Genomic DNA, 57,671 nt, shown 5'->3' with positions numbered 1-57,671 from the left:
TGCGGGTGATGCATGCTGCTCGCCCAGAAGGCCAGCCAGGTTTTCATCGCCGCGCTGTTGGTCTGACTGTCGTCAAAATTGGCTTCTGCAATGGCATGCAGCCGCGCCGTCGGTGCGGTATCCGTCATTTGTGATAACCGCAGCTGCACCCCTTCTCCCAAATGACTGAGCAAATAACGCATGGTCGCTTCCAGCAGCCCATTCTTGTCACGAAAGTAGTGACTGATGATGCCGTTGGAAACGCCGGCACGGCGTGCGATTTGTGAAATCGAGGCATCGTGCATCCCGACTTCGTTCACCGCGGCCAGTGTTGCCTCAATCAATTGCTGCCGTCTGATGGGCTGCATTCCTACTTTGGGCATGGGTCCGACTCCTGAAAATGAGCGGGCTGAAACGTGCTAAAAAAACCATTTTTTTACGCTTTCGTTCAACCTTGTTAACGCTCTGACGTCACCTATTTAACTTTTTTTTGATTGAACGTTCAATTAAAAATGCATATATTTTATTACCAATACGTTAGTAATTTGTATGAATTTTGAGATGAGTTAGAACCCATTTTATTGAAAATTAGAGAGTAATTAACAAATCAGGGGAAAAGATGGCGACTGCCGATACGACAGAAAAACATTCTGAGAAACCTCGCGATCAGCTGAACAAGGTGGTTTTCTTCACCTCAGCCGGTCTGATTTTAGCCTTCACATTGATGACCATTTTCTTCACCGATTTATCGGGAAAATGGATAAGTCTCACCCTCAACTGGGTGTCCGCTACTTTCGGCTGGTATTACATGCTGGCGGCGACGCTGTACATCGTGTTTGTAGTGTTCATTGCCTGCTCGCGCTTCGGCTCGATCAAACTGGGTCCTGAACAATCCAAACCCGAATTCAGCATGATGAGCTGGGCGGCAATGTTATTTGCTGCCGGGATCGGCATCGACCTGATGTTCTTCTCGGTCGCTGAACCGGTAACGCAGTATATGTTGCCCCCGGAAGGCAACGGTCAGACGCTGGAAGCGGCACGACAGGCGATGACCTGGACGCTGTTCCATTACGGCCTGACCGGCTGGGCGATGTACGCGCTGATGGGGATTGCGCTGGGCTATTTCAGCTACCGTTATAACCTGCCACTGACTATCCGCTCGGCGCTGTACCCGATTTTCGGCAAACGTATTAATGGCCCGATCGGTCACAGTGTGGATATTGCAGCCGTTGTCGGTACGATTTTTGGGATTGCGACCACGCTGGGGATCGGTGTAGTCCAGCTGAATTACGGGCTGAAAGTGCTGTTCCACATTCCAGAGAATCTGACGGTGCAGGCGGCGCTGATCCTGCTGTCGGTAGTGATGGCGACAGTTTCTGTCACCTCGGGCGTGAATAAAGGTATTCGTATTTTATCGGAGCTTAACGTACTGCTGGCGCTGGGACTGATCCTGTTCCTGCTGTTCTTCGGCAATACCGAGTTCCTGCTCAATGCGCTGGTGCTGAACATCGGCGATTACATCAACCGGTTTATGGGGATGACGCTCAACACCTTTGCGTTTGACCGCCCGACCGAGTGGATGAACAGCTGGACACTGTTCTTCTGGGCGTGGTGGGTCGCCTGGTCGCCGTTTGTCGGTCTGTTCCTGGCACGTATTTCCCGTGGCCGGACCATCCGTCAGTTCGTGTTGGGTACGCTTATCATCCCGTTCGTCTTCACCCTGTTGTGGTTGTCGATTTTCGGTAACAGCGCGCTGTATCAGATCCTGCACGGCAATCTGGATTTCGCTAACGAAGTGATTTCACATCCTGAGCGCGGCGTATACAGCCTGCTGGCGCAGTATCCGGGCTTTACGCTGAGTGCTTCAGTGGCCACTATCACCGGCCTGCTGTTTTACGTCACCTCGGCAGATTCCGGTTCGCTGGTGCTGGGTAATTTCACCTCGAAGCTGGCGGACATCAATAACGATGCGCCAAACTGGCTGCGGATCTTCTGGTCAGTCACCATCGGTGTTCTGACGCTGGGGATGCTGATGACCGATGGGGTATCGGCGCTGCAAAACACCACGGTGATTATGGGGCTACCGTTCAGTTTTGTGATTTTCTTCATCATGGCCGGATTGTATAAATCGCTGCGGCTGGAAGATTATCGCCGCGCCAGCACCCAGCAGTCGCTGGCACCGCTGCCGGCCACCAGTGATGCGGCGCTAAACTGGAAGCAGCGCCTGTCGCGGGTGATGAATTATCCGGGCACCACGCATACGCAGAAAATGATGGATACCGTGTGCCGCCCTGCGATGCAGGAAGTGGCGCAGGAACTGGAGCTGCGTGGCGCGAAAGTGACGTTTACCGAGCACGAACCGGAAGAAGACGAGAAGATAAGTCATCTGGAGTTGCAGGTAGCGCTCGGCGAAGAGCAGAACTTTATCTATCAGATTTGGCCGGTGCGTTACGCCGTCCCTGCGTTTACCTATCGCGCACGGGCGGGTAAATCCAACTATTACCGTCTGGAGACGTTCCTGCTGGAAGGGACGCAGGGTAACGACCTGATGGATTTCACTAAACATCAGGTGATCAACGACATTCTGGATCAGTACGAACGTCATCTGAACTTCCTGCACATCAACCGTGAGGCACCGGGGAATACGCTGACATTCCCGGAGTAATATTGATAAGTCAGGTAAAATACAAAACCCGCGAAATGCGGGTTTTGTATTTTCATAGAGACTACCTCAAAAACGCCAGCACCTTCTCCAGCAAGCGTTCGGGTTGCTCTTCGGCAATATAATGGCCGCAGGGTAATGCCTCGCCCTGCACGTTTTTTGCCACTTTTCGCCACTCCTCCAGCGGCTTAAAACACTGGCCGACAGTGCCCTTTTCGCCCCACAGCACCAGCAGCGGACAACTGATTTTGCGGCCCGCATTCAGGTCTTCTTCGTCGTGTTGCAGGTCGATACTTGCCGAAGCGCGGTAGTCCTCGCAAATCCCACGCGCCGTTCCATCAAGTTGCAGACAACGCAGATAATCTGCGTAAGCTTCTTCGGTGAAAGGCTGCATTCCGGCACTGCGGCTGCCCATCACGCTGCGCAAGTATTGGGCCGGATCGGCGGTGATCAACGTTTCAGGGAAAGGGGCCGGGCGAATGAGAAAGAACCAGTGCCAGTAGGCGCGGGCGAACGCTTCGTTGGTTTGCCGGTACATGGAAAGCGTCGGGGCGATATCCATCAGCACCAGTTGTTTCACCGCCTGCGGATGATCCAGCGCCAGACGGTGCGCCACGCGGGCACCGCGGTCATGAGCGATAACGCTGAACTGGCTGAAACCCAGCGCGGCCATGAGTTCCAGCTGATCCTGCGCCATTTCACGTTTGCTGTAGCGAAGATGGTCTTCGTCTGGCTCAGGCTTACCGCTGTCGCCATAACCGCGCAAATCGGCGAGCACCACGGTGAATTGTGACGTGAGGTAAGGCGCGACCTTATGCCAGATAGCCTGAGTTTGCGGATGCCCGTGAAGTAATAAAAGAGGCTCGCCCTGCCCGGCGATACGGTAGGCAATTTCAGTGCCGCTGACCGTCATGCGGCCCTGGGTAAAATGTTCAAACATGGGTTTTCTCCTTTTTCATCCATCTTAGTGGATGACGGTCCGGCAACAAGGCCGCAAATGAAGATCGCCGGTTCACGATCCGTGTTTTGAGTCATCACACTCAGGCCATTGCCTGACAGCCACTAAGTTTGCGACGCTGGCATTATCCATTCGGTTCATCAGGGCAATGAAATGAAGCCAAAAACGCTGTATGAAAAACACATCGACAGCCACACCGTCCGCACGCTGGATGACAAAGGCCACGTGCTGCTCTACATCGACCGGCAGGTGATTAACGAATACACCAGCCCGCAGGCATTCAGCGGACTGCGCGATGCAGGTCGTCGCGTGTGGCGGCCGGAAACGTCGCTGGCGGTAGTCGATCACGTTAATCCTACCGCGCCGCTGCGTACACGCCAGATGCCGGATGCCGGTGGCGCTCGTCAGGTTTCCTATCTGGCCGAAAACTGCGCAGAGTTTGGCATTGAACTGTTCGATATTTTGGATAAGCGCCAGGGTATAGAACACGTTGTCGCGCCTGAACAGGGTTTTATTCTGCCCGGCATGGTGATCGCCGCGGGAGACAGCCACACCACGACTTACGGGGCCTTAGGCGCGTTCGGATTTGGTATCGGCACATCGGAAATCGAACACCTGCTGGCGACCCAGACGCTGGTGTATAAACGTCTGAAAACAATGCGGGTGACGGTGAATGGCGTACTTAATCAGGGCATTACCGCCAAAGACGTGGTGATGGCGATGGTGGCGAAAATCGGTGCGGCGGGCGCGACCGGTTACGCCATCGAATTCTGCGGTCCGGGCATTGATATGCTTAGCGTTGAAGGCCGCATGACTATCTGCAACATGGCGGTTGAAGCCGGGGCGCGCGGTGCCTTTATGTCGCCTGATGACAAAGTGTTTGCTTACCTGAAAGACAAACCGCGCGCGCCAAAAGGTCAGCAGTGGCAGGATGCGTTAGACGCATGGCGTCATTTACGCAGCGATGCAGATGCGGTATTTGACAGTGAGGTCAGCCTGCAAGCACAGGATATCGCGCCGATGGTCAGTTGGGGCACCAGCCCGGATCAGGCGCTGGCGATAAGCGGTCAGGTTCCCGACCCGCAAACTGAGCCCGATGTCTCACGCCGCAAAGATTTGCAACGCGCGCTCAATTATATGGGTCTGCACGCAGGTCAGGCGCTTAACAGCATCAACATCAGCCATGCATTTATCGGCTCCTGTACAAACGCGCGCATCGAAGATTTACGCGCCGCCGCTGCTGTGGTGCGCGGTAAAAAAGTCGCCTCTACCGTGCGGGCGATGATCGTGCCAGGCTCAAGTCAGGTGCGCGCGCAGGCGGAAGCGGAAGGTCTGGCAGATGTCTTCATTCAGGCCGGTTTTGAATGGCGGCAATCCGGCTGCTCGATGTGTCTGGCGATGAATGATGACGTGCTCTCGCCCGGCGATCGCTGCGCATCCAGCACCAACCGTAATTTTGAAGGGCGTCAGGGCGCGGGCGCACGCACCCATCTGATGAGCCCGGCGATGGTGGCTGCCGCTGCCATTTGTGGTCACCTGACCGATGTGCGTGACGTAAAAGGAGAAGACTATGCAGGCATTTAACGTACTTAGCGGTGTGGCTGCGCCCTTCCCTGCGGCCAACGTTGATACTGATGTGATCATGCCGAAACAGTTTCTGAAAGGCATTGACCGCAACGGGCTGGATCGTGGTGTATTTTTTGATCTGCGTTTTCTGGCCGATGGCTCGCCGGATCCGTCGTTTATCCTCAATCAGCCTGAGTGGCAGCAGGCAAAATTCTTGCTGGTCGGGCCAAACTTTGGCTGCGGTTCCAGCCGTGAACATGCGGTCTGGGGGCTGAAACAGCTGGGTATTCGGGCGCTGATCGGCACCACCTTCGCCGGAATATTCTTCGACAACTGCCAGCGCAACGGCGTACTGACGGTGCAACTGAGTCCGGAGCAATGGGCGCAGATAGCAAAGGAAGTGGCTCAGGCGGATAAAAATGACATCACCGTAGATTTACCGGCGCAGACCATTAGTCTGCATGATGGTAATGAAATCGCGTTTAACATTGATGAGCTGAGCAAAACGTCATTGCTTAACGGCCTGGATGCGGTGGGGAACACGCTGCGTTACAGCGAGGAAATTCGTGAGTTTCAGCGGTCACACCTGCAACGTAACCCGTGGCTGGCGTGAGGAAAATCTGTTTCAGCCGAGTAAATGACTGAAACGCTGATGCAGGAATTCAACGCAAACCCGCAGTTTTGCCGATTCCGCCAGCCGAGTGGGATAGACCGCCCAGACGCTGGCGGGCTGGGAAAACTGTGGCAATATCTGCACCAGCTCACCCTTTTCGATGTAAGGCCTGACATCCCACTCCGAGCGCAAAATGATGCCCTGATGCTCGAGCGCCCACTGCAACACCACTTCCCCGCTGTTGGAGGAAAGCGCCCCTTTCACTCTGACACGCTGTTGTTCGTTGCCTTCGATCAGCAGCCAGATGCCAAAAGGATTATCGCGCTCTTTGAGCACCAGACATTGATGCTGCATCAGCGCGTTCAGCGATTCAGGCTCTCCGTGCGCGGTCAGATAGGACGGCGACGCGCATAATATACGTTGGTGTTGTGCCAGTTTTTTTCCGATGTGCTGTTCGGGAATGTCATCACCCACCAGAATTTCCAGATCAATGCCTTCAGCAACCAGATCCACCACCCGGTCAAACAAATCCAGACGCAGATTAAGTTGCGGATAGCGCCTCGCCAGCTCCGCAATAGCCGGTGCTACATGGCAGCGGCCAAATCCAAAAGAGCTGCAAATGTGCACGTTGCCGCGCGGTTCGCTTCGGGAGTCGGACAGATCGCCGATAAACTGCTCGAACGTATCGAGAATTTGCAGCGCCCAGCGGCGGGCGCGCTCGCCCTCTTCAGTCAGGCGCACGCCGCGGGTGGAACGGTGCAGCAGACGGGCGTTCAGCGTTTCTTCAAGTATCTGAATCCGCTTGCTGACATAGGCCGGAGACTGTCCAAGTTCAGTCGCCGCCGAGGCAAAACTTTGCTTATTCACCACCGCCAGAAAGACTCTTAAGTCCTCCGCCAGTGGTAAACGCTCCCGGTCACTGGTCATCGTCAGAATCCAAAAGCACTTTCGTTAAATCTTTCCGCCCGGTGAACATCGGTACTTTTCACGCCCGCAATATCCATTTTTTCCTGCGCCTCTTCGATGTCTTCTTCATCAATTTCCAGCGATTCCTGATCGTAGCCTTCCTGAGGCGTCAGCGCCAGTTCGACCATAATCGGGAAGTGATCCGAGCCCATAAATTCAAGACGGTGCAGGTCAATGAGAGTGAAATGTTTACTGTGGAAAACGTGATCCAGCGGCCAGCGCAGGAACGGATAGCTGGCATGGAACGTGTTGTACATGCCACGGCCACGACGCGGATCGAGCAGGCCGCTCACTTTCATAAACAGGCGCGTGGTGCGTGACCACGCGACGTCGTTCAGATCGCCCGTCACAATGGTCGGGTATGTCGCTTTCGCGGCGGTATGCCCGACGGCAATCAGTTCGCCGTCGCGGTCGGTAGATTCATCCGCTTCCGTCGGGCTCGGTGGCATCGGGTGCAGACAGTGCATCACCACCTGTTCACCGGACGCCAGTTCGGCGCGAAAATGCATCGACGGAATATCGTCCGCTACCAAAAATTGGATCTGCGCATCATGCAATGGCAGGCGCGAGTAGACGTGCATCCCGTAGAGATTATCCAGCGGACAGCGCAGGCTGTGCGGGTAATCCGGCTCCAGCGGTGCCATCTGATCTTCCCACCACTGATCGGTCTCCAGCAACACCACAATATCGGGCTTATTTTTCTGGATCAGACTGAGTAATTTATCTGCCTTGCGATTAGTGGTCAGCACGTTGCTGTTGATGATTTTGATACGGGAATGTCCGTTCGGCGGTGTCTTTTTGACCTGAAACGGATACAAGCGTGTGTACGGCAAAATCCACCAGCTTTGATAGAGCATGCAGGCAACCGTCAGCACGATGGTGATAGTCGCGATCGTTCCGCCAAACGGCAGAATAAAGAGTTCAGTTAGCAGGAAAAGTAAACATAAAGACGCCATTTGCAGACGAGGAAAATCCCACACCCGCACCCACCAGCGTTGATTTTTGGAAAGAGGCAGCAGCGTCAAAAAGGTCATAATGACCGTCAGTACGCAGACTGTAATGCGAAGTGCTTCCATGGGTAATCGGCCCTGATAAAAGAATCATCAATTTTAGTTGTTGGCAGATTGTGACTTAAAAGATAGGGAACGACCAGAAGGATATCGCCACCTTTTCCTGAGATTAGAAAGAGGTGGCGAGGAGACGCGGTCTTTATTTCGCCGGTGCAGCCTGATCGGATATATGGCACCAGTTATGCTGCTGAACAATCCCGCCGTCCGGCGATGTATAGCCTATGCAGCCGAGGATGGTGTCATACAGTTTTTCATGGAAAGCGGGTTTCTTCTCAGCGGCCATTTTTTGCAACTGTTCGAAACTCGCCTTGTTCTGATCATTGGCGAGGAATTTATCCGACGCCCAGACCATGATAGGCACAGTGCGCTGCTCAATCGGTGCGTGATCGCGCGGTGTACCGTGGAAATGCATGCTTTTCGAAATGGATTCGCCGTGATCGGACGCGTAAAACACGATGGCGTTCTTGTTGCGCAGCTGATCAAAGACCTGCGACAGGAAATAGTCGGTATACAGCAACGAGTTATCGTAAGCGTTGATCATTTCCGCGGTAGAACACGAATCATCAATGCCCATACATTCCGGCTGATATTTGGCGAATGAACGCGGATAGCGGTCGGAGTAAAGATAATGTGAGCCTTTGGTGTGCAGGATTATCAGATGTTTGCCATTTGGATGGTTAGCCATCGAATCTTTCATCTCGTCCACCAGCAACATGTCATCCACCGGTTTACCGGCGTTACGCTTCTCGGACGCAATGTTTTCACGCAGGGAATAATCATCAGCGCGGGTTTTGTTATAGAACCAGGCTTCGCTCTGCATGGAATACAGCTCCGAGCTCCAGCCTTTGCTTTTGAGCACCGAGAACACATTGGCTTCTTTCAGCGTACGCTGTGGCGCTTCGGAGGCACCGCCTTCACGCACAAACATGCAGCGCAGTGAAAGTTTGGTGGCGGTGTCGCAGGAATAGCCCTGCAAGGCCACAAGATTCTTCTCTTTATCGAGATTCGGCGTGTTATCACGATCGTAGCCATACAGCCCCATGTGGTCGCGACGCGCACTTTCGCCAATCACAAACACCACGTACATGTCTTTGGCATCTGCCGGTTCGTTATAGGTGAAGTGTTTGGCCGGATCGAACAGGTTTTTGGTGTCTTCTGCCTGGCTGTAGCTGCTGTAGACATACAGCCCCAGCGCCGAAAGCCAGTTGGACGGCGAATAAGTGCCCGCCACCACGCCGCCGTAGCTTGCCATCATGCGGTTATTCACCAGATCATGACGATCCTGCACTTTGCCCATCATTTGCAGCGGCAGGTAACAGAGCAAACCGGAGACGATCAGCAGCACGATTTTCACTGCCAGTTTTTTCAGGGTAGTTTCTCTAAATGCCGCGCCGGGCATGGTGCTTAGCCACAACAGGAGTACCGGGATCAGGCTGACCAGCACTGTCCAGGCGAGGAAATGGGTACCGATGGATTCTTTCGATAAATCGATGGAGTCTGAGGCCAGCGCCGCCGCCAAAATACCGTAACCGATATCGACGTTGAACAGGATCATGTAGTAGCTGGCCGCGGCGGAGGAGATCACCACCACGCTCATCAGAATGCGGAAGACCGTTTTCCCGGTAAACGACAGCAGCACACACAGGAAATAGACCAGCGCAAAGGCCGCCAGCATTTCAACGGCAATCGACAACGCGTTGTCATAGTGCAACTGAGAGTAACGTCGGAAGAAAATCGGAAGGTTAAGCAGGATCCCAAGGTAAAGCGCAATGAACAGAAAAATGCTCTGTTGCGAAAGTAAACGTAATTTTTGCATTGGTAATAAATGGCTCTTTGGTGAGTCTGTTTACGTCGTATTGACCGCTCGTGCCGGAGGATTGAACCCACTCCTTAGGACTATTCAGACTCCGGGCCGCGTATTTTCGTTCAAAGTGATTAGTATCTTCCAATGTGATAATGTAACAGAATTAACGAAACCTTTATCTTTCAATCATATAAACCAGATAATTTTCTTACGCGTTGTGCCAGTTTCTTACGTTTATTGAGAAACTACTGAGAAAGCTTGTGATCTTGCCGTGGGAAAGTCAGCGTAAATCGAGTTTCGCCCATAGCAGAACTCGTCACACCCACGCTGCCCTGATGCAGCGCCATAATAGCCTGAACGATGGACAATCCGAGGCCGCTGGAGCTGCCACCTTCGCTGCGTGAAGCATCGGCGCGATAGAAGCGATCGAATAGTTTACCGAGTTTTTCAGAAGGTATCGGGTCGCCCTGACTGATCACATGGATATTCATTCCACTGGCGTGTGGTTCGGCACGAACGAGGATGGATGTGCCTTCGTGCGCATACCGCACGGCGTTGGCAACCAGATTGCTCAGCGCACGCTGGAACAGAATGGCGTCGGCGTATAAAACCCCCTCCCCCGCGCGGTGCAGCGTCATCTCCCGCTCTTCCGCCAAACCCTCGAAGTATTCCTGAATCCGCGTCATTTCAGCTGAAACATCAATGCTGGTGATGGTCAGCACCGAACGCGCATCAGTCGCCCGCGCCAGGAACAGAATGTTTTCGACCATACGTGAAATACGCTCCAGCTCCTCCATATTATTGGCCAGCAGCGTTTCGTATTCCTCGGTGCTGCGCGGCTGATAGAGCGCCACCTGACAGTGCCCCATCAGCGCACCCACCGGCGTACGGATCTCATGCGCCAGATCGGCTGAGAACTGCGTGAGGCGCTGATACCCTTCCGCCAGCCGTTCGAGCATGTCGTTGAATGAATAGATTAACTGCTGCAACTCCTGCGGTGCATTTTCACTACTCAGACGCGTGGACAGGCTGGCGGGATGGATCTTCGTTGCCTCCAGCGCCATATGCCGCAGAGGTCGTAATCCCCGCCGGATCACCCCATACCCGAGCGCGGCAATCAGCAGATAGGCGAACAGCACCGCGCCGGTGATTTCCCAGCGAAACGTCTGCAACATCCGCGCTTCGCCGGTCATGAAGTGCGCGGCGGTAATCTCCACCGTGCGGCCATCCTCAATTTTGACGGCGGCACGGGCGAAACGAACCGGCGTGTCGTCGGGCGCGGTAAGCATGTGAACGGTGCTCAGCGTTAACGGCTCACCGTCCGGTACCGGCGCAACCGGTGGCAGCGCCAGGCGCGACGGATTGACATTGATAATCGGCGGCGCATCGCTCAGACGGAAAGTCAGGATATCCCGCTCGTTGCCGAGCATGTTTTCGAACAGGCCGGGATTATGGCTGAGCTGGGACAAAGGGAACTCGCTGGCCAGCAGATGACGAAAATACTGCACGCGCCCGCTCACCTGATAATCGGCACGCCGGACCAGCTCTTTTTCCAGCGAGTAATAGAGATAAACGCCCACGGCGCTCACCACCAGAGAGGCTAACAGTGCAAACAGCAGCGTGGCCCGCAGTGTAAGGGACATAGCGCGTCTGATTTTTGGCTTCTCAGTCATGACGCACTTCGCACACGTAGCCGATGCCGCGCACGGTATGAATGAGTTTGACGTCAAAGGCGCGGTCGATTTTGGCGCGCAGGCGCTTGATCGCCACGTCCACTACGTTGGTATCGCTGTCAAAATTCATATCCCATACCTGCGAGGCAATCATGGTACGTGAAAGCACTTCGCTCTCACGGCGCATCAGCAAATGCAACAGCATAAATTCCTTATTCGTCAGCGCAATGGTCTGATCCTGACGGGTTACACGGCGGCGCAGCAGGTCGAGATTGAGATCGGCAACGCTGTAGATATCTGGCTCGCGGGCGGCGGGACGGCGCAGCAGCGTGCGGATGCGCAGCACCAGCTCGGTGAAGGAGAATGGTTTGATGAGGTAATCGTCAGCGCCCAGCTCCAGTCCATGAATGCGATCCTGTACTTCATCGCGCGCGGTCAGGAACAGCACCGGCACGTCACTTTTTTTGCGCAGCACTTCCATCACCTGCCAGCCGTCGAGCCCCGGCAGCATGACGTCGAGGATCACCGCGTCATAGCCGTCTTCGAGCGCCAGAAACAGCCCGTCAGCGCCGTTACGCGCCAGATCCACGCTGTAACCCGCTTCGGTCAGCCCTTTTTTCAGGTAATCGCCTGTGCTGACATCATCTTCTATCACCAGTATCCGCATTCAGCCCTCAGCGCCGCACGATCATTCCCCCAAAGAATGACTCCAGAGAAGTTTATCAGTTTCGTCAGACACCTTTGATGACAATTTTGTCATCAACTTGTCATCTGCCAATCCCGGTTTATCGTCCACTCTTAATAAAGTTATTCATCACTGGTACGCGCAGTGATTCTTCTACCCGAATGAAAATACGTAAGAAACTGGAGAGATAAACATGAATACACCAACACGCCTTGCAGGTCTTTTACTCGGTTCGCTGCTGATGTGCAGCGGGATGACCACCGCCTTTGCGGCTGACAACGTTATCAAACCAACGCGCGGAACCATTGAGTCCGTTAATGATTCCTCGATGCAAGTCACCACCCGTCAGGGCGAGAAGCTGGACGTCAAACTGACCGACCAGACCAAAATCAACGCCGTAACCAAAGGGCAGATCAGCGACATTAAAGCCGACAGCTTCATCGGTACCGCAGCTGTTCCGCAGGCCAACGGCACGCTGAAAGCACTGGAAGTGCACGTATTTGCGCCAAGCCTGCGCGGCAGCGGCGAAGGTTTCAACCCGTTTGAATCCGCCGATGGCAAAATCAATACCATGACCAACGGTACCGTCGGCAAACTGGTGAACACCAATGGCCGCACGCTGACCGTTAAATACCATGACGCAGAAAAAACGGTTGTGGTGCCTGACGATGTGCCGGTGGTTCTGCTGGCGCCGGGCGACCGCAGCCTGCTGAAACCTGGGACTAAAATCGTGCTGTTTGCGATGAAAGACGATAAAGGCGCACTGGTTGCCCGTGGTATCGCCGCCGGTAAAGACGGCGTCGCGCCACCGATGTAACCCTTAGCACTTACGCCTGCAGGCCGTGTCTGTCAGCAAGCGTAAGTTGTTTTTGAAAAACTGCGCAGGGTGAAACCTCCCTCTTTCACTTTGCGCAGTTTCTCACTACGCAGGAGCTTATCCGTGAAATCTCAACCCTCCCCGCTGCGTACGCCTACTTCAACTCTCCCTTTGGCGAAAAAAAAACGTATTCATCCCTGGCCGGTTCGTCTGTGCCACTGGATTAATCTTTTCGCGATGATCGGCATGGTGATGAGCGGCTGGGGAATTTATAACGCCGACCCGATTTTTTCTTTTACCTTTCCGCAAAGCGCCACGCTCGGTGGCTGGCTGGGAGGCAACATTGCCTGGCATCTGGCGGTGATGTGGCTGATGGCGGCCAACGCTTTATTTTATGTGGTCTGGGGCATTTTCAGCGGCCATTTTAAACGCGACTTTTTTCCGTTTTCGCCGCGTACCGTCTGGCGAGATACCGTCCGCGCCCTGACTTTCCACCTTCCGCATAAGCTCGGCCAGTACAACGCAGTGCAGAAACTGATGTACGTCGGCGTGCTGCTGCTCGGCGTATTGCTGGTGCTCTCGGGATTATCCATCTGGAAACCGGTGCAGTTCAGCGGTCTGGTGTGGCTGTTTGGCGGTTTTGATATTGCCCGCTATGTTCATTTCTTTGCCATGAGCGGCGTAATGCTGTTCGTGGTAGTTCACGTTGTCATGGTGTTACTGGTGCCGAAAACCTTTGTCGCCATGATTACCGGCGGCAAAAAAATCAGTACGGAGGAAAGCGCTGATGAGTGATAAATCAGACCGCCCGAAAATCATTATCGAACCCGATCAGCGCAAGCAACTGGTGAATATACAGCGCCGACTGCTGCTGCGCTCCGGTCTGACGCTGGGTGCAGTCTCAATGCTGACAGGCTGTAATTTGCAGGATGGTGACCAGGTCGACAAAGTCCTGTGGGCGATGTCCCGCTGGAATGACCGCGTGCAGGGCTGGCTGTTCAGCGGCCAGAAGCTGGCGCAAACCTATCGTGAAGATCAGATAACTACACCTTTCCGCTTCAATGCATTCTACCCGGAATACAATGTGCCGGAGATCGACATTCCCAATTACCGGCTGGAAGTTTCCGGTCTGGTGCAGAAGAAAGCCCCGTGGACGCTGGAACAGTTGCAGCGCCTGCCGCAGGAAAGTCAGATCACTCGCCTGATTTGCATTGAAGGCTGGAGCGCCATTGGCCAGTGGAAAGGCGTGCCGCTGAAAACCTTTCTGCAACACGTCGGTGCAGATCTCACCGCGAAATACGTCGGATTCAAATGCGACGACCGCTACTATTCCAGCATCGATATGGCCACGGCCTTGCATCCGCAAACCATACTGGCACTGGATTTTGGCGGCAAACCGCTGCCGCCCGATTTTGGCTATCCACTACGGCTGCGAATGCCTACTAAACTCGGCTTCAAAAACGCCAAACATATCGGCGCTATTTTTGTCACCAATGAGAACCCTGGCGGTTACTGGGAAGATCAGGGGTATAACTGGTTTAGCGGGATTTGATGACAGCATTGGATAGAATTTCCATTCGTTAGTCTGAGCTGATTTTTATTTAATCTACTTGTAAAAAAAAATATTTAAGGAAATGTTTTATTAATTAGAGCCCTTTTCAATCATGGGCTCTAAAATCATTTATAAAGTTTAATGAAATTTTCTACATTTGAGAGCATGTCAGGCAACCTGCTATCAATTAACTCATCACTCCATTCCCACCATTTTAACTGTAATAAATCTTCAATGATATTTTCAGGATGTCTAAGTCTGATTTTTTTTGCTGGCATGCCGCCAACTATTGAATAAGGCTCGACATCTTTATTAACTAAGCTGTTCGCAGCAATCACCGCACCATCACCAATTCTCACGCCAGACATAATGGTAACACCACGCCCGATCCATACATCATTTCCAATGTTAACATCACCGTTTGAAAAATGATCCTCAATAGAATAACGGCGAGCACCAGGCCAATACTTTTTTAGCGTACTAAAAGGGTATGTAGTAACTGTATCCGTTTTATGGTTGCCAAGAATAATAGTAACACCACCTGCAATAGAACAAAACTTGCCGATTTTTATTTTTGCCATTCTCGGCTCTAATACACTAATATTTCCATAAGTATGGTCTCCAACTTCCCAACCATATTTAACCACTCCATCTTTCAATAATTTTTGCGTAAGCGTTTCTGGTCTTTCGCGGTTCTCCCAAGAAAACTCAATTTGCTGCAGCATATGTCTGATAGCAAGCTGTGGGCGTAATAAAAAGTCACCGCTCAGTATTAATTTATTATCTACAACAGAACAATCATCAAAAAGGGTACTAACTCTCCCATCCTTGCTAAGAAAGGCTAATTTTCCTTCAATAATTTTCCACGAGTATTCATTAGAACTCGAATGTCCATATATGCTTCCATCCTTCATTAGTTTGATAGGTTCAACCTTATATGAACCATCAACACGCGACATTCTAAATGGAATTGAGCAAAGTTGATCGAGATTATCTTCCAGATTTGGCAGTTTCATTATTTTCTCCCCAGAGTCTTAAATTGTATTTTATCAAAGGTTTTCGGCATTCACGATAATAAGGGTGCAAATAAAAATAATACTTTAAATTTCAAATGGTTGAGACGCAGCATTCACCAGGCATAAGAAGATATAAATGGATTCAGAGCATATTTCAGACATAAAAAAACCGCTCAAGTGAGCGGTTTTCCATTTTCGTAATTGGCGTAACGTTAAACGTTACTCAATCTCGAAGAATTAGAAGCTGTAACCAACGCCAGCGATCCAGGTGCCAACATCAACACTGCGGATACGGGACTGTTCGTAGGAAACGTCCAGAGCTACGTTCTGGATTGGGTTGAACTGCAGACCCGCGCCGTAAGATACGCCGTAGTCGCTGTTGTCAAATTTCTGACGGTTTTCAGTAGATGCAGCGTTATCATTCTGCTGGAATTTACCGTAGCCCACACCTACAACACCGTAGATGGAAACCCAGTCAGCCAGACGATAAGCAGGACCTGCAGTCAGACCGTAGTATTGTGCTTTACGGTAGTCACCAGAAGCCGGAGTGCTGTCGTCTTCGATGTAGGTGAATGAACCGATAACGCCCAGTGGGTTGTTATCTTGTTCCCAACGGTATTTCAAGTTGAAGCCGTTTGCTTTGTTAGCAACGCCTTGCATATCACCCTGAGCGTAACCAGCGGTTACGGTGCTGGTGTCAGCGAATGCGCTTGTTGAAACGCCCAGTGCTACTACGCAAGCTAATGCGGAAAGACATGCAATTTTTTTCATAAACCACCTCAAAATGGGAAACCAAAGTAACCTTCACGTTTGAAAATATAACAAAAACCAGCGTGAAACTCTGCCTGAATATAGATGTCCAAAGCACTCTATCGTGTAACATAAAGTTTCCAACATGGTGTATCCTATTCATTTTATTGTGATTTTCATCACTAAAACTATAAGAAAAACTTATTGAACTTTTTAAGATTAGCAGATAATTCCTAAAGTTTTGGACGAAAAATCGACATCTTTTCGCAACATTTTCGGCTTTTTAAATTTTTTTTCGGAAAATCCGCTGCCGAAAAAAACTTTTTTCACTGATTTTTTCTTCCCCCATTTCCCTCTACACTGACGGTGCTTTACCTTTCTTTTCAAAACTATAAATCTGAACATTCTGGATGAATCGGATCACCTCAAAAGGCGCAATGGATGACACAGTCAGAAAATAAACCGCAGAGCACTCTGCCCGCTGAAGAACACAACAACAGCCCACCATTACCGGCGTTGCCTAAAAAATCTTCTCCTCTGGTTGCGATTCTGTTGCTTCTTATCGCCATGCTCTCACTACAGGGCGGCGCATCGCTTGCAAAGACCCTGTTTCCGGTCGTCGGGCCTCAGGGTGTGACGGCACTGCGTCTGGGTCTCGGCTCCATTCTGTTGCTAATTTATTTCCGCCCGTGGCGCTTTAAAATGCGCGGCGGCAATTTTCGCGCCCTGCTGATGTACGGGCTGGCGCTCGGTTGTATGAACTACAGCTTCTATCTGGCACTGCGCACTGTGCCCCTTGGCATTGCCGTTGCACTGGAGTTCACCGGACCACTTGCGGTCGCGATGTTCTCCTCCCGCCGTCCGGTGGATTTCGTCTGGGTGGCGCTGGCCGTTGCCGGTTTACTCTTCCTGCTGCCGCTGGGCCAAAGTGCAGGTGGTGTGGATCTTAAAGGTGCCTGCTTTGCGCTGATCGCCGGTGCCTGCTGGGCCATCTATATTCTCGCCGGACAGCGTGCTGGCAGCAGCTACGGGCCGGGCACGGCGGCGATGGGGTCGGTAATCGCGGCTATTATCTTCTTCCCAATTGGCGTCGCGCAGGCGCACACCTCTATCTTTACCTGGGAAATCCTGCCGCTGGGATTACTCATCGCCCTGCTCACCTCCGCCATTCCTTATTCACTGGAGATGATGGCGCTGACCAAGTTGCCCGCCAAAACCTTCGGCACGCTGATGAGCATGGAACCGGCCATGGCGGCGCTTTCCGGGATTATCTTCTTAGGGGAGTTTCTGACGGCTTCTCAATGGCTGGGTCTGGCGGCAATTATTGCGGCATCTGCGGGTTCAACGCTGACCATCCAGCGTAAAACGAAAATCGAGACGGTAGATGTGCCGGGAAACAATCCTTCCGGGAAATAACCGGCAACTGAACATCATTTGAACATCATTAAAACCACGTTTCACCACGTGGTTTTTTCTTTTTAATCAATACACTAAAAATTAAATTCGTTTATTTCACTTATTTTCAATTTTTCCTGCATCCAAAAGCAGGGGCTCATTCGTATGTATTGATGTGAGGCAAGACCTTACCTACTCAACATACGAAGGACACCATCATGAAAACATTACTCCGTACCGCTATCTGTGCATCTCTTCTGCTGAGCACCGCGTCAATGGCTGCAATGATGTCTCAAAACACCACCATGGTCGGTGGCGCTGAAATGTATCCGTCCAAAAATATCGTAGAAAATGCCCTGAATTCTAAAGACCACACCACGCTGGTCGCCGCTGTCAAAGCCGCCGGGCTGGTGGATACTTTGCAAGGCAAGGGCCCGTTCACCGTCTTTGCGCCAACCAATGCTGCGTTTGCCAAACTGCCAGCGGGCACCGTCGATAATCTGGTGAAACCAGAAAACAAAGCCACGCTGACAAGCATCCTGACCTACCACGTAGTGGCCGGTAAATATGAGATGAAAGATCTGGAAAAACTGCTGAAAAAAGGCAACGGCACCGCGGAACTGAAAACCGTGAACGGCCAGCCACTGTGGATTCTGAACAACGGTCCGCATAATATTCAGCTCAAAGATGGCAAAGGCAATATTGCCAACATCAGTACCTATGACGTCCAGCAGAAGAACGGTGTGATCGATGTTATCGATACCGTCCTGATGCCTAAATAATACCGTCTATACTGAGAGCTGGATCCCCATATAAAACAGCATCTCAGACAGTCAGGACGGGCGAATGCATGACCCTTTGTTAACTACACCAGCACCAGAGAAAGCGCTGGAAGTACAGCGAGAGCTGATGAGCGCGATGGCCGTTGGTGACCGTCAGGCATTCGAGAAACTTTACCGTCTGACGTCCCCGAGGCTTTTCGCCGTCGCATTGCGTATGCTGCGGCGGCACGCCTGGGCGGAAGAAGTATTGCACGACAGCTACATCACCGCGTGGAACCGGGCGGCGTCTTACAACCCCGCCCTCAGTTCCCCGATGACCTGGCTCACCCACATTGTCCGCAACCGCGCCATCGACTGGATGCGCGGGCGCGACAACCAGACAGACGAACTGGACGACAGCGTGGCGGACCGTTACGTCGAAGAAAGCGATGAGCCCCTGCAACGTTTGCAGCAGGACAGTGATGCAAAAATTCTGGCCAACTGTCTGGCGCACCTTCCCGCAGAACAAAGACAAAGCCTGATCCTGGCCTATTATCAGGGTCTGTCTCACGGCGAGGTCTCATCTCATTTACAACAACCTCTGGGGACGATTAAAAGCTGGATCCGTCGCGCCCTGGATCACTTAAAGAGCTGCGTCGGACTATGAAAAGCAGAAGCCATTATCATGCTGCACTCGCGGCTGAATATGCGCTCGGCACCTTGCGCGGCGCAGCAAAAATTCAGTTCGAGCAAAATATGCGTGACGACCCTGAACTGGCAGCCGAAGTGGCCCGCTGGCAGGAAGCCTTTACCCAACTGGATAACCAGATTGTCCCGGTGATCCCCCCTGCCTCGGTCTGGAAACGCATCCGGCATAATCTGGATCTGCAACCGGTTAAACGTACAGCACCGCCAAAAACGCCCGTTCGCGGTTATCTCGGCTGGGCGCTGGCCGCCGGACTCGCAGCCTTGTTACTGATCCCACGTCTGCTGGTGCAACCCGCTACGCCGCTGCCGGTAGCCATACTCGCCAGCAGCACGGGAGTCCAGGGCGGGCAGTGGGTGGTGAGCGCCGACATGAGTACGCGCAGCCTGATGCTGACACCGCTGAATACCCAACGCGTGGCGGCAGACCGCAGCCTCGAACTCTGGGCTATTCCGCCGGGCGGCAAACCGCTATCGCTCGGATTACTCAATACTCAGCAACCGACTCAGCTGACACTGGCCGCCAAAATGCCGGATCCGGGCTTTACGCTGGCGATCAGTGTTGAACCGCACGGTGGCTCTCCGACTGGGCAGCCGACTGGCGCGGTACTCTATAGCGGGGCTCTGGCACTCTGAGAGTACAAATTTACGACAGTCACTTTCATCAATAATCAACGGCAGGGAATATTTACGCCGTTGATTATTGATAAGACTGGATATTATGGAGTAAATAATCATTCGCAGACGTTAATATTTCTCATTCTCTTAACCGCGCATCGAAAATATATATCCCCACACGTCATGTAACATTCTTAAATATTTAACACTTACTGTGCACGATTATTTCCCACCGTTCAGGAACATTCCTATCCACCTTTAAAATCAGCATGATAAGTTGATTACAACTGTTCGTGATGCAATATCTGCACACGCTATCACAACGATAGGAACGACTTTCCTGCAAAACTGCGATTTATTGCTATACTGAGTCCAGTTACGAAACAAAGTCATTTATAACAACTCAATGAAGAGGATATCTATTATGAGTACAGCCAAACTGGTCAAAACGAAATCTTCTGAACTCATTTATACACGCAACGATGTAGATGAAAGTGTAAAACTGGATACGATCAAAGTGTTGAACCGTCTGGTAACTGAGTTTATCGATCTGTCACTGATTACTAAGCAGGCGCACTGGAACATGCGTGGCGCTAACTTCATCGGTGTACATGAAATGCTGGACGGATTCCGTACTGCGATCACCGAGCATCAGGACACTATCGCAGAACGTGTCGTGCAGTTAGGTGGCGTGGCGCTGGGTACCGTGCAGGTGGTTAACGATAAAACGCCACTGAAAAGCTACCCGACTAACATCCATACCGTGCAGGAACACCTGAAAGCACTGGCAGAACGTTACGCCGTGGTCGCGAACGATACGCGTAAAGCGATCGGCGAAGTGGAAGATGAAGACACCGCAGATATATTCACCGCCGCGTCCCGCGACCTGGATAAGTTCCTGTGGTTCATCGAATCCAACATCGAGTAATCAGGACTCGATCGCCGCAGTTGAAGCCTGCGGCTTAACAACGGATCAATGCTAAAAAGAAGGTCAGTGGCGAAAGCGACTGGCCTTTTTTGTTTTCCTGCGTTATCCCCCCGCAGATGTCCTCTTTTTTGCCTCTGAACTTCCCCTTCAACGCTCAACTGCACACCAATGTTAATAATAACCAGCGTAAATAGTTTTTACATAAACTAATTGGTGGCTAATTAACCGTGAAACCGGTACCACTATCCGACTGATTATTAGGACTTTTATTTTCGTCCTCAGAAACATCTTAGACCCATAGGCTAGATGAATGGTTTAAGGCAAATTAATAGACCAAAGCAATTTTACAAGATTGTGAGATGACCTGTAACTTGCTGAAATATTTGGTCGTAACCTTTACTTTTTTGTGAACGTAAGCGTTTCTCTAAATCAATGAAAGTAAAAGAAATTCGGACAAGGGACGTTCACACCGGCGTTAATCCTCAGAAAGCGACTTATGGATAAGTGACTCCCCTCTTCGGCAGCATGACAACAGTGAAATGCTAAGCCGCTTCCCACAATCTGACCCTGTTCCCGGCACATTGGTAGCTGTAAGCCAGGGGCGGTAGCGTGGAAAATCGTAAAAAACTGGAATAAATCGATGGCACGTAGTGGCTTGGAAGTACAAAAAGCGGCGGTTAAAGCGCTCTTTTTAAGGGAAATCAAAACTCGTTTTGGTAAGTACCGGCTTGGGTATCTGTGGGCGGCACTGGAGCCTTCAGCTCATGTTCTGATCATGCTGGCTATTTTTGGCTATATAATGCATAGAACAATGCCTGATATTTCGTTTCCGGTTTTTTTGATTAACGGAATTATTCCCTTTTTTGTATTTAGCAATATCACCAACCGCTCGATTGGGGCAATAGAAGCCAATCAGGGTTTGTTCAACTATCGCCCCGTGAAACCCATCGATACTATCCTCGCTAGAGCCATGTTAGAAACCGTAATTTATACAGTGGTCTATGTATTGCTGATGGCCATTGTCGGGCTGCTCGGCGAGCAATTCGAAGTCACTAAACTTATTACCCTGATTATGGTTTGGGTTCTTCTTGTTCTATTCTCTTGTGGTATTGGATTAATATTCATGGTGATCGGAAAATCCTTCCCCGAAACCGAAAAATTCTTACCAATTCTGATTAAACCTCTCTATTTTTTTTCCTGCATTATGTTTTCACTGCATAACATTCCGAAAGAATATTGGCCGTATTTGCTATGGAACCCTATCGTTCATGTTGTGGAGCTTTGCCGTGAATCCGTTGTGCCTGGTTATATCAGTGAAGGCGTCAGTTTAAATTATCTGGCCACTTGTACCCTAGTGGTATTATTCATTGGATTAGCCCTCTATCGTAATCGTGAAGAGGCGATGCTGACATCATGATGAAAATTGAAAACCTGACAAAATCTTACCGCACGCCGAAAGGTCGTCATTACGTTTTTAAAGATCTGAATGTTGAACTGCCTTCAGGTAAAAGCGTCGCATTGATTGGGCGAAATGGTGCCGGTAAATCGACGTTATTACGCGTCATCGGCGGTATTGACCGGCCAGATTCCGGCAAGATTCACACAGATAAAACCATTTCCTGGCCCGTCGGCCTTGCTGGTGGATTTCAGGGCAGCCTGACCGGGCGCGAGAACGTCAAATTTGTCGCACGACTCTATGCCAGATCTGAAGAACTCAAAGACAAAGTCGCCTTTGTCGAAGAATTTGCAGAACTGGGAAAGTATTTTGATATGCCGATTAAAACCTATTCATCCGGTATGAAATCCCGTCTTGGTTTTGGCCTGAGCATGGCTTTTAAATTTGATTACTATCTTGTCGATGAAGTTACAGCGGTCGGCGATGCCAGATTTAAGCAGAAATGTGCTGACTTGTTCAAAGCGCGGCATAAAGAAGCCAATTTTTTGATGGTGTCGCATAGCCTGGGATCGCTGAAAGAGTTTTGTGATGTAGCTTTGCTTATAGGAAGGGATAATAAAGTTAAGTACTTCGATTCGGTGGATGAAGCCATTGAAAGTTATAAAATTGATGAAAATATATAAACACTAAGGATATATAAATGCGCACAGTAATTACTTTCGGTACTTTTGATGTTTTACACATAGGCCATATCAACATATTGCAACGTGCTAAAAAACACGGCGATCGTCTAATTGTCGGAGTTTCCTCCGATGCTCTCAATTTTTCTAAGAAAAGCAGAAATCCGGTTTATTCAGAACTGGAAAGAACAAGTATTATCGCAGCACTTAACTGTGTTGATGAAGTTTTCATTGAAGAGTCTCTTGAACTTAAAGGTGAATACATCAAAAAATATAATGCTGACATTTTAATAATGGGTGATGATTGGGCTGGCCGTTTTGATATTTTTAAAGAACTTTGCGAAGTTATTTATCTTCCCAGAACAGAAGGAATTTCTACAACTCAGCTAATTGAAGAGATTAAGGCATATGGTGAGAACGTCATTAACAGCTCTGTAATTAACGCTAACCCGATCTAATTGTAGTATTGGTTTGGATTAACATATGACACTTGGTTAGTAAATCAGGCTTTAATGCATTATACTTGGCTAATATTTTAAGTATGAGGTTTTTTTGCAAGAAATACATTTAGCGTTCAAAAAAGCCTATCGAGAATGTAGGTTTTTTGGAATTACAACGCCATTAAATATTCTTTACGCTTTAACTTTTGATTATTTCTTATCAAGAGGTAAGAGTAATATAATGCATAACTTTCTAAGTTGGAAAAAGACATATAAAAATCCTCTATTAAAATATTATGCTGCGCATCTAAATTTTTTATTAGGAAACTACAGAAAAACGAGATTGATATTAAATAAACTTACTAGTCTATATCCTCAACATGCTGACATGGCCTTTCTTCTTAGTGAAACCTACAGATTAGAAGATAAGAAAGAGTTAGCGAGAGATGTTTTGGAATTAACCCTTAAAAACTCTCACCGGCTAAAAACATGGTTATTGCTAGCGAACTTAACAACTAATAATGAAGACCATCAAAGATTAAAATCGCTATGGGAACTATACAAACAGAACGGGATAATCCCGGCCTGTCACTATGAACTTCTAAGTTATATTTCAACTTCAGCCATGCGTTCAAAAAACTACGGTGAAGCAGTAGAGTTGTGGAAGGAGTTTATTCAAAAGACTATAAATAAAGAAGCTATCTTCCCTTCTAATAGTAGCAAAAAAAATTTTTCCTCTGATAGAGCATCTAGAGCGTTAAAAGATTTAAAGAAAGTTTTCAAAAATGCCGGAATAGAATTTTTCCTCATCAGTGGAACATTACTGGGTTGTATAAGGGAAAGAAAACTGCTAAGTCATGACAAGGATATTGATGTTGGTGTTTGGAGTGACGTTGGTGTTGAAAACATTATTGATCACGTTAAAAACTCTGGACTGTTTTACATCCAAGCTTCTCGCTCATCATTAGCGATCAGAATTAAACATGTTAATGGTACTGCTGTTGATATATTCCTCCATTTTAGAGAGGAGAATAACTACTGGCATGGAGGTTCTAAACTTAAGTGGAACAACACACCATTTTCACTAGTTAAACATAAATTTTTGAAAGATGAATATTTGATTCCTGTCGAGTATGACTTATATCTCACAGAGAATTATGGTGACTGGAGAACAGAAAAATCAAGTTTTGACTCAGCCTTTGACACACCAAATGCAAGTGTGTTGAGCAACCCAGAATTAGTAGTACATAGCTACAAACAATTAGCCAATGCTATACATTTAGACGAAAGCCAAAAAATCAATTTTCACATGAACATCCTAAAAAAACTTGGCGAAGAAAAAATACACTTTGAGAATAATTAAACTATTAGGTTAAAAAATGTTGAAATATTTACATTACGGAAAATCACAGTATTTTTTGAAAAAAAGAGATTGGGCTAAGGCAACTTTACATTTAGAAAAAGCTATTGCAGGTAATGATAATTGTTTTCCTAAATGGCATTATCAGTTAGGTTTTCTCTACAGTAAACTTAGAAAGTGGGAACTTGCTGAAAAACAATTAGAAATCGCAACATCGAAAGAAACGAACAATCAACGTTGGAACTATCGACGTGCCATCGCATTAGATAATATCCAGAGAAAGTCTGAAGCAGAAGATGTTATTAATTCAGTATTCATCTCTAATGGTGGCAATTCCCAAAAACATTTTAAGTCTGGCGTGTTGTTGTTAGGTTTTTCAAGAACAGTAGCAGCAGAAAAGGCGTTTAGGAAAGCGGCAGAACTGGATGGCAGTAAATATGAATATTATGATAAACTCGCCGAATCTTTAAATAAACAAAGAAAATGGTGGCAGGAGGTTGAGGCCTTAATACAAGCCACCAAGATCAATGAAAAAAAATCAGAACTATTTTTTAGATTAGGTGCAGCTTGCCTTAAAATGAATAATTTTACGGAAGCTGAGAGAGCATTCGAAAAGTCCATTGAATTAGGTTTGAATAATACTGAATCACTCTATAATTTGGGTTATTGTTTAGAGAAAAATGGAAATATTCATGAGGCTGATGAAGCCTACAAAAATGCAGTAGCGCTTTCCAAAAACTCTGATGTTAAAAAATATGGTGTCGCTGCCCTTCATAAAAATAAAGGCTTATGGCCAGAGACTGCCCATGAACTAGAGAAATCTGTTAAAAAAAATAATAAAAATGCGGATTTAATATATAACTTGGGCATGGCTTATGACCGAAGCTATCAATGGGAAAAAGCAGAATCAAACTACAAAATTGCACTTAAAATTAAACTTGGAAATCCTAATTGGAATTTTAGACTTGGCTTCGTATTGGAAAGGCAAGGCAAGTTTAAAGAGGCAGCCAGGCATTATGAAATGGCCTCGCGAGGAAATATAAAGCACAACTCTCATATATTTTATCGTTTAGGCTTTGTTTTATATAAAATCGGTCAGTTTGAAAATTCTTGTTTATCATTCTTAATGATGAGGACCGATCGCACATTTGTCAATAAAACTTTCTCACACAAGCTATTTTCAACTAACCCTTGGACTGCTGACGAGTACCATCAGAGGGCTACGGAATTAGAACAAGCCGGTGATTTGATAAAATCTAATGAGTTATTTAAAAAATCATTAGAGCGAAGGAATACTTATAATTCAGAGTGGTATTTTAAACTCGGTTATTCATATTTTAAAAATAAGAAATATAGTGAAGCATGTAAAGTATTTCTTGATACAAGAATCTACTCTAAAGCATATGGCGTTTCTCTTGAAGAATATGAATCGAAAGAACATCTCAAGTTTGTAGCAAGTTACTTAGAATATTATGAACGCCTAGAAATTAAGAATGATTATATTCTATTAGAAAGTTTTCATGGCGCATCTGTAAGTTGTAATCCATATGCTATATATTCAAATTTAAGCAAACGAGCTGAATTTAAAAACTTCAAATTTGTATGGGTAATACAAAATGGTATTAAAACCCCAGCCAATATATTAAGAAAGAAAAACGTAATCGTTGTTATTAGAAACTCAGATGCTTACCTAAGATATTTAGCCAGTGCAAAATATTTAATTAATAACGTCTCATTCCCAAACTACTTTCTTCGCAAAGAAGGTCAAAAATATCTGAATACTTGGCATGGCACACCGATGAAGTATTTAGGAAAGGATATCAAAGATAGTTATCTCTCTCATGCTAATGTAGCGAGAAACCTCCTTCAGGCAACACACATAATAAGCCAAAATAAATATACAAATAATATCTTGCTTGAAAGATATGATATTCAGGGTTTATCAGAAGCCATTATTGCTGAAACAGGCTACCCTCGAACAGACATAACATTGAATGCAACAAAGGAAGAACTGTTAGCTGTTAAGAAACGACTCAATATATCATCTCAAGATAAAGTTGTTCTTTATGCTCCAACATGGAGAGGCATTCATGGTAAAGTGAAATTCGATACTGATCGCTTATTAGATGATCTTAAGGCTATGTCTCAGAGCGGATATAAAATTATTTTTCGCGGTCATCACATGATGGAAAGCCTGATTGCCAATACAAAGATACCCGCTATTGTTGCTCCAGCAGATATAGATACTAATTTACTAATATCTGTTGCTGACTTATTAATAACTGATTACTCAAGCATCGCATTTGATTATCTTGCACTTAAAAGACCAATCTTATTTTATACCTACGACATCGAAGATTATAAATTGGAGCGAGGTTTATACATTTCACCTGACGAATTCCCCGGCAGAATTTGTCATGAGCAAAACGAGCTCTCTGAAGCTATAGTTTCGGCAATTGAATCTGGATTTGATCCAAATAATATTGAGAAAGTTGATTGTTTTGTTCCCTATGAAGATGGTAAATCCTCATCAAGGGTAATTGATATGTTCTTTTTCGAAAAGATGGATAATATCAGTGTTTCATGTAATTTCACGAAAAAAAACATACTCATTTATGCTGGCCCATTTATGCCAAATGGTATTGCAACATCAGCCATAAATCTTTTTCATGCAATAAATTATGATGAATATAATGTGTTTTTAGCTGTTGATATTTCTGCTTTAAATGGACATGATGAACGTTTAAATATGATTAATAGATTACCCGACCAAGTCCGGGTAATCGGCCATAGTGGAACTATTTATTTCACACCAGAGGAAAAATGGGTATCTGGGAAATTTATTAATTATAAAAACTTCTCTTCTGATGAAATGAAAAAAACATATTTAAATGCCTACCAACGTGATTTTTATCGTACTTTCGGTAGAAAAGAAATCGACGCCATCGTTAATTTCGAAGGATATAATACAAAATGGGTGTCACTATTTGCATCCATGACTTCTGAAACAAAAAAAAGCATCATATATCAACATAATGACATGTGTGCAGAGTTTAAATTACGTTTCCCATATCTTGAGTGTAATTTTAATTTGTATAATGATTACCATTCTATTGTTTCAGTTTCATCTGCTACTAAAGACTTAAACTGCAACAATATGACTGATGCCTATAATATCCCTTTGGAAAAATTTGCATTTTCAGACAACCTGCAGAATCCTAATAGTGTTACTCTATTATCTTCTGAAGATATTGATGATACTATTTTCGATGAAGGAAAATATTCCTTCGTTACCTTGGGGCGTTTATCCCCTGAAAAAGATCATGAGAAATTGATCAGAGCATTTAAAGTAGTTCACGAATTTAATCCTAATTCACAGTTGATAATATTAGGTGATGGTCCATTAAAGTCTCACTTAACTGTTCTTATTACTCAATTGAAACTTGAAGAATCAGTTATACTACTTGGAAGGAAGGACAATCCTTTCCCATATCTTAAAAGGTCTGATTGCTTTGTTTTATCCTCTAATCATGAGGGACAACCAATGGTTCTTTTTGAAGCGTTGATTCTTAAAAAACCAATAGTGGCAACCGATATTGTTGGCAACCGTGGAGTTCTCGGTGATGATTACGGATTACTCGTCGATAACAGCGTAGAAGGCCTGGTTAATGGTATGATTTGCAGCTTAGAAAATACCACCAAAAAAGATAATTTCGACATTAACAAGTATCAAAAAAATGCTATAAATATGTTCTACGATATTATTAGCTAATAAGATATGAATGTAGAATTCTTTAATGGTTCTCTGCAAGGGAAAGTTTAAAACTCCAATATACACATCACCAACTAATGAATACCTTTACACTAATTGGTTTTATAATATGACAACACTTGATGAATTAGGCAAAAAGTTTAAACTTCAACAGTCCTCACTGAATAATAATTATTTGATGACTTATGAGGATGAAATAGTCTCAAGATGGTCTGGGAAATGTAATATAGTCGTAATATCAGATGATGTCCCTTTAGAAATGCTGTCTATTTTTGCGGAGAGATTTCCGCTTTCTAAAGTTTTGATACTTACATATAAAAAGAACATTGATATCTCTGATCAAAATAAAGATAATGCAACAATAATCCAGTTCCCATCAATTACTGAACTACTTACTTGGTCAGTTAATATCGGCAGTGTTGACGTCATTATTGAACATAGTTCGAATCGAAAATCTCATAAATTAGATCTATTTAAAAAACTATTTCTGCATTTAAAAGAAAATGGTCTTTATTTCATTGAAGAGTTACATGCCAAATTCATTACGCCACTGATTGACTGCGAGGGTGATGACATACTAGATTTGTTAAATAAAATATCTAACTTGTCCATATCGCCAAAAGAGTTAAAAGATGTTTCAGATAAGACTATTTTAGGTTTATCCGAGCACGTTAGAAAAATAGCCATTATTAGGAAGTTAGCTATTGTAGAAAAGCAAGGTCATACCTTCAAAGGACTAAGATCTCAGATCGCATGCGATCTAATCAAGGCTGGTTCGCTTCCAGGTACGAACGTATTCTACTCGAACAAAATAAATAATTTCACGTCAAAATGCAGATCTGATGGAAATATAAAAAAACTACTATTATCGCAACATAGTCCTGTATTCACTATTCCTCCAACCTACATTAACAAATATGAGCATGCATGCTGCACACCGGGTCAAATAGTTTATGTGGGTAACTATTTACTCCCGGATACATTTAGGATGCAATATCAAAAAAACTTATCAAATCGTCATGTTCGTTCATTAGAAAATCAATTCTACAGTTTAGCTAACCCTTCAACTACTTTAGATTTAGATGGCGATTTTTTATATTTAGATTCTGAATATCCATCACACTTTGGACATTTCACCTCGGAAGTTATTTCACGCTTGTGGGCCTGGAAACAACTTAAAAGTGATATCGTTAACCTTAAGGTATTACTGAGTGTAAAAAAAGATGCCCAACTTCCCTCTTACGCCAGGAAAATATTAAATAGTTTTGGTATCGCAGATGAAGATATAAAAGTATTCGATGAGACTGTACGTGTTAGAACGCTATATACTGCTAGCCCTTACTATGTAATAGGTGGCCACGTTCATCCTGAAATTGACAAAATTTGGTCTGCTATAAGGGAAGGCGTCATAGGTGGCGAATCAAGAATAAAAGGGGATAGGCTTTTCATTGCAAGACCGGTATCCGGAGTGAGGAAATGCCTAAATCCTGAACGCCTCGAAGAAAAATTCCTGAATGCTGGTTTCGAATTTTTTAGTCCAGAAAATTATTCTTGGGAAGATCAAATTAAAACTTTCTGCCAGGCCAAACATATAGCAGGATATTCAGGAAGCGGATTATTCAATATAATGTTTTGCGATAATACTAAAAATTTAATTTCAATGGGTGCAGATTCATATAATTCGATAAACGACCATTTAATTTGCTCAGTAAAGAACATTGAATTGGATTATATTTGGTCTGACTCTTTAATTAAGCATGGGAAAACCTGGTCCCTTAAAGCATTTATGTCAGATTATAATTTCAATTATGAAAGAGATGAGCAGTATTTAGATAATGTATTAAAAAATCTGACTTGATTAAGCACCCCGCTAATATAGATTTAGCGGGGTATATTAACCAGCCAGATGCTAGGTAAATTAATTCATCCTGATATTCTCTCGACCTTCATCCCTAAATTTCACCCCTTCCCCCACAAACCTATTCCCCTCAACCAAATTATCATCCGCATAATCGTTAAAGTACTTTCCGCTCCCATCCCTTGGCTTATCTCCACAATCAAATCCTGATAAGTCCCGGTTCTGCCGGGATGCCAGCCAGATGCCTACGGGCTCGTTCACAAACGTATTATTGCGGATGACGTTATGGTCGCTATGCTGCCAGCGGATCACCGATTTGCCGGTGCTGAAATGCTCGCCGCAATTCTTATACAGAAACACGCCCCCTGCCCCGTTGGATTCAAAGTGGTTCCCTTCAATCAGGTTATAAGCCGAGGAATCTACGGCCAGCCCTTCGCGTTTACCCTTGCCGAAACTCTCATGCCCGTTATTAATAATTTGGTTACCGACAATGGCGTTGTTGCGCGATGAATGTTCCAGATAGATGCCGGACATATAGGAATCACGAACGACTGAGTTCTTCAGCGTGGAATGGGTGACGTAATCATCAAAGTAAATCCCAACGCGACCACTGCCGGTGACTTCAACGTTCTCGAGGTTCACGCGTGTAGGCGTGCGCCGGTAGTTCTCAGCGTGGTCGGGGCTCAGTTTGTTGGCGGCAATGTCGGAGGTGATGCGGATACCGCTGTGCGTATAATTTTGAATTTTGCAGTTTTTGATGGTGACATCGGACAGCGGTTTGCCTTTGCTGTTAACAACAATACCAAATGACTTTTCATTACGGCCATCAAGGATTGCGCCACGGCAATCCAGAGTCGTGTGGCTGCGCGTTATCATCATCTCCTGATGATAAACGCAGGATGGCTGTAACGAGACGTTGCCGTTAATCACCGGCAATTTGCATTCACGTGAATCAGAGGCAGAAGCGCCGTCAGCACAGGCTGAGAGGGATAAAGGAAGAACAATCATCAGAGAGAATAATGCACAGGGTTTAAACTTCAGGGTTTCTCGCATCTGTGCAGAGTCCTCTTATCTCTCAGGAAAGCTGTCGCTTAATGTAGTTAATTACCAGTTTCTCACTGATAAATACCGGCTTGTATTGCGAATCCGCAATAGCCGCTTTGTCTTTCTTATACCCGCCATAAAACACTGCATTAATCTGGGTATTCTTCAGCAAGTATAGACGGAATTGCTTGAACAACTTCATATCAGGCGTGAATCCGGAGCACCAGAACTGGTTCAGATGTCCCTGAAAGGTAATGCCTTTGATGTCATACAGTGCGTTGCCCATCACCTTCAGCGGCTTATTATGGATCAGTGCTGAGATCCCCGCCGTACTGTTAATGGTGATCACCGCTTTGGCGTGCGTCAGCAGCTCCGGCATCGGCAGGTCATGCACGTAGATCACCCGATTGGCGATACCGTATTTTTTGCCCAGCTGGCGGATCAACGGCGCGTATAACCGATGGCCGCGATCCATCGGATGATGCTTAATCACCAGAAACTCGGTAGATGGCGCTTTCTTAGCGAAGGAATGCATCACTTCATTAATGTAATCGCGCACATCTTTATACGGGCTGTGGTTGCGGATCTGGCTGTCATTATATACCTGCAAAATCGCCAGGAAATAACGCTGATCCAGTCCGGTCTGTAACTGCCTGAGGACATTGCGCTGATCAAACGCATAAAGCTTCTTACGCCACGCGGCGCGGATCCAGCAACGTGCCTCGTACCACGGTGAAAAGGATTTATGGTGGCGGTATTTTGGGAATTCGTTTCGGTGACGCCAGCCCGCCAGATAGTAAGCGGTCGCATGCCAGTAGCGGGAAGCTGCGCTTGGCTTAAGGTGTTCTATCTCCGGCATGGTCATCTGTGGCAGACGACGATAAAACTCGGCGTCGCGCGGCAGGCCGGAGTAAGCGTTCACACCGTTTTGTTCCAGCGTGATGTAGTGCGGACGCAGGTAACCCTCTTCGAACGCCAGGAAACGGACGCCTTTGGCCTGCGCCCAGCGTTTAGCAGCCTGATGTAAAGGACGACAATCCCCGAAACACACGATGGTATCGAAGTCGTAATCCTGCCAGGTCTCTTTCAGCCAGGTCGGAAACTCTTTTGGGGTCTCCAGGAACAAGCGGTATTCACGATTGCGCGAATAACGCCTGTCGCCGCCGTTAAAGACGACGTTCACCGCTTCCCGCCCCAGTGACTCCAGCCACTGTGCTAAATCGTTGAAGAAAGGCCCCATCGGCCCTTGCAACAACAGATACTTTTTTCCAGAAAGTAATGTCGTCAGCGCTTTACTGTCCATTTTCATCTACACCATAAATACAGAGTAATGAACTGATTCACTTGATAAATGTGACCCGAATCAGCATGAGCAATTTTCTGTAATAGCGGACTATCCTGCCCGCTTTAATTCTTGTGAACTGCATCTCAGCCCGCGGCGTTGCAGCAAGTAACTCGACCGCCTGCTCCGCTAAAATGGGCTCCCGGCTTTGCGGGTTGATATACGACGGGTAGGCAATCAGCGCCTGATAGACCACATCGTCTAACCGGAGGCGGCGCGTACGGCGTGAACATGAATGTTCATCCTGCGTCAGCCCCCATCCGGCATAAAATGGCATGCCGTAACACACCACTTTTTTGCCGTGCAATAAGGCTTCAAATCCTGACAGTGAGGTCAGTGTGTGCAGCTCGTCGGCGGCCTGAATGCACTGAATAATGTCAGCATCTAACGCCTGACTGTCTGCCCAGCGGCGGACATCTTCCTCTGGAATCTGCCCCTGCCGGTTCCCCACCAAAACATCCGGGTGTGGTTTATAAATGATGTACGCATCAGGGTTACGCTCGCGCACGGTGCGCAACAGCCCGCTGTTGGTGCGTATTGATATCGTGCCGGTCAGGATTGACGCATCGTCCTCGACCTGCCCCGGTACCAGAATCACTGTCTTGCCAAAAGCTTCGGCGGGTAACGTGAAAGCCGCACCGAGGTTGTACTTACTGACTTTGCTGGCTACCAGCTTCCCGCGCAGCGCGGCAGCGCGTTGCTGCTGATACGCTGTCAGGTCGCTGTTGCCGAGCAGCAGCTCCAGATCGCTCGGGCGTGTGGCATCGTAATAAATACCTGTTTTATCCAGTACCAGCGAAAGCGGCGGATGCAGATCAGAGCCCAGACCGGCCGAGCGCAGAAAACCGTCCTCCATACGCCACTGCGGTAACTGGTGTTGCTCTGCTTTAGCAGACCACTTCACCTCACCTTTTATGCCCCACACGACGCAGGCCGACTCACCGGCGAAGCGTTTACTGAAATTCACTTTGTTACTTTGGGTGCGCAGAAACGGAGCCAGAATACTGCGCTTCCACAACGTCAGGCCGGGTGACCACAGGAGCCCTGCCCGCTGCTGGTGATGCTGGCGTTGCATCAGCAACCAGTTCAGGACATCAAAAATCGTGCCACGCTGACCGTTAACCGGGTTGATATAACGCGAGTAACGCAAACACGCCGCACTGAACAGCTCTTCCAGAGTGGCTGCGCCGCGTCGCGCGCTCAGTGATGGCGACTGTGCGTGGCGGTCGTCCGTCAGCCCCCATCCTGCGTACCACGGCTGGCCAAATACGCTGACCGGCTTACCGGCCATCAGCGCTTCAAAACCGTAATTAGAGGTCACCACATAAACGCGGCTCACCCGGCGCAGCAGCGACTGCGGGCTGACATCCGTCGCCAGCAATCTGATGCGCGGTTGCTGTTTTGCAAGCTGCGCGATCTGACTGAAATATCCGGCTTTTTTCCCCTGAAGCACGTCCGGGTGAATCTTCACCCAAATCTCGGCTCCGGGGTTCTCCGTTATCGCTGCCTGCAACATACTGTCGAACTGTTCTGCTCCGGCGTTGCCATGAACCACGGCCATATCACCAAAGGTCTGATCAACCACCAGCACCGCGCCCTGCGGCGGCTGCGTGAATGTGCACGCCGGTGCCTGGTTGTATTTGGATAAATCCCCGCCGACGATCATCTGCATCGCCTGACGTGCATCTTCATGCAATAACTGGTTCTCTTCCCGCTGGTGAACCAACGTTTCCAGCGAGCTTGGGCGCGAGGCGTCGTAGTACATCCCCTGCGTATCCAGCACCATGGAAAGCGGCGGTGAACCTGTCACTCCGAGCCCGAGAGAACGGATAAACCCGTCTTCGAGGCGCAGCACCGGCAGTCCGTTTTTCTCCGCCAGCGCCACGGCTTTGGTGCCGGTAGGACGATAGCCCCACACGGCGACCTGAGTGATGTTTTCTGGCAGCGGTCTCACCAGCGACACCTTGCAAACAGGCTCGCCGAGAAACTGCTCAAGATGCGGGATACGTGCGATCCCGCCCGAGAAAATGCCAATCATCAGAGTGTCAGAACCACTTTCGCGGCCACGGCCAGCTGGTAAAGAATGGTCGAGATACCACGTGTGACTTCGATGTTCTTCGATTCATACTTCGGCAGAACCATCAGCTCGTCGCCCGGTTGCAGCGTTTTCACATCTTCTGCATTCAGCGCTTCGCCGTTCTGTTTGATCAGGATGACTTTGGAGTTCCCCGCTTTCTGAGTAAATCCACCGACTTTCTCGATGTAATCTTCCGGGCTCAGACCTTTCTGCCAGCTCACCGCATTCGGGAACAGTACTTCGCCGTGGATCATGACCAGCGAGGTTTTCTCAGGAATATTGATGACGTCGCCATCTTCCAGAATCACCTGATTCAAGTTGTCTTCGCTCAGTACCACTTCACCTTTCGGCACCACCTGACGCGCTTTGTTAACAAAGCGGCTGACCAGCTGAGCCTCCTGCATACGCAGACGGCCTTCTTCCTGAGTGGAAGACTGGGCAGACAACGAGGCCTCTTCGAGTTTTTGCAGCGTCACATCCAGCATCTCTTTCTGGCGCAGGGCAACCGAGCGACGATAGAGCTGGATAGCGTTAATCTGCGACATACTGTTAGTGCGAATTTTTGGTAACAGCTGGCTCATGGTCGCGCCGTAAGGCAGCACCACGGCGTGTTCGCCGGAGTGAGCGCCTTCGATACGCACCTGAATCGTTCCTGCATAGCGATCAGAGCTGACGATCAGTTTGTCGCCATCCTGCAATGAGCGGCCTGGCGCAGAACTCAGCGGGTAATATTCGCTGCGTTTCATGCTGCCCTGCTGGCGAATGATGGTCATGTGCGTCGCGCCCGGTTTCGGACGCGCCCAGCTCAGCGCTTCGCTAACCGGAATGGTGCTGTCGCGGAATTCAAAGTCATAACTGTTGAAGACGTCACCATCTACGCTGAACGTATGCTGACGCGGACCGACCACAATGGTGTCGCCGTCGGAAAATTGCGAAAGACGCAGATCGCCGTTGAGCAGAAAATCATAAAGATTAATACGCGAACGGACGCGGTCGTTGTGCTTGACCACGATATCCACGTAGCTACCGCGCTCGGTATCCACCCCGCCCGCTTTGCTCAGATACGAAAGCAAAGAGTCCGACGCCACACCGCCGTATAAGCCAGGATTGGTGACATAACCGGTCACAAACACTTTTACCGGCTGCGCCTGAAGCAGTGAGGCGTACACATTTACGTTCGCCTGATACACCTGTTTCACCTTGGTGGTGATCACGCTGTTCAGCTGGCTGTTGGAAATACCGGCTACTTTCAGCGGGCCGACGTTCGGCAGGAAGATGTTACCTTTCGGATCAACGGTTAATGCGCCGTCGAAGTTGAACGCGCCCCACAGGCGGATCTGTACCTGATCGCCCAGCCCGATGATGTAGTTCGGGTTAAAGCCGATGCTTGCGCCGTTATCCGAGGCCGCACCGCCGTTAAACAGCTGCGCACCAAACATGCGGCTCATCACCGCCGAGGCAGCCGGACGCGGCGTGTCATCGAAACCACTGTCAGAGGTGGTCTGCTGAGTCTGCCCCGAGAGGAAACCCGGCAATGGCGCAGCGCCGGTCATATTCGGATCGGCGTTAATCCCGACGGCATGGGCCTGTGTTAACTGGCAGGCAAGTAAAATCAAAATGGACTTCAATAATTTCATAACAAGCTCTGTGTGCGATTCTTCAGGCTAAAAGGGATAGCGGAACAAACCGCGTTAATCTTTGTGGTCATCAATGACCGCCAGCAATAATTTGATCGTTCCGAACAGCAGGCAGCAGATCAGCAGCCAGCTCGCAATCATGTAAGGCATATTCGGGAATCTGGATTCTTGCGGCAGCTGCGGCGAGCTGATCACCGACAGAACTTTAAGTTTGCGCGCAGCTTCAACGCGGGTCTTTTCAATTGACGTCAGCGTGAGCTTGTAGAGATCGGTATCGAACTGAACTTTGGCCTTAATCTCTTCAAAATCCACCGCCATACTGTTGAGCTTATGGCCATCCGGTGCGGTGATTTTGCTTTTTTCCTGATCGATCTGTTTGCCCAGTGACGTAATCGCATTCTGTGCACTGATGACCTGCGGTGCATCTTCACGCAGGTACGTCAGCAGATTACGTAACTCAGCTTCCATCTGAATTTTCTGGCCGACCAGCGTATTCACCAGCGTGGTGGCCGCGATAGCCTGCGCTTCAGGATCGAGGACGTTATTCTGGTTCTGGTAGGCGAGTAACTGCGTTTTGCTGGTGTTCAGACGCGCACGCGCCTGCAGCATTTCATTTTCAGCAAACGCCTGCTGATCGCGGGCGATTTTATGCGAGATTTCGTTGATGAAACGTTCTGACTCTTTCAATACCGCTTTGTTGAACTGCTCGGCAAATTCAGGGGTAAAACCCTGCGTGCCAATGGTCAGCAGACCGGTTTTGTCATCGTAAGTGACGGAAATACGGTCGCGGTAATAATTGAGGAACTGTTCACGGGTTGAATCTTTTGGCAGGTGATAGAAGAAATCCAGGCCGCTCTGACCAAAGACTTCGTGGAAATTAAGCTGTTTATCCAGCACCGCGAGCATATCTGGCGAGTTGATATACTCTTTCAAATACATCGCGTCTTCGGCCGTACTGGGATTGGCGGCACCGAGCAGCAAACCAACATTCAGGCTGCTGCCGCTGATGTCATTTGAACTTTTGATAGCAACGGTGGATTCACTGAGATAACGCGGATGACTGAAAATCAGCAAATAGACGATCAGCAACGCCATCGGCAAGCCAATGATGATTTTGCCCAGATTCTGGTTGAGCGTAGCCAAACTCAGGAGAGGAGATCGACGAACCCGGGCAATGTGCTCACCGGGCCATGCGGACTTCAATTTTTCAATAAACATTTCTTATCATCATGACAATTAGCACGTTTTAACATCGTGCTTTATTAAAAGTACCGTGAAACTGCTCATGTATCCCCTGAAAATGGATCACGGTGCGTAATGTTTTTAGTCGAAGATTCGGACCAGCCCTGCGACGTTATTCTCTTTATCGGTCACCAGCAGCACGGAGACACGGTGCTTTTGCATCAGTGTTTCTGCGTCGGTGATCATCATGTCCACCGGTAAGGTCAGCGGCGAACGGGTCATCATGTCTGCGGCACAGGCATTGTCGAGCTGTGCACTTTTTTCCATATAACGGCGTAAGTCGCCGTCGGTAATAATCCCGACCAGTTGCTGCTGTGCATTGTTGACCGCCACCATTCCCTGACAGCCACAAGTAATGGCTGAAATAACCTGACGAAACCCGGTTTCCTCCCCAATGGTGGGAACCTGAGTTTGCATCACGTCCGAAACGCGGGTCAGCAAACGGCGTCCGAGAGAACCGCCAGGATGATAGCGGGCGAAATCGGTGGGCAGGAATTTACGCTGCCGGATCAACGCCACGGCCAGCGCATCACCAATCGCCATGGTCAGCGTGGTCGACGTTGTCGGTGCCAGGTTGTTCGGGCAGCTTTCACTTTCCATCATCAGCTCAAGCGTGGCGTCAGCGTGCTTCGCCAGCGTCGAGTCGCTCTGATTAGTAATTGCAATAATGCGGTTACCAAACTGGCGCAGTGAAGGAATTAACTTCAGGATTTCATCGGTTTCCCCGCTGGCTGATATGAGAATCAGCAAATCGTACGGGGTGATCATGCCCAAATCGCCATGGAAGGCTTCAGCGGGATGAATAAAGAAGCTTGGAGTACCGGTAGACGCCAGCGTCGCGGAAATTTTTCGTCCCACGTGGCCGGATTTACCCATACCCGAAAGAATGACATGGCCTTTGCATTCGATGATGAGCTTAAGTGCCTGCTGGTATTGCTGGCTGTCGAGCTGAGTCGAAAGACGATGCAGTGCCTCAGCCTGCTCAGAAAGCGTACTGCGCACTGAGTCAATCAGACCGGGTTGTATAGAAGCGCCCGTTATGCCGCCAACTACCTGATTATCTGCCACGTTAATGCCCTGATTGGGTAAAACACACTCAAAAGCCACTGCCCGAGTGGTTACTCATTATGGTTAGCCGATCAAGTAAAATGTGCCCTGAAGAAGTCCATTTCATGGTCTGGCCGGTCGCTACTGCGATGCAGTATGAGAAATTGAATGAGGGTCGACGGATGCACATCCGTAAAGTTGTGTGTTCTCAGCTGGTTAAAAAATTTACACATTAGCGAAAAAACACACAAATTCATACGTGTGATAAATAATGGAAACACATTCACTCAATCGATGCATTTTTTAACATAGAGCACGAAATAACACAAACTCTATCGGACGATTCTTAGGAAAACATTGACTATAATTAAGGTTTCCCCGCAGCCAGCTGATATCAATAGTTTGTTATATAACAGATAGTTATTTGTATATGGCAAAGTTTTCGACTGGTTGAAATGTAAACAAATTGGATTTTTCTCAATAAATCAGTCGCATAAACAGTGAGGTCATTATGGCAAGCGGATGGGCGCAAGATGGCGCAGTTCAAGATCAGATTGATTCCACGGTAAACGATGCGGTCGATCGTGCACGTCAGGCATTAGGTCATGGCGAAAGTGCCGAACTTTGCCATGAATGTGGTGAACCTATTCCCGAAGCACGCAGAATGGCGCTCAGGGGCGTGCAGTATTGTGTCACCTGTCAGGCTGCGCTCGATAAAAAACAGCAGGATCACGCGGGATATAATCGTCGCGGCAGTAAAGACAGCCAGCTTCGTTAAAATCCCCTGAGTTTCCCTTAAAAAGGGTTGCACCATTATGGTTCAACCGAAGTAATTTCCCCCGTGAATATCCGGTTCCCCTCCTTAACATCTGCTTCAAAATTGAGCACAAGTTTTGCTCACGTTCTGAAAAAGTTAGAGCGAGTTATCATTTGCGCAGCGTAATTGTTAATTAATGATTGTTTAAAATACAACATCTGGTTAATGATAAAGCGCTGCACCACTAGAGAACATTGCAAAGTGTAACAATGCACCACGTAAGTGCATTAACCTCTCAGTTCACTGCTTTATCGGTTCAGCCGGCCGTTAACCCATTGAATTTTAGCAAGCATAAATTTTGGCATAATTTTTGCATTAAAGCGTCGTAACATAAGATCGTTCCCATAATATGTACAAAGGAAATTCACTGATGAAGTCACTCTTAAAAGTTTCCCTGGCCGCGTTGACTCTGGCCTTTGCCGTTAGCTCACACGCAGCAGACAAAAAACTGATCGTAGCTACCGACACTGCGTTTGTACCGTTTGAATTCAAACAAGGCGACAAATATGTCGGCTTCGATATCGACCTGTGGGACGCGGTCGCTAAAGAGATGAAAGTCTCTTATGAACTGAAACCAATGGACTTCGGCGGCATCATCCCTGCTCTGCAAACTCACAATATCGATCTGGCGCTGGCGGGTATCACCATCACGCCTGAACGTAAAAAAGCGATCGACTTCTCTGACGGCTATTACAACAGCGGCCTGATGGTGATGGTTAAGAGCAACAACGACGCCATCAAAAGCGTGAATGATCTGAAAGGCAAAGTGGTTGCAGTGAAAAGCGGCACCAGCTCCGTTGACTACATGAAAGCCAACGTGCAGACCAAAGATCTGCGTCAGTTCCCGAACATCGACAGCGCCTACATGGAACTGGGTACAGGCCGTGCGGATGCGGTAATGCATGACACCCCGAACATCCTTTACTTCATTAAAACTGCCGGCAAAGGTCAGTTCAAAGCGGTTGGCGATTCACTGGCTGGCCAGCAATACGGCATCGCATTCCCACAGGGCAGCGAACTGCGTGAGAAAGCCAACGCCGCGCTGAAAACCATCAAAGAGAATGGTACCTACGCAGCAATCTATAAAAAATGGTTTGATACCGAACCTAAATAAGCGTCGTTCATTTAAGTCGTTCCTTTTATAGATGTATGACTTGAGATAAAGCGCCTGCACGACATCGTCAGTTCAGGCGCAGTTTTGTTTTACCAGGAGAAAATCCATGCAGTTTGACTGGAGCGTAATTTGGCCCGCTCTGCCTATCCTGCTCGAAGGCGCCAAGATGACATTGTGGATCTCGGTCCTCGGTCTGGTTGGCGGTCTGATTATCGGTGTGATTGCGGGTTTTGCCCGCGCGTTTGGTGGCTGGGTTAGCAGCCATATCGCACTGGTCTTTATCGAGCTCATTCGCGGTACGCCTATTGTAGTACAAGTAATGTTCATCTATTTCGCCCTGCCGATGATGGTCCCCGATCTGCGTATCGATCCCTTCAGCGCGGCAGTGGTTACCATCATGATCAACTCCGGTGCGTACATCGCTGAAATTACGCGTGGCGCCGTGTTGTCAATTCACAATGGCTTTCGTGAAGCCGGTCTTGCGCTGGGCCTGTCCCGCCGCGCGACCCTGCGTTACATCATCATGCCGCTGGCGTTGCGCCGCATGTTGCCACCGCTGGGTAACCAGTGGATTGTGAGTATCAAAGATACCTCGCTGTTTATCGTCATCGGTGTCGCCGAGCTGACCCGTCAGGGCCAGGAAATCATCGCCGGTAACTTCCGCGCGATGGAAATCTGGAGTGCGGTTGCCGTTATTTATCTGATCATCACGCTGGCTCTGAGCTTTGTTCTGCGCCGCTTAGAACGCAAACTGAAAATTATATGATTGAATTTAAGAACGTCTCAAAACACTTTGGCAAAACCCAGGTGCTCCACGACATCGATCTGAATATTTCTCAGGGTGAAGTCGTGGTTATTATCGGGCCATCAGGTTCCGGGAAATCCACACTGCTGCGTTGCATCAACAAACTGGAAGAAATCACCTCCGGCGATCTCATCGTTGATGGCCTGAAAGTCAATGATCCGAAAGTCGATGAACGGCTGATCCGTCAGGAAGCCGGCATGGTTTTCCAGCAGTTCTACCTCTTCCCACACATGACAGCGCTGGAAAACGTGGCCTTTGGCCCGATCCGCGTCCGTGGTGCATCAAAAGAAGAAGCCAATAAACTGGCGAAAGAATTGCTGGCAAAAGTCGGGCTGTCTGAGCGCGCACATCACTATCCTTCGGAGCTTTCTGGCGGACAGCAACAGCGTGTGGCGATTGCCCGTGCGCTGGCGGTGAAACCTAAACTGATGTTGTTTGATGAGCCTACTTCAGCGCTCGATCCGGAACTGCGTCATGAAGTGCTGACTGTGATGAAACAGCTGGCAGACGAAGGCATGACGATGGTTATCGTTACCCACGAAGTGGGCTTCGCTGAGAAAGTCGCTTCACGGTTGATCTTCATCGACAAAGGCCGCATTGCGGAAGACGGTAAACCGGCGGATCTGGTGAATAACCCACCGAGTGAGCGTTTACGCGAGTTCTTGCAGCACGTTTCTTAAGGCACAAGTCGCTGGATCTTAGCTCCTCTCCTGCTAAGGGGAGGAGCTGTTGCAGCGACCTTTATATTTGTACTGTTAATCCCCACTCCCCCCGCCGATGGCACGTCACCCCACAACGTTTTGCCACAAATTATCTACAATACGGTTACCGTTGCTTTACCCTTAGGGTTGTACGACTTCGATTAACCGCCATTTTGAGAGAGGAACAATGCCGCATAACGACAGGACTCCGTTGGCTCACCGCATCCATACACATCTATTTTCGGCTCTGCTGTTTATCACCCTCGCCTTGTTCAGCGCCTTCAGTCAGGCAGCTGAAGAGAAACCGGCTGCGGGCGATCAGCAAAAAGCCTCTTACGCCGCGCTTGCCGATATTCTTCAGGATGACAAAGCCCGTACCGAACTGATCACTCATCTGCGTGAAGCCGCACGCGCTGAACCAGCAACAGCAAACGCAGAAACCAAAATGAATGAACCCCAGGCCGAACAGCTTTCGCTGATTGACCAGCTGGTGGATACCACTCAGCAGACGGCTTCCGGGATTATGAAACGCGTGCAGACGCTGAAAGACACCATCAATTCCGGCCCTCAGCATCATTTTAATGCCGCGCGATTCTTCCCCGCACTGGGCTATTTTTTGCTGACCGTCGCTGTGACCTTTGCATTCTTCCATCTGATCCGCCGGCTAATTGGCCCGCTGTACCTGCGCCTTGGCCGCTGGGGAAATCATGCGCGGATGAAAGAGACACACTGGTACAAACTGCCCGCAAGTATCATCGGTGCGTTCGCGGTCGATCTCGGCATTTTACTGCTGACCGTCGCTGCCGGTAATTTATTTGCCCAATACGTCAACGGCGGCAGCCCGCTGATTGCACGTTTACAGGCGTTATTCCTCAGTGCCTTCGCGGTGATCGAATTCTTTAAAGCCGTCCTGCGGCTGATCTTCTCACCCGGCTTCGGTTATCTGCGCCCTTTCCCGCTGGCTGACGTCACGGCCCGCTACTGGAATACCCGTCTGGCATGGGTGAGCGGCCTGATCGGCTATGCGCTGATGGTCGGCGTGCCGGTGGTCGCCACACAAATCAATTACACTACCGCCGCTGTGGTGAACTTCGTGGTAATGCTGGCGCTGACGATTTACGCCAGCTGGCTGATCCTGCATAACCGCCGCACTATCCATCATGAATTCAATCAGCTGGCTGAAAGATCGATGGCGTTTTTCAGCGTGATCCTGCGCGCACTCGGCCATGTCTGGCACCTGCTGGCGGTCAGTTATTTTGTCGTACTGTTCTTTCTCTCGCAGTTTGATTTCGCCGGTAGCCTGCGCTTTATGATGGCCGCTACCATCAAAAGCCTGGTGATTATCGGCCTTGGCGCACTCATTTCCGGCCTGCTCTCGCGCTGGATCAGCCGCCGCATCACCCTGCCCGATGACATCAACCGGCGCTATCCGTTGCTGCAAAAACGCATTAACTCCTACATTCCCGCAGGTCTTAAAATCATCCGCGTGCTGGTGGTGCTGAGCGTCACGCTCTCCCTGCTCGATGCGTGGCAGATCTTTAACCTCAACAAATGGTTCATGACCGAGACCGGCGAGAAGGTGATTAGCGGGCTGGGACACATGCTATTTATTCTGTGCTTCGCGATTGTCGCCTGGACACTGCTGGCCAGTGTCATCGAACACCGTCTGGCGCAGGAACTCAGCAACGGTGCGCGCCCAAGCGCCCGTGAGCGCACACTGCTAACACTGTTTCGCAACGTGCTGGCCATTGTGATTTGTACCATCACCATTATGATTATGTTGTCGCAGGTCGGGCTGAACATTGCCCCGCTGCTGGCCGGTGCCGGTGCCCTCGGTCTGGCGGTCAGTTTCGGCGCGCAAACACTGGTGAAAGACGTGATCACCGGGATTTTCATTCAGTTCGAAAACGGCATGAATACCGGTGAATACGTAACGGTAATGGGCATTAGCGGCACCGTCGAGCGTATGACCATCCGTTCGATTGGCCTGCGCGATATATACGGCGTCTATCACATCGTCCCTTACTCTTCGATCACCACGCTCTCCAACTACGAACGTGAGTTTGGCGTGTACCGCGCCAGTTATAACGTCAGTCGAAACGAAGATGTGGATGCAGCCAACGCTGTGCTGCGTGAAGCCGTCGAAGCGCTGAAGCAGGATGAAAACATCAAACCGCTGCTGCTCGGCGAGCCGACCTATCAGGGCGTCGTGGGATTAGGCGATCAGTTCTTCACCCTGCGTGTGCTGGTGCGAACCAAGGCGCTGGAACAATGGACGGTGCAGTATGCACTTGACCGGCTGGTGAAGAATCACTTCGCGCAGGCGGGAATTGAGATGCCGAGGCAGGCAGTTCAGGTTTATAGTGGCGATGGGACGCAGCCGGGGATCAATGTGGGTGCTGCGCAATAGCGGATTGAATAATGATTACGAATATTTCGGTTTCTTAATTGCAGTGATCACATGGGATTTGCTGTTATTTAGAAACCGAAATTTCCTCCGTCATTCTTCATAAAAATTTCCGCCATTTTCAAATGGCTCACAACGCTACAGCCCGGTCTGGCCGCCAGTCTAGTGTCTGGTCCGCTCCCCCGCGATCACCGAAAAATCCGCCATCATCCGCACCAGATCCTGCATCCCCAGATTCACCTGATTAATAACATCACCCGCATTGCGACTGAGCGCAACGCCACCGCCTGCGCGGTTAACGCAGTTGCCCATGCCGTCAATCGCGGCCATGACGCCTTCGCGGATGTTCTGCGTCAGCTGGTCAATCTCGACGGCCGCTTTTCGGGACTGATCGGCCAGTGATCGCACTTCTCCGGCGACCACGGCGAAACCTCTGCCCTGCTCCCCGGCATGGGCAGCTTCAATGGTGGCGTTGATGGCCAGCAAATTGGTTTGCGAGGAAATCCGTCGAATGGTATCCACCATCTCGCCGATACGTTCTGATGTCTGGCCGAGCTGGCCGATGATGTCGGACGTGCGGCGCGCTAACGCCTCAACTTCCTGCATATCTTCCACCGCTTTCTGAACGATGGTGACACCTTCGGCAGCGGTTTTATCTGTGGAGAGAGAGAGTTCGTGAACGTGCGTCATCATGCTTTCCTGCTGACGCTGCTGAGTCATCTGGTTGGTGATGTCCTGTGCGATTTTGACCACTTTAAGCACCCTGCCATCATCGTCCATCACCGGATTATAACTGGCTTCCAGCCAGATACTCTGGCCGCGGCCATTAATGCGCTCGAAACGCCCGAGAATAAACTCACCGTTTTTCAGACGTTGCCAGTGATTGCGGTAATCATGGGAGTCACGATATTTCGGCAGACAAAACATCGAATGAGAATGGCCCTTAATTTGTTGCAGAGAATAACCCATGACTTTGAGGAAATTATTATTTGCAGAAATGATGTGGCCATCCGGAGTAAAGGTAATGAGCGCCATGGAACGTTCTAGTGCCTGATAAATGCCATTATGCTCATGCGATTCATTTACCCGTTCAGAAACGTCGCTGGCTATTTTAATTATTTCAGTGACTTTTCCCTGCTTATTTTTCACCGGAATATAAGTGGCTTCAAGCCAGAGAATGTTGCCATTTTTATGTACCCGTTTAATATTCCCGCTGATTGACTTTCCCTGCTTCAGCCCTTCCCAATGCAGCCGGTATGCATCACTGGCGACGAATTCCGGGGTACAAAATATTCGGTGGGGCTGCCCGATGACCTCCTGCCGGCTATAGCCCATGCCGTTGAGGAAAAGATCGTTGACCTCAAGCACTACGCCATCAGGAGTGAAGGCAATCATTGGAACGGCTTGTTGAATAGCCGAGAATTTTTCACGCCATGCCGTACTAAATTGATGAGAGAATAATTGCATAGGACAGACACCCTGTGGCTGATAACGTGAATTAATGCGTAAACACATTAATTGAAATATAAACACACGCTAAGTCCGCAGAGTATTAGTGATGTTACCAATACTCTGCGAAACATTAGTCTGACCCCTGGGTGGGTTTCAGGCAGGTACCAACACAATCAACAATGCTGTGATAATAAAATAACGCAAAGAATCATTACTTTGATAACTAATAAGCTTTTTTATAGTGAATTAAGCATAATTTAATCCACTCAAAAAGAAAGGGGGGGACCGGACTATTTTTCCAGCGTGCTCATGAACAGATGAACACGCTGGAATGTTTCATTTTACGTCGTGATCAAACTGACCAGCGTTTAATTGCCCAACTTTTTTGCTGTGATGGCGTCAGGAACGTCCAGGCGACAAAACGGCTGATTTTGTTGCCGTGAACCATTTCGATGGTCCGGATATCCGTTACGCCTTCTTCATTTAACGCGTCATACAGCAACGGCAGCGTGGTTTTTTTAGAAACCAGCACGGTGTACCAGAAACAGTTCTGCGCTTTACCCGCGCTCTCTTCCGCCATACGGGCCACAAAGGCTTCTTCGCCGCCTTCACACCACAGTTCGTTGTGCTGACCACCGAAGTTCAGCTCAGACGTTGGGCGGCGATCCAGACCGAGATTCTGACGCTTACGCTGGCTGCCTGAAGCCGCATCAGCTGCTGAAGAATGGAATGGTGGGTTACACAGCACGGCGTCATAGCGCTCGTCGTTGCGGATAATTCCATCGAGGATCCGTGGCGGTTTCGCCTGCAAACGGAAACGTACCTGATTGGTCAGTTGCGGGTTGGTCGCCACAATTTTCTTGGCAGCTGCCATAGAGACGGGGTCGATCTCACTGGCAGTAAAGCGCCAGCCATATTCGCGCAGGCCGATAATCGGATAAATACAGTTCGCGCCAACGCCGATATCCAGCACGGAAATATCTTTGCCCTGCGGAATATTGCCGTTGTTGCTGCTCGCCAGCAAATCAGCCAGGTGATGCACGTAATCCGCACGTCCTGGGATCGGTGGGCAAAGGTAATCAGCCGGAATATCCCAATTTTCAATCTGATAGCAGTCATGCAGCAATGCGCGGTTCAACGCCTTAACTGCCTGTGCATTGGCGAAATCAACCGACAAATCGCCCCATTTATTCTCAGTGACGAACGGCGCCAGATCGGGATTGTTGGCAATCAGGGCCGGGAAATCATAGCGGCTGCGATGACGATTTCGCGGGTGAAGACCGCTTTTTTCCTGAGGGAAGACTTTCTTTTTTTCCACCTGAGTGACTCTCCGAAAAGGTGTGCGCGACGCATAAAACATGCGATGGGGCGTGGGATATTCATTTATTGCCGCACAAGATACCACAAACCGTCGCCGCCTGCCGGATGCCCACCGGCGGGGCACATAAAAACCGCCAATCCACGCGCAAAATGGGTAATCTGGTATTAAGAAACTAAATCAATACATTGCCAGAGGAAAATCATGAACGCTGATGATCGCTATTATTACGAACCCGCATCCGGTCACGGTCTGCCGCACGACCCGCTCAACGCTATTGTCGGTCCGCGCCCCATTGGCTGGATTTCCTCCCGCAATGCCGCAGGCCAGCGTAATCTCGCGCCCTACAGCTTCTTCAACTGTTTCAATTATCGTCCACCGATCATTGGTTTCGCCAGCAGTGGCTGGAAAGACAGCGTGGCGAATATCGTCGAAACCGGTGAATTCGTCTGGAACCTGACGACGCGAGCATTGGCGGTAAAAATGAATGAAAGCTCGGCTTCGCTGGCGCGCGGTAACGACGAGTTCGACTTCGCCGGTCTGACACCGCAACCGGGAAAAATCGTCGCCGCGGATCGCGTTCTGGAAAGCCCGGTCAATTTCGAATGTAAGCTGACGCAGTGCATTCAGTTGAAAACTGCCGCCGGTGGCGATATTGATACCTGGCTGGTGCTGGGTGAAGTGGTTGCCGTACATATCGCGCCACATTTACTGGTGGACGGCATCTATCAGACCGCCCTCGCCGAACCGGTATTACGTGCCGGTGGCCCTTCCGCCTATTACGGTATTTCAGAAGAGTTACGCTTTGATTTAATCCGCCCCGACGCCCGCTGATCGCGCCCGCACAATAAAAAACCGCCGCCGGATTTAAGCCGGTCGGCGGTTTTTATTTTGAGGCATTCAGGCTATTATTTTGCCGGATAGTTCTGTTCCACGAAGTCCGCAAAATCCTGACACATCGCCTCGTCGCCATCGGCGCTGTCGGCCAGAATGCGTTTGCCGTCGATCACCCGGATATGCACATTGAGGTCAAAATCTGCTTCCGGCTGTTCGCGTTTGGAGGCCAGCGCAATGGTCTGCTGCGCGTCCTGCCACGCTGCATCGACAGTCTGATTGCAGGCCTGCGCCAGATACGCCGGATTGAACCCTTCACCTGTCAGGCTGCGCAGCGTTTCGTCGTGACTCACGCTATTGCCAGGCGTCCAGTAATGTTTGGCGAGATCGGGGCCGATTGCCGGATTATCCGTGAGGTAGCCGTCGCGTTTGAGGAAGAACGCGCGGGTCTGTTCGACGGCCATCATCGCCAGCAGGTAGCCCTGATATGAACAGGCAGACTCCATCGACAGCAGATGCGGGATAGCCAGCGTCGGACGCGGACTGCCGGTCACGCCAAGAATATGGGTCTCGATATCGCGCGCCAGTGCAATCATCGCTTCCGGCGTGCGTTTTTCATCAGGCCACTGATACAGCTGCCATTCGAAATACGGCACCAGCAAAATGTGACGCTCGTTGAATGAGCGCATAGGCTGGCGGGCTTCGATATTGGCGCGGATCAGTTCATCAGGCACGGATTCACCGGCCGCATTTTTCGCATAACGCTTCAGCCAGTCGGCATCATCAAGCAGACTGTCGCAGAACATAGATTGCGTTTCGGCATAGGCCATCGACGTCGGCGGGAATTCCTGCGAGAAGCATGGCGCATTCTGGCGGATATTAGCGAAGTGCGCCGCGTGGCCACCTTCATGGAACAACGTATTGAGGCCGCTGGCACCGCTGCCGATCTGATCAGGCTTTGCCAGACTGGTGAAGTTGATCACCGCAGGTACCCACTTACCGTTATCAAAGAACGGTGGAACCGGACCATGCATAAAGCCGTTTTCGTATTTGCCTTCGCGCACCAGCAGGTCAAGCTGCATATCCGCCCCGTTAAAACCGATATTCAGGCGCTTAAAGCTGTCAATCCAGCGGCGCAGGGAATCTGCAAACGGGAAGTAAGGATCAAGCTGACGGGTGACGTCACCGGCACTGGCAAAGCGAATATTCCACGGGAGCAGCGCGGCATCGCCTTCGCGCGAGACCAGCTCATTCAGGCTGCGCGTATTGCTCTCGCGGGTTTGTTCTTCGAAACGATCGAGGATAGCGAATAACTGTTCCGGCGTCATACGCTCGGTTTTATTCACTTTATAGTCGAAATAGTTGCGGTAGCCGAGCTGTCGTGCAAAACGGTTACGCAGACCGATCAGCTCCGGCAGACCGTTATGTAACAGCCACTCTTCCAGTTCACGCAATGCATTTTGCGAACTGCGTCGATAACTTTCGTTTTCGTTGTTCGCCTGGTTGGTCAGCAACTCCCCAAGCGAAGCGCTAACGCGTTCGCCTTTGCTGTTGATGTGCGTCATGCGGTACTGCTTACGCTTACCAAATAACGCGGATTCGGCCTGAATAATTTCATCCATCAACGCCTGCGCTTTAGGGTCTTCAATTACATTGCAGTCGAAGAAACTCAGCCAGCCGCGCAGGCCATGAAGCAACGCGTCACTGTCTGTGTCTGATTTTTGGTTTTCGAGTTGTGCGATGATTTTGCGTAATTGCGCCGGGCGGGAAGGTTCGGCGATAAAACGTTTGTAGGCGGTTTCAGCGGCGGAGAATGCTTCGGCGACGTTGTCATCACCGATGCCCATATAGTTTTGCCAGAACAAATTTTCTTTGTCCTGATGTACTTTAAGGTAATCGTGGTTGAGGGCGTTAAGGTAGTCCTGAGCCTGTTTCATGCAATCTTCTCTGCTGAAAGTTAACGAGATTATGCATTGAGTGTATGTTTAAGCGGCGGTTCTGTCGATACGTCAAAACCGCGTTTAGCTATCAGGTTTCGGTGTTTTTCGATCAGTTCTTTTTAACGAACTCGGATTTCAGTTTCATCTGGCCAAAACCATCAATTTTGCAGTCGATGTTGTGATCGCCTTCGCAAAGGCGAATGCCTTTTACTTTAGTGCCGATTTTTAACATTGAAGAACTGCCTTTCACTTTCAGGTCTTTGATTACCGTAACGGAATCGCCATCAGCCAGGAGATTGCCGTTGGCATCAATAACTTTCAGCACGTCGTCTTCTGCGGCTGCGTCACCCGCCAATGGCCAGACATGCCCACATTCAGGACAATTGAGCATATCGCCATCCTGCCATGTAAATTCGGACTTACAAGTAGGACAATTTGGTAACGTTTCCATAATAAAACCTCATATTATGCTTTCAAAAAAGCCATTTAAATCATGATTAAAATACTTTAGTAGGGGTATTTTAATCTTTAATCGCAAATTTTGATAGCCGGGAGAGTATTTTCAGTTATTTCCCCTTAAAAGCCGATCGGGGATATTTCGGTTTCTTACGCGCTGTGATCGCTTAACTCGCTGCGCCGAAACCGACCAAGGGAGGGAAGTGCTTTCCCTCCCTTGGATCCCTCCCCGCTTTTTAAACACGCTTTCGCTGGAACGATAGACATGTTCTGGTACTTCCGCATGTGGCGGCGTTCCTGAAACAGAGCCGGGGATGTTTCGGTTTCTCAATTGCAGCGATCGCTTAATCCCCTGCGCCGAAACCGACCAAGGGAGGGAAGTGCTTTCCCTCCCTTGGATCCCTCCCCGCTTTTTAAACACGCTTTCGCTGGAACGATGGACATGTTCTTTGGCTCCAGCGTGTGGCGCAAAACCCTGCCGCTGCGCGGTGCCTTCTCTCGGTCTTCGAGCCTAAGGTCTCGAAGCCGCTCCGTTCAGCAGGTTTTTTTTATCGCGCCACCCACCATTTTTAAAAACAAACCCGTAAAAATTGGGCAGTGTTTTGCTTTTCATGTGATCCGAGCCGGTCAAGTTGTGACCTGAAAGCCTCTGACCGCGTTCAAAAATCGCGCCGGAGGAGAGGTGGAAAACCGCGCGATTTTGCGCGGGTTGTAACCCGAACGGAGGGCACCGCGCAGCGGCGGGATTTTGCGGGAATAGCTGCGGCCTCTGAAACAGAGCCGGGTTGCATGGCACGTGTTTTAAAGAGCCTGGGATTCTTAAGGGGGGCGGCGATAAGCCCCCCTTGAGGCCAGTTTGGGCGGCAGCCCAAGGTCTTGACGTTGAATTTGACTTAATCCCTCCGGTTAGAACTTTTCTCTCTTACTTATCCCATTTAATCCCTTGCTTAATCCCCCCAATATGTTAAAAATTTGCAATTAAAAGCTTACAGACGGCTAAACGTCTAACCCCCCATCCGTCTATCAAAAGGTCAATCCAAGCGTGAGTTCCTCCCTTCTTGAGATGCGCAATATCTCGATTTCATTTGCGGGTTTTCCCGCCCTGCGCCAGGTTGATTTCACGCTGGAAGGTGGATCCGTCCACGCGTTAGTCGGCGCGAACGGTGCGGGTAAATCGACACTCATGGCGGTGCTGTCCGGCACCCACGACCATTACACCGGGCAGATAACCATCGACGGCCAGCCGGTGAATATCAGGCTTCCGCATCAGGCACGTGATCACGGAATTCATCTGGTCCAGCAGGAAGTGGACGTTGCACTGGTACCGACGCTGAACGTCGCTGAAAACATCATGCTCGACCGGCTTTCGGAGCCGGGGCATCTGCATAACTGGCCGCAGCTTTATCATCAGGCACAGCTGCTGACCACACAGCTCGGGCTGAATATCAGTCTGCGCGCGCGTATTGAAAGCTGCACGCTGGCGGAGAAACAGCTGATTTTGCTGGCACGGGCGTTATCGCATAAGTGCCGGTTCCTGATCCTCGATGAACCGACCGCCCCGCTCGATCAGGCGGAAAGTGCAAGGTTGTTCGCGCTGGTGCGCAAGCTGAAAGCCGCAGGCATGGCTATCGTATTTATCTCCCACCGCATCCACGAACTGCGTGATATCTGTGACCGTATGACCGTGCTGCGCGACGGGCGTCTGGTCAGCGATGACAGCATGGATGGCCTGAGCAACGAGCACATCATTGAGAAAATGATCGGCCATCAGCTCGATGATATTTATCCACCCCGCCGCCCGCCGCACAACGGGGAAACGCTGCTGCAAATTCACGGGATGCACGATAAAGATAAACTGCGCGATATCTCTCTGCGGCTGCATCGGGGCGAAATCCTTGGGATCGCCGGGCTTGCCGGTGCAGGAAAAACCGAACTCTGCAAAGCGCTGTTTGGCGCGACGCCGAGCCAGGTAGAAAGCGGTGAACTGAATGGCAAACCGTGGAAGCCGAAAGAACCGCATCTGTCGGTGGAACAGGGGCTGGCGTTAGTGCCGGAAGAACGGCGCAAGGAAGGGATTTTTATCGATGAGGATATTCCGATGAACCTGAGCGTCACCGCCGACGATACCTTCTCACGCTGGAGTATTTTCAACCGTCGTCAGTCACTGTCGTGGGCAAAAAATATTATTGGCCGCTTAGGTATTCGCGCTTCCGGGCCGATGCAGAAGCTGGCAAGGCTTTCCGGTGGTAATCAGCAAAAAGTAGCAATCGGAAAATGGCTGCGCAGTGAGAGTCAGGTATTGATCTTCGACGAACCGACCAAAGGCGTGGACATCAAAGCCAAAACGGACGTGTTCAGGCTGATTGACGGCCTGGCGCAACAGGGAAAAGGCATTATTTATGCTTCCGGTGAGTTCGCCGAACTGGTCGGTTTATGTGACCGTATTCTGGTGTTATGGGACGGCCGTATCGTGGCCGAACTGGATGCCGCAGACGTCGACGAAGAAACCTTATTAGTCTATTCAACCGGAGGAACACCCGCGTGAACAAAGCCGTGGTGAGTAAAGAAAGCGTACCCGAAGTCAGCCAGCCCTGGCGTCATCAGCTGTTCGAGTTTTTGTATAAATGGGGCATGTTGCTGACCGTGGTATTGCTGATCGCCGGTTTTGGCGTGGCATCGGACAACTTCCTCGAACCGTCGAACATCATCAACATTCTGCGCTCTATCGCCATCGTGACGGTGATTGCCATCGGTGTCTCGATTTCGCTCTCAGTCGGCGGCTTTGATTTATCGGTCGGTTCGACCGCCTCGCTCGCGAATGCGCTGGTGATTTCGATGTTCGTCTGGCACGGCTTTGGCACCACAGAAGCCATTCTGATCACGCTGGCGCTCTGTACGCTGGTCGGTCTGTTCAACGCTTTTCTGATCGTCATACTGAAAATTCCGGACATGCTGGCCACGCTCGCCAGTCTGTTCGTCATTCAGGGTGCGGCGATGACGTACAGTTATGGTGGTTCGATTACCGAAAACATGGTGCTGCCAAATGGCGACATGGCCGAAGGCACTGTACCGGCGGCGTTTAGTCTGCTGGGTCAGGTGCCGGTGATCGTAGTTGTCATGGCCGTGGTGACGGTTACCGTCCAACTGTTTATGTCGCTGACCAAGCACGGTCGCCGCATGTACGCTATCGGTGGAAATCCGCTGGCAGCACGTCTGGCAGGGATCCGCACCGCGCGTTACCGCGTCATCGCTTACGTGATTTCCTCCGTCCTCGCGGGCGCGGGCGGTATTTTGCTGGCATCACGCATTGGCTCATCGCAAGTAAATGCCGGTGGTGGTTATTTGATGGATGCGGTGGCTGCCGCGTATATCGGGTTCTCGCTGGCCGGATCCGGCAAGCCGAATGCGCTGGGAACCCTGCTCGGTGCAGTAATTCTGGGCGTTCTGTCTAACGGGCTGGTGATGTTGTCGGTGCCCTATTATGCGATGGATATCATTAAGGGACTGGTGCTGGCGGTGGCGCTGGCGTTGACCTACATTCAGAAACGATAAGCAATTCCGGTCAGCGAGGAAACTCCTTTCCTCGCTGACCGGCCCCTTATCCCGGAGTTACCAGACCTGCGTACTCTCACAGGAATTTAAAAGGTGAAATCGCAGAATCAGAGACTATTAATACTCTGAATGTACCACGACTTCTTCTCCATAGACGCCTGCCTGCGGCAGAGGTTTATAGCTGGAGTTAGAGGCGCGTAGTACGCGGATGCCACGGGCACCGGCAGCCTGCGCGGCGGTAATGTCGTTGTCAGAGTCACCGTAGAAAATCTTGATCTGCTTGTCTTTCAGCCACTGCGTTTTGGTGTTCTGACCCGCTTTATCACCCGCGAAAATTACCGGATTAACTTTGTCTTGTGGGATCTGGAAATCATCCTGCAAGGTTTTCGTGACCGTTTCGGTTTTGGTTTCGCTGCGCCCCGTCACGAAGTAGATACTGTCGCCCCGTTTGAGATGCATCGCAATCAGGCTTTTTGCCACCTCTTTCGGCATGCTGAACTCATCCCAGCCATTGTTCATTTTCTCCCAGAATTGCGGATTTTTCAGGTAATCCTGTTTGCCCGGCGAAAACTCCAGCTGGCCGCGATAGAAACCCGGCGAGGAGAACAACACGGTGTCATCGATATCAAAACCTACCGCAAGAGGCGCGCGTCCGTTCAGGCTGTTTTCGATTTGCGCGACGGACACCCAGTGAACCGGCGACTGCTCTGCGAGCTGGGCCACGTTGACGCCCGGATAGAGTGGCGCAGGGGCGGACTCTTTGGCAATAGCGGAGTGATTGAGGCTGAGCAGCAGGCAAATGGCACTCAGTGCCAGAGTGGTTTTACGCATCATGATCCCTTTTTTATGCTTATTAATCTTGAAGATAAAGTGGAGCAACTGGTCAAAAATCTTACCGAACATACCTGCGTATATTTCAGAGTGAAAGGGTTTTCTCGGCGGGTGTCATAGGAAAAGATGATGATCACACTTTAGGGGAGAATCGTCTGACTTATTGCCGCAGAGCATCAGAGGCTTCATTCAAACAAGATTATGCGGCCTATACTTATTCCCTATTGTTTCGAGTTTTAGCTCTCTTATACATAAACGGAAAGGAACAGGTATGCCTCAATTACAATCCGAAAACCGCCGCATCGTACTGGCCTCACGCCCTCACGGTAAACCCGTTGACGATAATTTCCGCCTCGAAAAAGCCCCTTTACCGCAGGCCAAAGATGGCCAGCTTTTACTTCGCACCGTGTGGCTGTCACTCGACCCGTACATGCGCGGGCGTATGAGCGATGCGCCCTCTTACGCCGCACCGGTTCAAATTGATGATGTGATGACCGGCGGCGCGGTGTCCCGCGTGGTGGAATCTCACAGCCCGGATTTTAAAACCGGCGATCTGGTGGTCGGCAGCACCGGCTGGCAGGATTATTCGGTCATTGATGCCAAATCCGTGAAGAAGCTGGAAGGTGCGGCGCTAAAACAGCCTTCGCTGGCGCTTGGCGTGCTTGGGATGCCGGGCTTCACCGCCTTTATGGGGCTGCTGGATATCGGTGAACCTAAACCCGGCGAAACGCTGGTGGTGGCTGCGGCAACCGGCCCCGTTGGTTCGCTGGTTGGACAAATCGGCAAGATCAAAGGCTGTCGCGTAGTAGGCATCGCCGGTGGCGAAGAAAAATGCCGCTACGCCGTCGAACATTTTGGTTTCGATGAATGTCTGGATCACCGCGCTCCTGATCTGGATAAACGCCTGAAAGCCGCCTGCCCGGACGGTATCGACGTCTATTTTGAGAACGTCGGCGGTGCCGTATTCGACGCCGTTTTGCCGCTGCTTAATACCAAAGCACGCATTCCGGTGTGCGGTTTAGTGTCGCAATACAACGCCACTGGTCTTAACGACGGCCCGGATCGCCTTTCGCTGCTGACCGGAACTATCCTTAAGAAACGCATGCGCATGCAGGGCTTCATCATTTTTGATGATTATGGCCACCGTTATCCTGAATTCGCAAAACAGATGAGTGAATGGTTTGAAGCCGGGAAAGTGAAATTCCGCGAACATGTAGTTGAAGGTCTGGAAAACGCGCCACAGGCATTCTTCGGACTGCTTGAGGGGAAAAACTTCGGCAAACTGGTTGTACGTGTAGGGCAGGACTGACTGCTGATAACAACGCCTTGTTCACGTCCACAGGAGGTAACATGAAATTACTGATTGTATTGACATCGCACGATAAACTCGGCGAAACCGGTAAGAAAACCGGCTTCTGGCTGGAAGAATTTACCGCACCGTATTACGAATTTCTGGATGCGGGCGCAACGCTGACGCTGGCTTCACCGAAAGGCGGTCAGCCGCCGCTGGACCCGAAAAGCGATGAGCCGGATGCACAGACTGAGACCACCGACCGTTTCCGTAAAGATAAAGACGCACAGCACGCGCTGGCGAACACCGTAAAACTGGCAGACGTGAAAGCCGGTGATTTCGATGCGGTATTTTATCCGGGCGGTCACGGTCCGTTATGGGATCTGGCAGAAAATGCGCATTCTATCGCATTAATTCAGGCATTCTGGAAGGCGGGTAAACCGGTCTCCACGGTCTGCCATGCGCCGGGTGTTCTGCGCAATGTGCTGCTCGAAGACGGTACGCCGCTGGTCAAAGACAAACGTGTCACCGGGTTCAGCAACAGCGAGGAAGACGGCGTGGGTCTGACCGACATCGTGCCGTTCCTGGTAGAAGATGAGCTAAAAAAACACGGCGGCGATTACAGTAAAGCGGCCGACTGGCATCCGTATGCGGTGACCGACGGCAAACTTATCACCGGTCAGAATCCGGCCTCTTCCACTGCCGTCGCCAGGGCGTTACTGAAAATGCTGGGCGGAGGCGAAGTCGCCAAGTAATCTGACTGATAACAACACACCATCAGATGAGGGTTTTATGGCATTTACACTGACCAGCAACGATCTGCGCGACGGCGAGAAAATGCCGGAGAAGCAGGTCTTCAACGGAATGGGCTACACCGGCGAGAATCTTTCGCCACATCTGGCCTGGTCCGGCGCACCGGAAGGCACCAAAAGTTTTGTGATAACCGTCTATGACCCCGATGCACCGACCGGCTCGGGCTGGTGGCACTGGGGCGTCGCCAATATTCCGGCTGACGTCACCGAGCTGCCGCAGGGCGCAGGCTCCGGTAAAGGCGGTTTACCTGCCGGTGCCGTGCAAACTCGTACTGACTTCGGCAAAGCCGGTTACGGCGGCGCAGCGCCTCCGCAGGGGGAGCATCACCACTATCATTTCACCGTGTATGCCATCGATGTAGAGCAGCTTGAAGTCAATGAAGAGGCCAGCGGCGCCTATCTCGGCTTCAATGTGCATTTCCATACCCTCGGCAAAGCATCACTGACAGTGATATATAGCTGATTCCTGTGGTATAAAAGAACCAGAAAAGGTGGTCAGTTTTGCTGACCACCGTTTTTTTATTGCGGCCTTCGTCGCGACATTGAAAAAAAGAATAAATGTTCTTCATCTAGGAGTCAGTCACAGTGAAAATTTCCACCCTGTCGCGCGCGTGCGCCGTGTTGTCTGCCGGCCTGTTTCTGGCGGCATGTAGCAGCAGCCATGAAGGCAAATCCAGCCAGGTTGCTCCCGGCACCGCGTCCCTGCCCGTGTTATCTGCGGACGAAGCGGCCAACTTTACAGCGAAAAAATATCTGGCCTTTGGCGGCCCTTCTTTGCAGGTTCAGCAACAGAGCTGGTTCCCGAAACTGGCCAGCACTGACGGTGTGAAAACTGACTTCGTGGTCGGCCCGCAGTTAGGCACCGATGGCGCGGCCTATTCCAACGTACAGCTGGCTGTCAACGCCGCGCTGGCCGTGCGTAACCACG

General features: G+C 49.7%; 49 protein-coding genes (2 of these 49 only partly in view). 29 read left to right on the top strand and 20 right to left on the bottom strand.

Annotation, left to right across the window (positions count from 1 at the left end; translation table 11 throughout):
- Positions 1-362, bottom strand: partial view of a transcriptional regulator BetI gene (gene betI / locus GE278_07105; protein ID QLK60540.1) — the 5' portion only. Its footprint begins 232 nt before the window's first position; only the first 362 of its 594 coding nucleotides appear in the window; the start codon lies at positions 360-362; the stop codon falls past the left edge of the window.
- Between the two features lie 236 nt (positions 363-598).
- Between betI and GE278_07100 the strand changes: the two genes are divergently transcribed.
- A complete protein-coding gene (locus GE278_07100) occupies positions 599-2,644 on the top strand; it encodes a BCCT family transporter (GenBank protein ID QLK60539.1) in 2,046 nt (681 codons plus the stop codon).
- A 61-nt stretch (positions 2,645-2,705) separates the two neighbouring features.
- Here GE278_07100 and GE278_07095 read toward each other — a convergent pair whose 3' ends face one another.
- Entirely contained in the window at positions 2,706-3,581 is an 876-nt protein-coding gene (locus GE278_07095; GenBank protein ID QLK60538.1) for an alpha/beta fold hydrolase, read from the bottom strand.
- 171 nt (positions 3,582-3,752) lie between these two features.
- Between GE278_07095 and leuC the strand changes: the two genes are divergently transcribed.
- Positions 3,753-5,183 (top strand): 3-isopropylmalate dehydratase large subunit, encoded by a 1,431-nt coding sequence (leuC, locus tag GE278_07090; GenBank protein QLK60537.1) that lies wholly within the window; start codon positions 3,753-3,755, stop codon positions 5,181-5,183.
- On the top strand, positions 5,170-5,778 hold the full coding sequence (gene leuD / locus GE278_07085; protein ID QLK60536.1) for a 3-isopropylmalate dehydratase small subunit: 609 nt from the start codon (positions 5,170-5,172) through the stop codon (positions 5,776-5,778). The genes leuC and leuD overlap by 14 nt, the downstream gene beginning before the upstream one ends.
- A gap of 12 nt (positions 5,779-5,790) precedes the next feature.
- On the opposite strand, the gene GE278_07080 is transcribed toward leuD, so the two are convergent.
- The 5 genes from GE278_07080 to GE278_07060 all read right to left on the bottom strand — a co-directional run bounded on the left by GE278_07080 (position 5,791) and on the right by GE278_07060 (position 11,958).
- Positions 5,791-6,705 carry a LysR family transcriptional regulator gene (locus GE278_07080; GenBank protein QLK60535.1) on the bottom strand — a complete coding sequence of 305 codons (915 nt, stop codon included), beginning with the start codon at positions 6,703-6,705 and terminating at the stop codon, positions 5,791-5,793.
- A 2-nt stretch (positions 6,706-6,707) separates the two neighbouring features.
- Positions 6,708-7,820 (bottom strand): endonuclease, encoded by a 1,113-nt coding sequence (locus tag GE278_07075; GenBank protein ID QLK60534.1) that lies wholly within the window; start codon positions 7,818-7,820, stop codon positions 6,708-6,710.
- A gap of 133 nt (positions 7,821-7,953) precedes the next feature.
- Entirely contained in the window at positions 7,954-9,630 is a 1,677-nt protein-coding gene (gene eptB / locus GE278_07070; protein ID QLK60533.1) for a kdo(2)-lipid A phosphoethanolamine 7''-transferase, read from the bottom strand.
- 233 nt (positions 9,631-9,863) lie between these two features.
- On the bottom strand, positions 9,864-11,261 hold the full coding sequence (locus GE278_07065; GenBank protein QLK63231.1) for a heavy metal sensor histidine kinase: 1,398 nt from the start codon (positions 11,259-11,261) through the stop codon (positions 9,864-9,866).
- Positions 11,262-11,283: 22 nt separating this feature from the next.
- Positions 11,284-11,958, bottom strand: coding sequence for a response regulator (locus GE278_07060; protein ID QLK60532.1), 675 nt, complete (start codon positions 11,956-11,958; stop codon positions 11,284-11,286).
- Positions 11,959-12,169: 211 nt separating this feature from the next.
- On the opposite strand from GE278_07060, the gene GE278_07055 reads away from it, so the two are divergent.
- From GE278_07055 to GE278_07045, 3 genes are all read left to right on the top strand, one after another.
- Positions 12,170-12,793, top strand: a complete 624-nt coding sequence (locus GE278_07055; GenBank protein QLK60531.1) for a hypothetical protein — start codon at positions 12,170-12,172, stop codon at positions 12,791-12,793.
- 144 nt (positions 12,794-12,937) lie between these two features.
- On the top strand, positions 12,938-13,588 hold the full coding sequence (locus tag GE278_07050) for a cytochrome b/b6 domain-containing protein (GenBank protein QLK63230.1): 651 nt from the start codon (positions 12,938-12,940) through the stop codon (positions 13,586-13,588).
- On the top strand, positions 13,581-14,345 hold the full coding sequence (locus GE278_07045) for a molybdopterin-dependent oxidoreductase (GenBank protein ID QLK60530.1): 765 nt from the start codon (positions 13,581-13,583) through the stop codon (positions 14,343-14,345). Before GE278_07050 ends, GE278_07045 begins: the two co-directional genes overlap by 8 nt.
- Positions 14,346-14,470: 125 nt before the next feature.
- Here GE278_07045 and GE278_07040 read toward each other — a convergent pair whose 3' ends face one another.
- Positions 14,471-15,070 carry an antibiotic acetyltransferase gene (locus tag GE278_07040; protein ID QLK63229.1) on the bottom strand — a complete coding sequence of 200 codons (600 nt, stop codon included), beginning with the start codon at positions 15,068-15,070 and terminating at the stop codon, positions 14,471-14,473.
- Positions 15,071-15,598: 528 nt separating this feature from the next.
- On the bottom strand, positions 15,599-16,132 hold the full coding sequence (ompX, locus tag GE278_07035; GenBank protein QLK60529.1) for an outer membrane protein OmpX: 534 nt from the start codon (positions 16,130-16,132) through the stop codon (positions 15,599-15,601).
- A gap of 420 nt (positions 16,133-16,552) precedes the next feature.
- On the opposite strand from ompX, the gene rhtA reads away from it, so the two are divergent.
- The 11 genes from rhtA to GE278_06980 all read left to right on the top strand — a co-directional run bounded on the left by rhtA (position 16,553) and on the right by GE278_06980 (position 30,024).
- Positions 16,553-17,527 carry a threonine/homoserine exporter RhtA gene (rhtA, locus tag GE278_07030; GenBank protein QLK60528.1) on the top strand — a complete coding sequence of 325 codons (975 nt, stop codon included), beginning with the start codon at positions 16,553-16,555 and terminating at the stop codon, positions 17,525-17,527.
- A gap of 197 nt (positions 17,528-17,724) precedes the next feature.
- The gene (locus GE278_07025) at positions 17,725-18,288 is read left to right on the top strand and encodes a fasciclin domain-containing protein (GenBank protein ID QLK60527.1); all 564 of its coding nucleotides are present in this window, start codon (positions 17,725-17,727) and stop codon (positions 18,286-18,288) included.
- A gap of 64 nt (positions 18,289-18,352) precedes the next feature.
- Positions 18,353-18,934 carry a sigma-70 family RNA polymerase sigma factor gene (locus tag GE278_07020; GenBank protein ID QLK60526.1) on the top strand — a complete coding sequence of 194 codons (582 nt, stop codon included), beginning with the start codon at positions 18,353-18,355 and terminating at the stop codon, positions 18,932-18,934.
- Positions 18,931-19,608, top strand: coding sequence for a hypothetical protein (locus GE278_07015; GenBank protein QLK60525.1), 678 nt, complete (start codon positions 18,931-18,933; stop codon positions 19,606-19,608). Before GE278_07020 ends, GE278_07015 begins: the two co-directional genes overlap by 4 nt.
- Before the next feature lie 406 nt (positions 19,609-20,014).
- Entirely contained in the window at positions 20,015-20,518 is a 504-nt protein-coding gene (gene dps / locus GE278_07010) for a DNA starvation/stationary phase protection protein Dps (protein QLK60524.1), read from the top strand.
- 640 nt (positions 20,519-21,158) lie between these two features.
- On the top strand, positions 21,159-21,935 hold the full coding sequence (locus GE278_07005; GenBank protein QLK60523.1) for an ABC transporter permease: 777 nt from the start codon (positions 21,159-21,161) through the stop codon (positions 21,933-21,935).
- Positions 21,932-22,597 carry an ATP-binding cassette domain-containing protein gene (locus tag GE278_07000; protein QLK60522.1) on the top strand — a complete coding sequence of 222 codons (666 nt, stop codon included), beginning with the start codon at positions 21,932-21,934 and terminating at the stop codon, positions 22,595-22,597. The genes GE278_07005 and GE278_07000 overlap by 4 nt, the downstream gene beginning before the upstream one ends.
- 17 nt (positions 22,598-22,614) lie before the next feature.
- Positions 22,615-23,052 (top strand): adenylyltransferase/cytidyltransferase family protein, encoded by a 438-nt coding sequence (locus tag GE278_06995; GenBank protein ID QLK60521.1) that lies wholly within the window; start codon positions 22,615-22,617, stop codon positions 23,050-23,052.
- Between the two features lie 94 nt (positions 23,053-23,146).
- Positions 23,147-24,397 carry a hypothetical protein gene (locus GE278_06990; protein ID QLK60520.1) on the top strand — a complete coding sequence of 417 codons (1,251 nt, stop codon included), beginning with the start codon at positions 23,147-23,149 and terminating at the stop codon, positions 24,395-24,397.
- A gap of 16 nt (positions 24,398-24,413) precedes the next feature.
- Positions 24,414-28,166: a glycosyltransferase gene (locus GE278_06985; GenBank protein QLK60519.1), complete on the top strand. Its 3,753-nt coding sequence runs from the start codon at positions 24,414-24,416 to the stop codon at positions 28,164-28,166.
- 25 nt (positions 28,167-28,191) lie between these two features.
- Positions 28,192-30,024, top strand: a complete 1,833-nt coding sequence (locus GE278_06980) for a DUF563 domain-containing protein (GenBank protein QLK60518.1) — start codon at positions 28,192-28,194, stop codon at positions 30,022-30,024.
- Positions 30,025-30,084: 60 nt separating this feature from the next.
- On the opposite strand, the gene GE278_06975 is transcribed toward GE278_06980, so the two are convergent.
- From GE278_06975 to GE278_06950, 6 genes are all read right to left on the bottom strand, one after another.
- Complete coding sequence (locus GE278_06975; GenBank protein QLK60517.1) at positions 30,085-31,077, bottom strand: right-handed parallel beta-helix repeat-containing protein; 993 nt, start codon at positions 31,075-31,077, stop codon at positions 30,085-30,087.
- A gap of 22 nt (positions 31,078-31,099) precedes the next feature.
- Positions 31,100-32,371 carry a capsular biosynthesis protein gene (locus GE278_06970; protein QLK60516.1) on the bottom strand — a complete coding sequence of 424 codons (1,272 nt, stop codon included), beginning with the start codon at positions 32,369-32,371 and terminating at the stop codon, positions 31,100-31,102.
- 37 nt (positions 32,372-32,408) lie between these two features.
- Positions 32,409-34,448, bottom strand: coding sequence for a capsular polysaccharide biosynthesis protein (locus GE278_06965; GenBank protein ID QLK60515.1), 2,040 nt, complete (start codon positions 34,446-34,448; stop codon positions 32,409-32,411).
- Positions 34,448-36,124 carry a polysialic acid transporter gene (locus GE278_06960; GenBank protein ID QLK60514.1) on the bottom strand — a complete coding sequence of 559 codons (1,677 nt, stop codon included), beginning with the start codon at positions 36,122-36,124 and terminating at the stop codon, positions 34,448-34,450. Before GE278_06960 ends, GE278_06965 begins: the two co-directional genes overlap by 1 nt.
- 54 nt (positions 36,125-36,178) lie before the next feature.
- Positions 36,179-37,327: a capsule biosynthesis protein gene (locus GE278_06955; protein QLK63228.1), complete on the bottom strand. Its 1,149-nt coding sequence runs from the start codon at positions 37,325-37,327 to the stop codon at positions 36,179-36,181.
- Positions 37,328-37,447: 120 nt separating this feature from the next.
- Positions 37,448-38,407, bottom strand: a complete 960-nt coding sequence (locus tag GE278_06950; protein QLK63227.1) for a KpsF/GutQ family sugar-phosphate isomerase — start codon at positions 38,405-38,407, stop codon at positions 37,448-37,450.
- Between the two features lie 517 nt (positions 38,408-38,924).
- Between GE278_06950 and GE278_06945 the strand changes: the two genes are divergently transcribed.
- The 5 genes from GE278_06945 to ybiO all read left to right on the top strand — a co-directional run bounded on the left by GE278_06945 (position 38,925) and on the right by ybiO (position 44,260).
- Positions 38,925-39,191 (top strand): DksA/TraR family C4-type zinc finger protein, encoded by a 267-nt coding sequence (locus GE278_06945; protein QLK60513.1) that lies wholly within the window; start codon positions 38,925-38,927, stop codon positions 39,189-39,191.
- A 409-nt stretch (positions 39,192-39,600) separates the two neighbouring features.
- Complete coding sequence (gene glnH, locus GE278_06940) at positions 39,601-40,344, top strand: glutamine ABC transporter substrate-binding protein GlnH (protein ID QLK60512.1); 744 nt, start codon at positions 39,601-39,603, stop codon at positions 40,342-40,344.
- Positions 40,345-40,450: 106 nt separating this feature from the next.
- A complete protein-coding gene (glnP, locus tag GE278_06935; protein QLK60511.1) occupies positions 40,451-41,110 on the top strand; it encodes a glutamine ABC transporter permease GlnP in 660 nt (219 codons plus the stop codon).
- Complete coding sequence (gene glnQ / locus GE278_06930) at positions 41,107-41,829, top strand: glutamine ABC transporter ATP-binding protein GlnQ (GenBank protein QLK60510.1); 723 nt, start codon at positions 41,107-41,109, stop codon at positions 41,827-41,829. Before glnP ends, glnQ begins: the two co-directional genes overlap by 4 nt.
- Before the next feature lie 208 nt (positions 41,830-42,037).
- Complete coding sequence (gene ybiO / locus GE278_06925) at positions 42,038-44,260, top strand: mechanosensitive channel protein (GenBank protein QLK60509.1); 2,223 nt, start codon at positions 42,038-42,040, stop codon at positions 44,258-44,260.
- 159 nt (positions 44,261-44,419) lie between these two features.
- Here the strand turns inward: ybiO and GE278_06920 are convergent, their stop codons facing one another.
- Positions 44,420-45,724 (bottom strand): PAS domain S-box protein, encoded by a 1,305-nt coding sequence (locus GE278_06920; GenBank protein ID QLK60508.1) that lies wholly within the window; start codon positions 45,722-45,724, stop codon positions 44,420-44,422.
- Between the two features lie 337 nt (positions 45,725-46,061).
- Positions 46,062-47,027: a 23S rRNA (adenine(1618)-N(6))-methyltransferase RlmF gene (rlmF, locus tag GE278_06915; protein ID QLK60507.1), complete on the bottom strand. Its 966-nt coding sequence runs from the start codon at positions 47,025-47,027 to the stop codon at positions 46,062-46,064.
- A 204-nt stretch (positions 47,028-47,231) separates the two neighbouring features.
- Here rlmF and GE278_06910 point away from each other — a divergent pair, with 204 nt between their 5' ends.
- A complete protein-coding gene (locus GE278_06910; protein QLK60506.1) occupies positions 47,232-47,861 on the top strand; it encodes a flavin reductase family protein in 630 nt (209 codons plus the stop codon).
- A 74-nt stretch (positions 47,862-47,935) separates the two neighbouring features.
- Here the strand turns inward: GE278_06910 and GE278_06905 are convergent, their stop codons facing one another.
- Together GE278_06905 and GE278_06900 are read right to left on the bottom strand one after the other, a co-directional pair.
- Entirely contained in the window at positions 47,936-49,798 is a 1,863-nt protein-coding gene (locus GE278_06905; protein QLK60505.1) for a peptidase M3, read from the bottom strand.
- Between the two features lie 112 nt (positions 49,799-49,910).
- On the bottom strand, positions 49,911-50,252 hold the full coding sequence (locus GE278_06900) for an alkylphosphonate utilization protein (protein QLK60504.1): 342 nt from the start codon (positions 50,250-50,252) through the stop codon (positions 49,911-49,913).
- 1,068 nt (positions 50,253-51,320) lie between these two features.
- Here GE278_06900 and GE278_06895 point away from each other — a divergent pair.
- Positions 51,321-52,802 carry an ATP-binding cassette domain-containing protein gene (locus GE278_06895; protein ID QLK63226.1) on the top strand — a complete coding sequence of 494 codons (1,482 nt, stop codon included), beginning with the start codon at positions 51,321-51,323 and terminating at the stop codon, positions 52,800-52,802.
- 11 nt (positions 52,803-52,813) lie between these two features.
- Positions 52,814-53,809: an ABC transporter permease gene (locus GE278_06890; protein QLK63225.1), complete on the top strand. Its 996-nt coding sequence runs from the start codon at positions 52,814-52,816 to the stop codon at positions 53,807-53,809.
- Between the two features lie 117 nt (positions 53,810-53,926).
- On the opposite strand, the gene aphA is transcribed toward GE278_06890, so the two are convergent.
- Entirely contained in the window at positions 53,927-54,640 is a 714-nt protein-coding gene (aphA, locus tag GE278_06885; protein QLK63224.1) for an acid phosphatase AphA, read from the bottom strand.
- Positions 54,641-54,911: 271 nt separating this feature from the next.
- On the opposite strand from aphA, the gene GE278_06880 reads away from it, so the two are divergent.
- The 4 genes from GE278_06880 to GE278_06865 all read left to right on the top strand — a co-directional run.
- Positions 54,912-55,949, top strand: a complete 1,038-nt coding sequence (locus GE278_06880) for a zinc-binding dehydrogenase (GenBank protein ID QLK60503.1) — start codon at positions 54,912-54,914, stop codon at positions 55,947-55,949.
- Positions 55,950-55,990: 41 nt separating this feature from the next.
- Positions 55,991-56,686: a type 1 glutamine amidotransferase domain-containing protein gene (locus GE278_06875; protein QLK60502.1), complete on the top strand. Its 696-nt coding sequence runs from the start codon at positions 55,991-55,993 to the stop codon at positions 56,684-56,686.
- A 37-nt stretch (positions 56,687-56,723) separates the two neighbouring features.
- On the top strand, positions 56,724-57,206 hold the full coding sequence (locus GE278_06870) for a kinase inhibitor (protein ID QLK60501.1): 483 nt from the start codon (positions 56,724-56,726) through the stop codon (positions 57,204-57,206).
- Between the two features lie 122 nt (positions 57,207-57,328).
- On the top strand, positions 57,329-57,671 hold the beginning of the coding sequence (locus tag GE278_06865) for a putative acyl-CoA thioester hydrolase (protein QLK60500.1). Its footprint extends 968 nt past the window's final position; 343 of the gene's 1,311 nt are visible here — the first part of the coding sequence; its start codon is at positions 57,329-57,331; its stop codon lies beyond the right edge, outside the window.

The organism is Enterobacteriaceae bacterium Kacie_13 (genome assembly GCA_013457415.1).
Classification (GTDB): Bacteria; Pseudomonadota; Gammaproteobacteria; order Enterobacterales; family Enterobacteriaceae; genus Rahnella.
This window is presented reverse-complemented; position numbering and strand designations above follow the sequence as displayed.

What these genes read in the sequence shown, in the direction of transcription:
- GE278_07100 (QLK60539.1), top strand. Translation starts at nt 599, where the DNA reads ATGGCGACTGCCGATACGACAGAAAAACATTCTGAGAAACCTCGCGAT.
- GE278_07095 (QLK60538.1), bottom strand. Translation starts at nt 3,581, where the DNA reads ATGTTTGAACATTTTACCCAGGGCCGCATGACGGTCAGCGGCACTGAA.
- leuC (QLK60537.1), top strand. Translation starts at nt 3,753, where the DNA reads ATGAAGCCAAAAACGCTGTATGAAAAACACATCGACAGCCACACCGTC.
- leuD (QLK60536.1), top strand. Translation starts at nt 5,170, where the DNA reads ATGCAGGCATTTAACGTACTTAGCGGTGTGGCTGCGCCCTTCCCTGCG.
- GE278_07080 (QLK60535.1), bottom strand. Translation starts at nt 6,705, where the DNA reads ATGACCAGTGACCGGGAGCGTTTACCACTGGCGGAGGACTTAAGAGTC.
- GE278_07075 (QLK60534.1), bottom strand. Translation starts at nt 7,820, where the DNA reads ATGGAAGCACTTCGCATTACAGTCTGCGTACTGACGGTCATTATGACC.
- eptB (QLK60533.1), bottom strand. Translation starts at nt 9,630, where the DNA reads ATGCAAAAATTACGTTTACTTTCGCAACAGAGCATTTTTCTGTTCATT.
- GE278_07065 (QLK63231.1), bottom strand. Translation starts at nt 11,261, where the DNA reads ATGTCCCTTACACTGCGGGCCACGCTGCTGTTTGCACTGTTAGCCTCT.
- GE278_07060 (QLK60532.1), bottom strand. Translation starts at nt 11,958, where the DNA reads ATGCGGATACTGGTGATAGAAGATGATGTCAGCACAGGCGATTACCTG.
- GE278_07055 (QLK60531.1), top strand. Translation starts at nt 12,170, where the DNA reads ATGAATACACCAACACGCCTTGCAGGTCTTTTACTCGGTTCGCTGCTG.
- GE278_07045 (QLK60530.1), top strand. Translation starts at nt 13,581, where the DNA reads ATGAGTGATAAATCAGACCGCCCGAAAATCATTATCGAACCCGATCAG.
- GE278_07040 (QLK63229.1), bottom strand. Translation starts at nt 15,070, where the DNA reads ATGCTGCAGCAAATTGAGTTTTCTTGGGAGAACCGCGAAAGACCAGAA.
- ompX (QLK60529.1), bottom strand. Translation starts at nt 16,132, where the DNA reads ATGAAAAAAATTGCATGTCTTTCCGCATTAGCTTGCGTAGTAGCACTG.
- rhtA (QLK60528.1), top strand. Translation starts at nt 16,553, where the DNA reads ATGACACAGTCAGAAAATAAACCGCAGAGCACTCTGCCCGCTGAAGAA.
- GE278_07025 (QLK60527.1), top strand. Translation starts at nt 17,725, where the DNA reads ATGAAAACATTACTCCGTACCGCTATCTGTGCATCTCTTCTGCTGAGC.
- GE278_07020 (QLK60526.1), top strand. Translation starts at nt 18,353, where the DNA reads ATGCATGACCCTTTGTTAACTACACCAGCACCAGAGAAAGCGCTGGAA.
- GE278_07015 (QLK60525.1), top strand. Translation starts at nt 18,931, where the DNA reads ATGAAAAGCAGAAGCCATTATCATGCTGCACTCGCGGCTGAATATGCG.
- dps (QLK60524.1), top strand. Translation starts at nt 20,015, where the DNA reads ATGAGTACAGCCAAACTGGTCAAAACGAAATCTTCTGAACTCATTTAT.
- GE278_07005 (QLK60523.1), top strand. Translation starts at nt 21,159, where the DNA reads ATGGCACGTAGTGGCTTGGAAGTACAAAAAGCGGCGGTTAAAGCGCTC.
- GE278_07000 (QLK60522.1), top strand. Translation starts at nt 21,932, where the DNA reads ATGATGAAAATTGAAAACCTGACAAAATCTTACCGCACGCCGAAAGGT.
- GE278_06995 (QLK60521.1), top strand. Translation starts at nt 22,615, where the DNA reads ATGCGCACAGTAATTACTTTCGGTACTTTTGATGTTTTACACATAGGC.
- GE278_06985 (QLK60519.1), top strand. Translation starts at nt 24,414, where the DNA reads ATGTTGAAATATTTACATTACGGAAAATCACAGTATTTTTTGAAAAAA.
- GE278_06980 (QLK60518.1), top strand. Translation starts at nt 28,192, where the DNA reads ATGGTTCTCTGCAAGGGAAAGTTTAAAACTCCAATATACACATCACCA.
- GE278_06975 (QLK60517.1), bottom strand. Translation starts at nt 31,077, where the DNA reads ATGCGAGAAACCCTGAAGTTTAAACCCTGTGCATTATTCTCTCTGATG.
- GE278_06970 (QLK60516.1), bottom strand. Translation starts at nt 32,371, where the DNA reads ATGGACAGTAAAGCGCTGACGACATTACTTTCTGGAAAAAAGTATCTG.
- GE278_06965 (QLK60515.1), bottom strand. Translation starts at nt 34,448, where the DNA reads ATGATTGGCATTTTCTCGGGCGGGATCGCACGTATCCCGCATCTTGAG.
- GE278_06960 (QLK60514.1), bottom strand. Translation starts at nt 36,124, where the DNA reads ATGAAATTATTGAAGTCCATTTTGATTTTACTTGCCTGCCAGTTAACA.
- GE278_06945 (QLK60513.1), top strand. Translation starts at nt 38,925, where the DNA reads ATGGCAAGCGGATGGGCGCAAGATGGCGCAGTTCAAGATCAGATTGAT.
- glnH (QLK60512.1), top strand. Translation starts at nt 39,601, where the DNA reads ATGAAGTCACTCTTAAAAGTTTCCCTGGCCGCGTTGACTCTGGCCTTT.
- glnP (QLK60511.1), top strand. Translation starts at nt 40,451, where the DNA reads ATGCAGTTTGACTGGAGCGTAATTTGGCCCGCTCTGCCTATCCTGCTC.
- glnQ (QLK60510.1), top strand. Translation starts at nt 41,107, where the DNA reads ATGATTGAATTTAAGAACGTCTCAAAACACTTTGGCAAAACCCAGGTG.
- ybiO (QLK60509.1), top strand. Translation starts at nt 42,038, where the DNA reads ATGCCGCATAACGACAGGACTCCGTTGGCTCACCGCATCCATACACAT.
- GE278_06920 (QLK60508.1), bottom strand. Translation starts at nt 45,724, where the DNA reads ATGCAATTATTCTCTCATCAATTTAGTACGGCATGGCGTGAAAAATTC.
- GE278_06910 (QLK60506.1), top strand. Translation starts at nt 47,232, where the DNA reads ATGAACGCTGATGATCGCTATTATTACGAACCCGCATCCGGTCACGGT.
- GE278_06905 (QLK60505.1), bottom strand. Translation starts at nt 49,798, where the DNA reads ATGAAACAGGCTCAGGACTACCTTAACGCCCTCAACCACGATTACCTT.
- GE278_06900 (QLK60504.1), bottom strand. Translation starts at nt 50,252, where the DNA reads ATGGAAACGTTACCAAATTGTCCTACTTGTAAGTCCGAATTTACATGG.
- GE278_06895 (QLK63226.1), top strand. Translation starts at nt 51,321, where the DNA reads ATGCGCAATATCTCGATTTCATTTGCGGGTTTTCCCGCCCTGCGCCAG.
- aphA (QLK63224.1), bottom strand. Translation starts at nt 54,640, where the DNA reads ATGCGTAAAACCACTCTGGCACTGAGTGCCATTTGCCTGCTGCTCAGC.
- GE278_06880 (QLK60503.1), top strand. Translation starts at nt 54,912, where the DNA reads ATGCCTCAATTACAATCCGAAAACCGCCGCATCGTACTGGCCTCACGC.
- GE278_06875 (QLK60502.1), top strand. Translation starts at nt 55,991, where the DNA reads ATGAAATTACTGATTGTATTGACATCGCACGATAAACTCGGCGAAACC.
- GE278_06870 (QLK60501.1), top strand. Translation starts at nt 56,724, where the DNA reads ATGGCATTTACACTGACCAGCAACGATCTGCGCGACGGCGAGAAAATG.